Origin of the sequence: Veronia pacifica, from assembly GCF_001707825.1 — a bacterium.
GTDB lineage: Bacteria > Pseudomonadota > Gammaproteobacteria > Enterobacterales > Vibrionaceae > Veronia > Veronia pacifica.
The window spans coordinates 57,672-115,342 of sequence record NZ_LYBM01000003.1 but is presented as its reverse complement, the minus strand read 5'-3'; the positions used below and the strand labels follow the sequence as shown (position 1 = coordinate 115,342).

Sequence of the window (57,671 nt, the reverse complement as noted above, 5' to 3'; positions counted from 1 at the left end):
GTGATAAAGATAAACCCAAACAGGTAACGGCGAATCCTTTATATAAATCAGAGATTTAAGTCGTTAGTAGAGTCGAGTTGCTGCCATTGCTCTGACATTAGAAATATTAAGCACTAATGCGAAGTATTTTGTTTTAGTCGAGCATATTTATAAAACGTTATGCAAGGAGGTAACGATGAATAACAAACTCCGTAGATTGTGGTTTTATCAAAAAACGAAAACGGAAAAACAAAAGCTCAATAAGTTAAAGTGACAAACCTATCGTCATAAACAGAAACGCCAGTTAACTGGCGTTTCAATGCTCACATCAATATCACGTCTAATTTCATGTCAAAAAGCTATTGCTGATCACAGCAAGTTACAGATTAATCAACTAATTATTTAGAGTGGACTAAAAAAATGTCTATGCTTTAAGAGTCTGTTTTAAATCTTTTCATGAAGATTAATAACGCTGTTGGGAGTGCTCGATGAATGTGTTGTCCTGGGAAAATATATCCAAGCTTGAAGGTCAGAATGTGATGGTGCTGGATGGTGCAGAAAATGAGTTCGACGTGCTTATTGAATCAGTGCTTGAGCACGAAATGAATGGCGAAGTACACGAAGGTCGGAATGTCGAGCGTTACACGATTGTATTGTTGGGGCCAAACCACGCTGAATTCCCGCAAGGCAACTATATCGTTTCCCATCCCTCAATGGGGCAACAGATATTATATATGATACCCGGTGAAGAAAACCGTTACTCCATTACGATAGACACCACTGCCTAGCAAGGTCTCTCGGCTACCTTTTTCAAGCTCTTTTCTGTTTGTTTGCATTTTTTAATGTGAATCCATGGGGTTTATGGCGCAAGCCGTTAAGACCTTTTTGATGTCTCATGTTGAGAGATCAAATCGCGTAGTCACTACATTCAAATTGATTAACATCGAATCACTTGATACCACGAATTATGCCCGTTTCGAGATAAACTGTTCGAGGTTTAATCTGTCTTTCTGAATTTTCTTGCAGTCACTCTTTAAAGTAAGTATTTTGGCACGGAGTTTGTCAATAACCCCCTTTTCTGAATATCCATATGCGATTTAATTTTGTCAGGTACCTAGACCGTGCTCCATTTGACCGAGGTAAAATGAGGTTTTGTGTCGTTTAAGGACATTGATTTTTGTCGCAGAGTTGAGCTGGATGAGGCTTCACTCACAATTATTCATTTAACCTGGTTCAATTTGGCTGCGGTAAAGTTCGCTTTCGATAAGCTAGTTACTTGTGGTGGCTTCGGGGGTATATGGAGGTACACATGTTTGCTTGGTTGAAAATGATTTTGATTGGCAGACCAGTCAAGTCAACGGACTGGGTGCTGACCTTATTAAAGATTAACAGTTCAGGAAGCTATAAGGATTTTAAAAAGTATTACGATAAACATGTCACGTTGATTCACACCAAATACCTATCAGATTTCGTCAGATTTGAGCGGTATGCAAAGAAGAACTATAAGAAAGACGATCAGAAGATTTTCATGGCCATTAAGACTGCTATGTACGCACAAAAATCTAAAAAAGTGAAAGTTGCGGCATGCATTACAGCATCAATCATAAGCTTTAACAGAGATAAAATAGCAAAAAACAAACCACAGATTCATCCGCGCTTACAAAAAGCTGCATTAGCTATTCATAAGCAGCTTGTTATGTCACAGAAGTCTTCAACACCAGAAAAGAAAACCGAAGAGCTTTGGTAGGATCGTTTCTTAGGTAGTCGGAGGTAATGCTCCGACTATTTATTTCTGATACTCAGTTTGAAACTGTCAGCATAGATCCCATTCGCCATATACGTCAGGCCAACTGAGAAGTGCTCAGAGAGGTGAATTCTGGTACCGAACTCCAGGATAGCCTCAGATTCATCTCCGCCGTAAGAGACATTTCCTAGAGTAACCGTCGCGTCAAACATTGATGAAATGTATGATGTCGCGCCTATGCTAAGCCCAATTGCTACGTCGCCAAACTCTTTTTCCTGTTCATGCTGTTTCTTAATACTGATTATTTGTGCGTCTCCCTCAAGATTAATGAACTGGGTAAAGGGAGAAATAAATCCGACCCCACTTGAGATCACCCAGTCTCCCTCAAGCTGACTACCCGCACTCATTGAAACGTAGCCCATAGAGGAAAAAGGAAATTGCCCCTCGACCAACACTGTTGACCCGCCATCAATCAGGCCTACATCAAGACGAGTGTCGGCTGGTGCCAGATATCCTGATGATGTATATGTTGCTGCATGTAGAGGGAGCGACAGTAAAGAGGCCATAAGGGTAGATGTTAATACTGTTTTTTTTAGTAAAATCATGATTGTACGCTCCCAGACTTAATTGATAGTTTTAAGTGTAGGAAAGGTATGACATATGCATCAATTGTGATTTTGTAGGTTAGGTCATATTGCTAGCTGAAAGTATTACTTTGTTACTTTTGTCATCACTCTTTTTACTGACTGTGGTATTTACTGAGTCGGTAGGGCTTAAACAGTGAATCAATAGAGTGGTATTTTTACACAACCAATGACTTTTTTTACTCATCTACCGTTAAATGAGAGGTTTGAAGGTGAAAGTGGATCGTTAAGTTCTAACAGTTCGGTTGCTAAAACCCCAAATTAAAAAAGGTTGGGGACAAGGTCTATTTTTACTGGTTTACGGTATTTTGACTGCAATTACACATCACCCGAACTCAAAATTGTGTTTTGAGCAGAAGAAAAATGATGAAAAAATGACCTGGCCACACTTGGCAAGTCGAAATCATGATTTTTCATCAAGAACATTGTAAAAATATGTTTGCACTAGAGGTTATATGGGGTTAGGTTAATACTCGGCAAAGGAAAAATGTTTAGCGAGTTAGTGGATACGTTAAACGTTGAATGTGATGTAGAGCAGGATAAGAAAATGAGTATTTACCAAACTGATGATGTCCGCATAAGCGAGATCAAAGAACTTCTTCCTCCAGTAGCCATTCTGGAGCGTTATCCATCCTCTGAAACCGCGTCTGAAACGGTATTTAAATCCCGTCAGGCTATCCATAATATTCTGAACGACAAAGATGACAGGCTGCTGGTAGTGATTGGCCCATGTTCAATCCATGACCCTCAGGCTGCTGTCGATTATGGCCGAAAGCTAAAAGTATTACGCGACGAGCTTGCTGACGATCTTGAGGTTGTCATGCGGGTTTATTTTGAAAAACCGAGAACCACCGTTGGTTGGAAAGGCCTGATTAACGACCCTTTCCTCGATAATAGCTTTAAATTGAACGATGGACTGCGTATCGGACGCAAGCTGCTGCTTGATATCACTGACTTGGGTCTACCCACAGCGGTTGAGTTCCTCGATATGATCACGCCTCAATATATGGCGGACCTGATTAGCTGGGGGGCGATTGGCGCTCGTACCACCGAATCACAAGTTCACCGTGAATTATCCTCTGGGTTGTCTTGTCCGGTCGGATTCAAAAACGGTACTGATGGAAACATTAAGATTGCAACTGATGCAATCCGTTCTGCCGAATCACCTCACCACTTCCTATCAGTGACTAAATACGGGCACTCCGCTATCGTTGCCACTGCTGGTAATGAGGATTGTCATATCATCTTGCGTGGTGGTAAGGCACCAAACTATTCGAAAGAAGATGTAGATAAAGTCACTGGTGAGCTCGAGTCAGCAAAACTTCGTCAGAAGCTAATGATAGATTTCAGTCACGCCAACAGCAGCAAGAAGTATGAGAGACAAATGGTGGTCTCAGATGACGTATCTGCTCAAATAGCAGAGGGTAACGACGCAATATTTGGTGTCATGATTGAAAGTCATTTGGTTGAAGGACGTCAAGATCTGGTTGTCGGTAAAGAGCTTACTTACGGCCAGAGTATTACTGATGCGTGCATAGGTTGGGAAGATACAGAAAAAGTACTTAATCAACTGGCTGCCGCCGTCAGAGAGCGCCGTAGCAAAAAATAACATTATTTATACAGAACGAAGCCCGCCGCCATGGCGGGTTTTTTGTGTCCGGTGACAGTTATCGCGTTTTGAGTCCATTCATATTCCGTATGATCTTCTCAAACACCTTACTTGAGATATCGATTAACGTATCCGGAAAATCATACGTTGGGTCATGAAGGGTCGGGTGCTCGTTACCACTGCCTATCCCAAAGAATGCTGAGGGCCACCGTGAGGAAAAATGTGAAAAGTCTTCAGACCATCTCATTGGCTCAGTAAGTCTCTCAGAGTCAAATCCCAGCTCTTTACAGGCTTGAAGAAGAATAAGGTTTGCCTCGCTGTGATTGACGATCGCCTTAAAGTTGTCGACCAGTGTCAGCGAGTAGAGAAGTTGAAACTTATTGGCAATCTCTTTAGCGATAGATTTTATTTCCGCGCATTTTTTATCGAACAATTTATTGCTGTTACTCCGGGCTGTTAGCATCAGGGTGCCGTCTTTAGGCGTTGTGCCAAAAGCGGGCTGACCAGCATGGACGTGAATAATAGTGACAAGAAAATGAGAAGTGGCATTTGATTCGACAATGAGTGATGTTCGCTGAATGAGTTCAATCAATGCTGGTGTTGGATCAACGCCTTGCTCGGGATAAGCAGCATGTGCTTCTGTTCCTTCGAACTTGATTATGATACCGGTTGATGCAAAAGAAAACGTGTTATCGCGAGTGAGAATTTGCCCAATCGGATAACCGGGAATATTGTGGTAACCAAAACAGTAATCTATCTCGTCAAACTGCCAGTTATTATCCTGTAGCATCGCTTCAGCGCCGCGCCCGTTCTCCTCAGAGGGTTGAAAAACTAAGTGAACGCTCCCTCGTTGGAGATTGTTCTCTCTTAATCTGGATGCCAGGCATACTAGACTGGCAGCATGGCCATCATGACCACAAGCATGCATGACACCTTGACACTCTGAAACGTGATCGTGCTGAGACAATTCATCAATTGGAAGTGCATCAATGTCGGCGCGAAAAAGCAGGTTAGGGCCGTCGCAATCACTGTCAATTTTGACGACTACACCATAACCACCAATGCCTGTTACGGGTTTATAACCTAATTGACGCAAGGTATTGGCGATATAATTTGAGGTCCAATTCTCTCTACCTGATATTTCAGGGTGGCGATGCAGCTGGTGACGGAAGAGAATTGGATTGAAATTCATGTTACGTTCTCGCGTTCCAAGGTTACGAGCATGTTACTCTAAGCATTTCAATAGTCAAAATTTGTGAGCTGAATCCAATTATTATTTTGGCTCGTTTATCATTATTTCTTTGCGTTAATGAGTCACTTGTAATCATTTATGAGGTGGTATGTTAACTCTTAGTTGGGCTTAATGGGAGATGTATTAAGATAATTGAAATTATTTTATAAATAGCTGATCGCAATATAAATTTCATTTTTATGCACTAGTGTTGCGGCTGTCACATTTTTATATTTATTGCCTATTAATCGCCTTATTTTCCATCTGATTGTATTTATTTCTTGTCGTCTCTCAAAAACATCAGGGGTATACTCCAATTCACTATTAAAACGGATTTATTTATTTGCTTTGCTGCAGGAGGATTTTATGGCTAAGGGTGTACTCGGAATGGTTTTGGCGGGCGGTGAAGGCTCAAGGCTGCGACCGCTCACAAACAACCGAAGTAAGCCAGCTGTGCCTTTTGGGGGGTCTTACCGCCTAATTGATTTTGCTCTCAACAACTTCCTGAATGCAGATCTTCTCCAGATCTATGTTCTTACTCAGTTCAAATCACAATCGCTCAATCACCACCTCAAGCAGGGTTGGAATATTACCGGCCTGTCAGGTCGTTTTATCGATACGATCCCTGCACAGATGAGAATGGGTAAACGTTGGTATGATGGTACGGCAGATGCTATTTACCAGAATATTCGTTTTATCGAGCTGGCTGATCCGGCGCAAGTTGCTATTTTCGGTAGTGACCATATTTACAAGATGGATATCCGCCAGATGCTGGATTTTCATAGTGCCAAAGAATCCGCTCTCACTGTATCTGCGCTTAAAATGCCAATCGGTGAGGCATCAGCATTTGGTGTTATTGAGGTTGATGAAGAAGGACGCATGATTGGCTTTGAAGAGAAGCCAGCGAATCCAAAATGTGTGCCCGGCGATCCAGAACATGCTCTGGTATCTATGGGTAACTATATTTTTGAAGCCGATGTTTTAGCCAAAGAACTGACTGAAGACGCAGAAAACGAAAACTCAAGCCATGACTTCGGCAAAGACATCATTCCAAAACTCTATCCTCAGGGTAAAGTGTTTGTGTACGACTTTACACAAAACTCTATCCCGGGTGAAAAAGATGAGGTCTATTGGCGTGATGTGGGTACGATTGACGCTTACTGGGAAGCGCATATGGATCTTCTGCAGGAAAATCCTCCTTTCTCTCTATACAACCGTCAATGGCCGTTGCACACCTATTATCCGCCGCTACCGCCAGCAACATTCACTGATGCAGGTGAAAATAAGGTTAAAGTAACTAACAGCCTAATCTCTGCTGGTAGCTACATCCAGGGTGCTCAAATTCACAAGTCAGTACTTGGCTTCCGCAGTAACATTGACCATGGCACACTGGTGAGTGAGTGTGTAATGCTGGGTGACACCAAAATTGGTAAAAACTGCCGTCTTCGCCGTTGTATTATCGACAAAAATGTCGAGATCGCTGAAGGCACCGTAATTGGTGAGGATATTGAGCTTGATCGTGAGCGTTCGACGTCTCGCCTGAGGGTATCGTGACTATTCCCAAAGGTATGAGGATTGGTTTTGAGTGATCTGAATATTCTTTTTGTCGCCTCTGAAATAGAGGGGCTGGCTAAAACCGGGGGGCTGGCAGATGTTGCCAAATCCCTGCCTAAAGCACTACAAAGCAAAGGCCACAGTGTTCGGGTTGTTATCCCTTGTTATCGTTCAATAGCGGGTGCATTCGACGCACCCGTTGTTCTCGAAGCAGCAATGATGACAGAGCAGGACGTTTATGTTGACTATCAGGTTCGAGAGCTTGAAACCGACGGTGTCAAGGTATGGGCGATAGACTGTCGCCCTTATTATGATCGCAATGAGCTTTACGCTGAAAATAATCAGGCCTATTACGACAACGGTGAGCGTTTTGCATTCTTGAGTGCAGCTGCACTTGATCTGACTGAGAAACTGGACTTCTGTCCAAATATTATTCACGCCAACGATTGGCACACTGGTTTAGTGCCTTTCTTGCTGAAAAATCGCCACCAAAACAATCCGTTTTTTGCTCAAACACGCTCAGTGCTTTCTGTTCATAATGCTGTGTTTAAAGGTGTGTTTTCTTACGCCGAGCTAAGAATCATTCCAGAGCTCACTCGGGAGCGTTTTGCCAATATTGAGATTGACCCTCATCATGTGGCTTTCCTTAAAGCGGGTGTGGCCTACGCCGATAAAATCAATGGCGTAAGCCCAAATTATGCCACTGAGCTTGTCACTGATTTAGGCTCTCAAGGAATGGGCTGGGATTTTGCTGCCCGCGCCAACGACTTAGTGGGTATTGTGAATGGCTGTGATTATGGCGACTGGAATCCTGAAACGGATAACCTGATTCCTCAGAAGTTCAAAGCAAACAAAACCAGCATGGCTCGCGGCAAAAAAGCCTGTAAGAGAGCATTGCAGAGAGAGGTTGGTCTTGCACAGAAGGATCTGCCTATGTTCGGTATGGTGTGTCGCCTGACCGAACAGAAAGGATTGCAATATCTGCTGCCTATTCTGAATCACTTCCTGGTCAACCAGGTGCAGTTAGTGATAGTAGGTGCGGGTGATCCTGCCATTGCTCAACAGCTGCGCACCATTGCGAGTGAAAATGAATCTTCGTTTGCCTTCGTGGAAGCCTATAGCAACAAGTTAGCGCATTGGGTTGAAGCTGGCGCTGATTTCTTCCTTATGCCCTCAGAGTTCGAACCTTGTGGTTTGAATCAAATGTACAGCATGGTCTACGGCACCTTACCTCTGGTTCGTAATGTTGGTGGCTTGAAAGATACTGTTATTGATTATGACCTGAACCCAGAATTTGCGACAGGTTTTGTGTTCGAACAGCCTGAACCTATGGCTCTGTTAGTTGCTATGCAACGCGCTCTGCTGCTTTACGCTCAGGATCCGACTGAGTTTAAACGTGTTCAGATGAACGCAATGACATGCAGATTTGATTGGGAAGACTCTGCTCAGCAATATCAGGATCTTTATCAGTCGGCTTTGGCATCTCATAAGCACGGCTTACCAGCGTGATGGCGCGTCGACAGTATTAAACATAAAAAAGCGCTGCTTCTTAAGAACAGCGCTTTTTATTTTTCAGTTTGACCTTAATAACAATAGTACTCAGTTATTTATGCTTGTATCTGTAATTAGTCGGAGATTTGTGAGGCTGGTTTTGACCAGCTCAAACTCAGTGATACAGAGTCTGCAAAGCGTAATGCGTGAGGCTTATCTATCGTGACTTTTGCGTAGTTAACCCAAGAGTGATCGGTGCAGATATCTAATACATCAGAAACGAGCTTTTCTAACAGTAAAAAGCGGCCATTTTCTACATGTTCTATTACCGCCTTGGTGATGACTTTGTAGTTGAGGGCATCATCCACTGTATCATTCAGGCATGCTTTTTCACCCGGGTAATGTATTTCGATATTTAGCACAACATCTTGACGTTTTGCCTGCTCTTCAGGATTAAAGCCTATGTAAGTTCTCAGACGTAAATTGGTGATCGTGATAATGGCATTGTTCATGTTCATTCCCTATTTTTATCTTTATTTCACTTTAAGGCTCTACCGCCATCCAGCCGAAGTGTCTGACCTGTCATATAGTTACTTTCCAGTAGGTAGCTAATTGCCTTAACGACCTCTTCTGCGCCGGGTGCAACTTCAAGCAATGATTTTGCCAGCGCTTTCTTCTTATAATTGTCATCATCCCACTCATTAAACATGATTAGCGCCGGCGCTATGCTGTTCACTTTTACGTCAGGCGCAAGCTGCTGTGCAAATGAAAGTGTAAGATTGTCGAGTGCAGCCTTGCTAGCTGCGTACGCTAGATGTTTATGACTCCCTTTTTGCACCACATAATCAGTCATGTGGATAATGTCCACACTGGCTTTCCCTGTTCTATCAAGCTTTGATGATAATCCAAGATTTATCAGATAAGGCGCTTTTGCATGAACCTGCATCATCTCATTCATTAGCTCAGCTGGTTGGTCAGTATTTTTTTCTGCATTCCAGTCTGAGGCGTTGTGGATAATGGCGCGTAAAGGAGGATTGAGGCTTTCAACCTCAGAAATGAAAGACGCGATGCCCTCATCAGTTGAAAAATCAGCTTTCAGGCAAAAGACTCCCTGCGACTCCAGCTCATCGATAGCCGGGCGATGAGTCCGGAAAGAAGCAATGACCTTGAATCCCTGAGCAATAAAGTGTTTTGCAGCGGCAAGACCAATACGTTGGCCTGCACCTGTGATCAAAATACAAGGTTGGTCCATAAAAAATGAGGATTCCTTTTTGTAAGATAAGCTGTTTGGATTGTGTTTTACGTACTAAACGCCATTGTGGCTTAACACCACGAAAAATAAATCAATATTTCGAATATTAGCAAAACAGCAGGAGACTGATGGATGACAGGTACAGTATTGGTGGCTGGCTCACACGGAACGATTGGACGTGCACTAATTAAATCGTTATCTGATAAAGGGTACAGGGTCGTGACCGTGAGTAGAAAAGCTGAAAAGCTGGCAGAAAGCGATAATCATCTCGCAGTGGAGTTGACGGAGGAAAGCTCAGTCGCTCTTGTTGGACAGTGGCTGAAAGATAATTTGATTGAGCTTGATGGTGTTATTTGTTGTTGCGGCCAGCTTCACCAGGATGGAAATTTACCAGAGAAAAACTTAAAGCAGCTCAATCAGGCGTGGTTAGCGAAAAGTATGTCAGTCAATGTCGTCACGCATATGCATTTGGCTCAATCTGTTGCGCCCTTTATCAAAAGCAAAAGCCGTTTACGCTGGCTATCAGTCAGTGCCAAAGTTGGCAGTATTGAAGACAATCAGCTTGGTGGCTGGTACAGCTATCGTATGAGTAAATCAGCACTGAATATGTTGGTGAAAAACTTATCTATTGAGTGGCAACGTAAGGCGTCAGGTACGTCAGTGATTGCTGTTCACCCCGGTACAACACCTTCTGCGCTGTCCGAACCTTTTACAAAAAACTGGCCCAAAGACAAACTGTACCCTGATGACGTGACCGCTAATCGGATCACGACTATTTTTGAATCTTTGACACCTGATGGTTCAGGAAAATTGTATCACCATGATGGAACAGAAATTCCTTGGTAATAAAAACAGAGGCTTGACGACATTATCACTAAAAACCGTAAAAGCCTTGCTGGAACACTGCCCAAAGCTGTCCGACAATAAAAAGACGATGGGGGAGGTGAGCCATGAAACTGAATTGCGATATGGGTGAGAGTTTTGGGTCTTGGGTGATGGGAAAAGATGATGCAGTTATGCCGTGGATAGACATGGCCAACGTTGCCTGTGGCTTTCATGCGTCTGACCCTGACACCATGGCAAAGACTGTCAGGCTGGCGTCTCAGCACGGTGTGGTCATAGGTGCGCATCCCTCATACGATGACAAAGTTGGTTTTGGACGTCGTTCAATCCCTCACACCCTCAATCAAATAAAACACCTTGTCGCTTATCAGGCTGGCGCCCTTGATGCGATTTGTCATCAGTACCAGACACATATCAGTTACATCAAGCCACACGGTGCGCTTTACAATGACATGATGTCTAACGTCAAAATGTATGAAGCTGTCGTCGGCGCAGTGGCTTCGCTACCCGGAAATCAAGGGCTGATGCTGCTTGCTTCATCAGACATGACAGACTACTCGAAAATAGCCGAAAGCTATGGTGTGAATTTGATTCGCGAGGCGTTTGCTGACCGTGCATACACGTCTGGAGGAAGTTTGCTACCAAGAAACCGAAACGGTGCGGTCCTGAAAGATAATGAGGCGATAGAGCGTCAGGTTTTACAGTTGGCAAAAGAGGGGACAGTTACGTCGATAGACGGTGAAGAAATCAAACTGGATGTTGACACTATTTGCGTTCACGGCGACAACGAAAGCTCAATTGCAATGATTGAGCAGTTAAAGAAAGCACTGGATAATCAGTCATAAGTGACGGTGTCACTTTTTAATTGTGGCGAATATGTGTACCAAGGCCAAGTTAGTATGTCTTTCTTTGCAACCAGTAATTATCTGTTCAGGCAGTCTCACAAAGCAGTGTCATGTAAGCGGCAATTCCGCTGATGGTATGATGCTATCCCAATAACACGAACGTAATAATGTCATCTATTGTTTTAACTTCATGTTTCTTATTATTTTATTCACAGCTGCGTGAGCTCATTCGATATTACGCTGAGTAACTCGATGAGAATATGTCTGAAACCGACTAGAGGCCATCAATGAAACCAACACACAGAACGGTTCGAAATTGTATCTTATCTGCTTTTACAGCTTTGTTCCTGACGATAGGTTCAGCATCAGCCTGCGAGGAAATGCACAGTACTGACGTTGCGTCGATAGAGAATGCCGATCAGATGACTGCATATCTCAAACGGAAGGGATTTATCACGGAGGACATGTCAACAGAAAAGCAGCATGAAGTGCTTTTGGCATTTGTTCGTGAACCAAAAGACTTTTTGCCTAAGAAAATGACATTACCTGCTCTGAAGGATGCGCCAACACTGGATGCTAAGGGAGATTCGTGACTTTACGCCATTTTAGGCTATTGTCGCTGATTATCACGGCCTTGTCTCTTTACTGTCATTATTAACTTGAGTAGCCTTTGGCAACATTTTTCATTTTATGAATAAGGTTTCCAATGGCTACCATCCGTGTACTCATTTCCACTTCTGTTAATCCTCTTTTCAACCTCGCCGTCGAGGATACTATCTTCCGATCTATGCCGACTGATCAGAAAGTTCTATTTCTATGGCGTAATGACAATACGGTTGTCATCGGCAGAGCTCAGAACCCTTGGAAGGAATGTAATACAGGGAAAATGGAAGATGATGGTATTACGTTGGCTCGTCGTCAAAGCGGTGGGGGAGCGGTATTCCATGATATGGGAAATACAAATTTTACCTTTATGGCGGGAAAGCCCGGCTACGACAAGAGTGTATCAACAGAAATCGTGCTCAGTGCCCTAAAATCGTTTGGTATTGATGCCTACGCAACGGGCCGAAATGACCTTGTTGTGAATATCGACGACACGGAGAGGAAATTCTCGGGCTCGGCTTATAGAGAGGCCATGGACCGGGGCTTCCATCATGGCACTTTACTTTTGAGTGCTGACATGACCCGCTTGGCAAACTACCTCAATCCGGATAAGAAAAAGCTGGCAGCAAAGGGAATTTCATCGGTTCGCGCACGAGTAATAAACCTGTCTGAGTTAGTACCCGAAATCGAGCATCAGACGGTATGCCAGGCCATCCAGCAATCATTCTTCAACTATTATGATGAAGAAGTCGAACCTGAGCTCATCTCCCCAGAAAAGTTACCTGACCTCCCCGGTTTTGAAGAAAAGTTTACTACGCAATCCAGTTGGCAATGGAATTTTGGTAACACACCAGAGTTCAGTCACCAGTTGAGTGAACGTTTTGATTGGGGTGGCGTTGATGTTCACTTGAATGTTGTGAAAGGAAAAGTCACTGAAGCAAAGATTTATACCGATAGTCTTGACCCTTCACCACTGGAGTTTTTATCGGAAAAGCTGGTGGCGCAAACATACACAGAAGATGGAATGCGAGAAACAATAGAATGGGCAATAGAAGTCTTCCCGCATCATAAAGAGGCGATGACAGAACTCGGTGAATGGCTGGTCAAAGCCATTAGATAAACTCTCCTGTTCAACACGGCGACGGTTCGCATACCGAAATAGAATACGTCGCCGAAATCCTTACTACATCCACACGCCACGTTTGCGACATTAGCCAGAACTCATTCTTTGTTGATTTATCAATATTGAATACTGGACGTTCGGTATGGACAGTAAAAAAGAACCCCGACGAGGTCGAGGTTCTTTTTTATCTATCGTTGTCGATACTACTGACTGGTAGTGATGTGTTTATGTTCGTTTCGGAACATGCGCTGAGCGCCAAAGAGCAACAACGCAGCCAGTGAAAGGTAACTGATGGCCTGCAACAACAACTGCACAACATAATGTATTTCGTCAGCAGGTGTCGCTCCCATTTGGTTTAACTGCAGCACTGCTGGGATAACTGCTGTTGAAGGGATGATCTGCGCCAGTCCCTGAAGCCAAACAGGCAATGCGGCGGTAGGCCAAATAAAACCTGATACGAACAGCATCGGCATTGAACTGACTAATATTGCCAACGATAGGCTCTCAGCCCGTTTGAATAAATAGCCCAGTAGAATACCTAATCCAGAAGATGCGAACAGGAAGGGGAGAACCACAGACGCCAACTCAATGGGATGAGATAAGCGGTTGATGCCGTTTGCTTCAAGACATGCTCCGAGATAGTACATGGCCATAATGGCGTAAATAGCAACAATGACCAGACTGCGGGTCAGAACTACAAGCAGAGGGTTTGACGTATTCCAGTATGCAGAGGATTGGCCTTTGCTCACCATCTGCTGACAACCAATAAGTGCAGAAGCCAGCATCAGTGTCTGTTGAAGAATCAACATAAACACGCCCGGTATGGCGTAGTTTCCGTAACCCATCGTAGGGTTATAAACAGGTGTCAAGTTGAGATCAAAGGGCGTGTACTGCTTGGATGCCAGAGCCAATGGTGTATTTCGCAATACTGATTTCGCTACTTTCACCTTGGCGCCCAAGTCTTTACCCGCATTAACTACGCCCGTGACCACAGTGCCGTAAACCAGAAAGAAAGATGCATCGCCGGCAACGGATACCACCGGGCTTTTTCCCATCAACAGGTCACGATAAAAGTGCTCAGGGATACTCACAACACCATCAATAACGCCGGTGGCAATTAACTCAGCCGCAGAATCTACCGTTGGAAGCTCACGAGTGACAGTGATTTCAGGAGTGGCATCCATCATTCGGGTAAACATGCGGCTGGTTTGACTGCCGTCCTGATCGACAATGGCGACAGAGAGCTCTCTCGGCGTTTGTTGTGAATAAGGCACAGGGTAGAGGAGTGAGTAGATGATCACCCCACCGAACACGGTAAATACTGCAGCCTGATTGGTAAACAATGCCCGTATTTCCTGTTTTAACAATGAAAACCAACTCATTGGCTGACTCCTGTGACTGACTGTGCCGCCTTACGAATGCCACGATATTTCATTGCGACCAGTAGCCACGCTATCCCAAACATTGCCAGCGCCTGAAAATGCGGCAGGCTCTGCAGTAATGTAGCCCCATAGTTAAATTGACCTATTTGCACACTGACATAATGACTGACTGGTAACATAGCGCGCCAGTACTGGGCAAACGCTGGCATCTCGCTGGTTGGAAAACTGACCCCCATAAATGCGAAGGCGGGTGCTGTGTATCCAGCGGCCATGCTCATAGCACGAACAGGATCACGGGTGCCGAGATAGAGCAGGCTGCCGATGGCTATGGCCGCCAGCACGAGCATGGCTTGAGCACTGAATAATATCAACCAGCTGCCGTTCATCGGCCAGCCAAGACCAAAGTGCATAACGGAACCAAACAATATCCCCATAGCCAGTAAAGGTAAGAAGATAGCGATGCTCTTGGCGGCGATTTTTGCAACTGGTCTTTCACGTAGCCAGTGTTCTATTCCTACTTTTCTGTCTGTCACAGTGAGCGAAAATATTGCTGCGGACACAATAATAATTTGCCAGATCGCCGGTATGACCGCTGAGACCAAGAACTGAGCATAGTTGGTTCCTGCGTTGAACAGCGGCACCATCTGGAACCTGATGGGTACTGACTCGCCCAGCGCCTGTCTGCTGACCGTGGTGCCTTTCATCATGTGTCCCTTGGTTTCCACCATGGCAGCAAATGTTGAGTGCGCCTGTGATAGCGCAGAGCTGATCAGCTTACCGATGAGAATATACTGGCTATTAAACATAGCGTTGACGTTAGGTTTCTCTCCCCTTAACGTCTGCTTCTCAAATTTCAATGGAATCTCTACCATAGCGAATACATCACCACGGTTCATTGCTTCGGCTGCTTCATGGGTTGAGCTGTAATGGCTGACCAATACTGTCGGACTGGCATCATAATACCTCACCAAAGCGCGAGATAATTGTGAGTTATCCATGTCGACCACAGCGACGGGCATTTCGCGTGCCGTCCCCGCTGAAAAAATGAGCCAGATGACGGCGAACAGGAACAGGGGTAGCCAGCTTAATAAGGCAGTGAGCCATCGGTCTGAACGGATCCATCGCCACTCCTGCGCGAGCAGCCCGGAAAATCCTGAATTATTCATCATTCAGATACTCAGGCTTGTTCAGGGCTTTTAGTGACCAGAATACTCATACCAGCTCTTAGTCCTTTAATCGGGTCTACTGGGCGAGCCTCAACCTCAAAAGTACGCATGTCATATCCCTGTTGACTACTGGTTGCACGCCACGTAGCGAAGTCACCCAGAGGCGCGACATAGTTAACTTTGAAATCAAAGGACTGATCACCTAACGCCGGAATTCTCGCGGAGAACACTGAGCCTTTTTCGAATTGTTTCAGCTTGTCTTCACGAATGTTGAAAACGGCCCATGCGTCATCTAAATCAATCACAGTAACAACAGGGAATCCCTGTGGCGCGAGTTCACCCTGATGTAACAGGATTTGGCTCACTTCACCGCTGTAAAAACTCTCAATACGGGTATCAGCGGTATAGGCTTCTACTTCAGCTACTGCACCTGCTGCCATGCGTAGTTTTTCCTGAGCAGCGCGTTTGGTTTCTACGCGAGCACCTTCTTTTGCCATGTTGTACATTTGCAGTGCGGCATTTTCAGTGTATTTTGCTGCCTTCCATTGGGTGTAAGCTTCATCACGTTTTTGTTCTGCGGCTACACCATCTTTATACAGGCTTTCGACGCGATTGTAGGTTTTCTCCATTAGCTCAGCGGCAGCTTTGGCTTTCTTCCATTGGTCGCGTGCCGCATCGATTTCCTGCTTACGTGCACCTGTATTGGCTTGGTCTGCCATGGCATCAGCGCTTCCTGTCCTGCCTTGGCTTGCTCAAGTTTGGCATCGAGTTCAGGGCTATAGAGGGTGAAAATCAGCTGACCTTTGTCAATCTGCTGTCCTTTATGAACCAAAACTTCTTCAATACGGCCCGGTACTTTTGAGGAGATGCTGTATTGTTGTGCCTCAATCTGGCCTTGGAAAATTTCAGGTTGTGGCTGATAAGCCTCATAAAAGCTATATCCAGTCCAGCCAACGAAAGCGGTGCCCGCCACTGCCAAAACGGCTGATTTAATTTTACTCATGATGTTACCTCGCCGTTAATTGCTTGACGTTGATAAGTTGAAAAGTCATCCATTTGCCCACTGACAGCCAGCAGACGGGAGAGTGATAGCACGTACTGATACGCAGCAGAGAGTTGTTGAGTTTTGGCACCGACGACGAATAGCTCAGCATCAATAACATCAAGGGAGGTTGATAGCCCCTGAGCAAATGCTTTTTCGCGCAGGCGAAGGTTCTCTTTGGCCAGTTCTACACTGGATATGAGGCCTTTATATTCCTCTAACGCCTGTTGTGCTTCCCGCCAATTTTTCTCTACCAGTAAGGATAAATCGCGTTCTGCCTGAGATCTGAGGTGGTTTACCTGAGTCACCTTACTATGCGCAGCTTTGAGGCGATCTGAGCGGCCAGTGTTGTCAACAAGTGGAATATTGACACCTACACCTACCATCCAGTCAGGTTTAATTTGGTCAAGTACGCTGTCGCCTTTGTGTAAATCGTAATTACCGAAAACATAGACATTCGGCGCGTATTTGCTGCGTTCAACCTTAATCAAACCATTGGCTTGTTCTTGTTTGGCATCCAGAACCTTGAGTCCGGGATACGAGGCAAGAGTCTGATTCAGAAAAGGCGAAAAGGCTGGTACCTCTGACTGAGTGAACAAAGGAGAAGACACTGAGATATCTTCGTCGCTTTCCACCATATTGTTCAGAGCTGCATTAGCAATTTCCAAATCCCGTTCTGCTTTTTTGCGCTCCGTTTTTGCTTTGTCGTAAGAGACTTCTGCCTGAAGGCGTTCAACACGGGCAATTTGTCCTTGTTCTTCCATCTTGGTTGCGTGCTCAAGATGTTTTTTCAGGCTCCTTTCGGATTCAATGCGGGTATTGAGGACTTCATGGGCAAAGACAGTGGCAAAATAGACTTTTGACAAGTCCTCAAATTTCGCTTGTTGCTCCATCTCCAGCAAATATTTTGCTTCATCGGTTTTGGCCGCTGCAATATCCTGTGCTGCTGTAATTTTTCCACCGGTAAAAATGGGCCAAACCGCACGTATAGAGCTATTAAATATTTCATCGCGCAGCACGTTGTCACGGAAGGAACGGTCTATCGATGCACCAAGGTTGGGGAGCAGTTGATTAATTTGCCGGGCAATCTGAGGGTCAAGCTTACTGCCAATATACTCTGAAGGTTTAAAGTCTGTACTGTCGTCCAGTCTGACATAAGTGGCACCGAGCGATACAGAAGGCAGATTGTAGCCGTATGCCGCTTTTTCCATTTGCGCGGCGTAGTCCAGACTGGCCTGCTTAGCGGCCAGAGCATCGCTTTGACTGAGTACTTGTTGCCAAGCCTCAACAAAGCTCATTGTCTGTGCATTGGTTGCCGGTGCAAAAAGCGATAGCAGTGTCAGCGCAAGAGCAGATTTCTTGGCGAAAGGTATCTTTGCAAACATGGTAAATCCTGTGATTATTAGCAAACCGATTATAGAGTAAAGACTCTAAAAAGAACAAGAGAGAAAGATGCTTGTAATCGATCACATTGTCTTTATTTACATTTTTCGAGGCTTATTTACATTTTGACATTTAAAATCTGCCGATGTTTGAACAGAATTTTAGACCTTAAAATGTTATCAGCACCGCCACAAACCACACCAGAGAGGGTAATTTCTAAAATTTGGGCAGAATGTCTATAAATTTACAATGCTCTCATTTCTCCATCGTATTTCGCGCTGACCAATCAAAATGTTGAACTGTTTTTTGGCATAAGATATAGATGATAACTGAAGGGGAGTCAGACCAACTGTCGTTTCCATACGTTGAACTCGCCAGTACTGTGTTTTCGCAATAACGCTCGATTTAAAGGGGAATCACAATTGATGCGCATTGGCTGATACCAGTGAGCCGAATGATTATCTTCGTTTGATTCCCCATTATTTCACTACTCTACCAAGTGAGCTCGTCATTAGATGCTTTCATCTGCTCAGCATACATCGTCTGAATAGTGTTGTAGTTACACATGCCGATGCTGCAATATTGATTAATGACTTGATCGAGCATTTGTCTGTTTTTCGCTTTGGTGAGTTTTTTGAATGAATTCAGTTCTTCTTTTTCCATTAAGCGAAGTGTCAATGGATCTCCCATGCCAATTTCGGTGTAAGTCTTTTTAACTCTGGCTTTGATTTGGGCAATAACCTCAGATTTGTTCTCTTCAGTACCTTTAAAGTCCAGTGGATGGATTAGGCCCTGAGCGGCAGCTTTGAAGGAAAGTAGCGTAACTAAAAGAAAAAATATCCTCTTTATCATGAAATCTTCCTCATCGTTCCCAGAAAAATTAAAGAAAGTGTCTGCGTGATTAAAAAATTTGTCAGGTTAGTTGGAATACTAGGAGTAATAACCGTCAAGATTTTTAGTCAAGAGTATCAGCGTGCGAGTGAAATCAGTATTTCAATGAAGTGCTGTGTGTCTAAAAATATGATCAGTTATTTTTACAGTATGCGAAATGTGGTGTGTCTTCCTTTCTAAAAATAAGCATTAACTTTCTGTACTTATGTTTGAAAGCCAGCGTACGTTTAGCTTTGGCGATTTTCTAACCGACATCACGTTAATAACGACGATTAATCTCCAAATTTTAGCTATTTATCTATCTCACATCTGTTTCTGACCCTATTCTGCTAATCCCATGACCTATCAGGTCAACCTAGTACATCGATGAGAGACGTTAATCATGAATACAGCAAAACGCATCAGTATGTGTCCTGATGGGCCAGAATTTTCTCGGGTATCACAGGGATATTGGCGTATGGCTGAGTGGGGTATGACACCTCAACAGCGCTTATCTTTTCTTAAACAACACCTCGAGCTGGGTGTGACTACGGTCGACCATGCACATGTTTATGGTAATCCACCCTGTGAGGTCTTGTTTGGCGAGGCGTTAAAGCTTGAGCCCTCGGTAAGACAGCAAATTGAAATTATCAGCAAGTGTGGAATTATTCCTCCTAATGGTGACGTATCTATAGCGCACTATAACTCTAGTAAGCGAAATGTTTTGGAATCTGTTGATCTTTCTTTATCCAGACTGGGAGTTGATCATCTGGATGTTCTCCTCCTACACCGCCCAGATTGGCTGATGCATGCTGATGACATTGCCGATGCGTTTGAGCAACTCAAAACATCAGGCAAAGTCCAGCACTTTGGGGTGTCTAATTTCACGCCATCTCAATTTTCCTTGTTACAGTCGCGCTTGAGCAGTTCGTTGGTAACAAATCAGGTTGAAATCAATCCGCTCAACATGGGTGTGTTAGAAGATGGCACGCTCGACCAGCTGCAGGAAAAACGGGTTGCACCTATGGCTTGGTCTTGTCTGGCGGGTGGACGTCTATTTAATGAAGATTCTGAGCAAGTAAGGCGGCTGCGCTTGGTATTAGAGGAGCTAGTTGCTGAAACCTCAGCCACATCTATTGATCAGATTGTGTACTCGTGGATAGCCTCTTTGCCGTCTCGTCCTATCCTGATTTCAGGCAGTGGCAAAATCGATCGACTCATGCATGCCGTTGATGCGATGAATATTTCGTTGACTCATGAACAATGGTATCGAGTTTGGGTGGCCTCAAAAGGGCATGGTGTTGCCTAATGTTTGCGGGCTCAATTTCTCATGTTGAGGAAAGTGATTTTCCCCGTTTATATCAATTAACGGAAGACGCGGTAAGGGAAAAGGTCGATGCGACCGATGAGGACAAAATCGTCATTATTGACGCGGTTAAGCGTCATATGAATGAAGCAATGTTACTGAAAAATTCCGTTTTCCTGAAAGCGGTTGTAAGCGGTGAGATTGCTGGCTTTGTCCTCTTCAAAAATCACTTCCGTTTGTCCGATCTTTTCGTCGCGCCTCTCTATCACTTTCAAGGGGTAGGCAGAGCACTGTTTATCTCAGGTATTGAGAGGCTCGATGATCAGGAAACGCTTGATGTTTATGCAGCAAAAAATGCTATTGGCTTTTATCAGAGCCTTGGTTTTTCGAGCATCAAATTAGAACATCCTGTCCCCGCTTTTATCCAGCCAATGCGGTTGCAGCTCAGGTCATGCAAAAGTAAGGATCCTAAAAGGAATACATAGTGAACCATCAACACATTCACGTTCAGGAAGCGAAAACGACTGATCTTGCTGTTTTCTTTGAATATCTGGGCCAGCTAATTAAAGAAAATGCAGCGCATGATGCGATTACTTTTCAGCCGCAGAACAGTGAACAAACAACGGTCAGCGAGGAGTTAAAGCATCGCTTCATTGAAGGCTTAGACACACAATACGGGCATGACGAGTGGCGTCGGTTGTGGTTGATAAAGTCAGAAAATAACGACATTCTGGCACACTTAGATTTGCGCGCCCATGGCGGCGAGTATTTACATCATCGAGTGCTGTTAGGAATGGGCGTGGCTCAGGCATATCGCAGGCGTGGTTTTGCAGATAAGTTGATAGAGAAAGTGTTGTCTTTTTGTCGCCACTCTGACGCGATTGACTGGGTTGATCTGGCTGTTATGGAGGGTAATGAAAAAGCCCTAGCTTTGTACCAGAAACATGGATTTGTCATCACTGAACGTCTTGATGATGTTTACCGAATTGATGGGGTGAAATATGGAGAGACGCGAATGACGATAAAAGTCGCTGAAGGTAAATGAATTCATCCTGATCTTGAATAAAAAAGGGGCTTTGATTGCCCCTTCAGATAGTTATCGGCAGTTTTTCAGATACTCAAGCGCACCTAATATTGCTGCTACTTGCGCATCATTACATTCTTCATCTGTCACATTATCACTGTCTGGATATACTTCTGTCGTGGTATTGAACTCAGCATTTGTGAACCCAGCACATAGGTGCGCTTTTTTCACAGGGACATTAATTACGCCTTCTTGTACCACTTTCTCGCCAATGAGTTTCCCGTCTTCATCAGCAGGGGCAATATGCGTGATTTTTCTGACTTCATTGATGACGGCTGTCTGGAATTCTGCAGTGGGATTACTGATGTCTCCGACCAGATAGAATCCATCTGGGATATTGCCTGCAATATAGTCTTCTCCATTGCGTGCAGCCAGTGCCGGGCGGAACTCACTCTCGTCTGTATCTGTGGTTTCATGAAGATCGATGTGTGCCAGAATATTTTGGCTATGGTTGTGCACATAAGCCATTACTTGCGCACATTCCTCCGAAGGGCTGTCAGGGTGGAACGAACGATTTGGATCGACAGTGAACGGGTTCCAGCGGTTAATCGTTTCATATCCCCACGGGCTAATGCATGGAGTAACAATGAAATTGAACTCTGTGCTGTAGGCTTCAGCCTGAGTATCGAGAAATTTCAGTGCGCCTTGAACACCACTGGCCTCATAACCATGAACGCCGCCAGTAATGAGAACCACTGGCTTGTCCTCATGCCAATTTTTATTTCTGACGCCAAACAGAGGATACCTCTCACTGTTAATTGACAGTGCACCATACTGCTCAACTTGGAATCGATCACGCAGCGCATCAATCTTTATGATGACCAGATCGTTATAGCTTCGTTTAATTTCGGTCTGTGCCAGCCATGTTTCTTTTTCATTCTCAGACCAAGGTGTGCCGGCCTGACCGATGGGGTAAAACTGCTTCATTATTTTATCCTGAGTGCAGGGATTCATTACGTTGCAGATTACCATGCTACTCAGGCCAAGCTATTGCTTACGGGAAATAAAGAGAACAATACCGCAGAAATTCGAGCCTTTTTGGACAGTCTTTATGCGCTGGATATCAGCCAGCTTATGCCTTTGTCCATCAGATCCCATCATTCATGCTACCTCAACGAATATGACCAAGTGGGAGTGAAGAATGAAACGTTGTTCATTTCTACGTATTGGATGGGAAGGCATCTCTGTTCAGTGTTCATTGAGAGACATCGTTCTTTTTCTTGTTTGGTTTTGCTAGTCTCTCTTAACAACCAGATAATTCGTGTATTTATGCTGACCTCTCTTTCAATCTCAAACTATCGCTCAATAAAAGATATCACTATCCCACTGGGACCTTTGAATGTCATTACTGGTGCTAATGGCACGGGTAAGTCAAACCTTTATAAGGCGCTCAAGCTATTGGCAGATTCAGCAAACGGTGGCGTTATTCCCTCTCTTGTCGCGGAGGGTGGCCTCGAGTCTGTCTATTGGGCCGGGCCTGAGAGAATATCAAGAGCGATGAAAGTGGGAGAATTTGATGTACAGGGAGGGCAACCTCAATCTACAAAACGGCTGAAAATGGGGTTTGCCGCTGACGATTTTGGATATTGTGTCTCCTTTGGTATTCCAATTCCTTATAACTCCTTCTTCAGTAAAGATCCTGAAATTAAATATGAGGGAATTTTTACGGGCTCTCAACCAAGGCCGTCTTCGACGTTAGTGGAGAGAAAAGGCCATGTTGTAAAAGTTAAAGAAGGAAGGCAATGGTCTGTCATTAATCAGCATTTACCTATGTATGACAGTATGTTTGATCAACTGGCTGATCCTACTGCAGCGCCGGAAGTATTTCATGTGAGGGAAAAAATTAGGGGCTGGCGATTCTATGATCAGTTCAGGACAGATGCTGACGCACCAGCCAGGACACCAAAGCTAGGCACTCGTACGCTTGCACTCCATCATGATGGTCGTGACCTCGCGGCTGCAATTCGAACGATTATGGAAATTGGTGACAAAGAGGCACTTCAGAATGCTATTTCGGATGCTTTCCCCAACTGCCAATTGAGTGTCTCGATGAGTGAAGATGGCCTGATGGATATTTGCTTTGACCAGCATGGGCTTCTCCGACCGCTTAAAGCATCTGAATTATCTGACGGTACTCTGCGATATATTCTGTGGATAGCAGCGCTGCTAACACCGAGGCCACCCAGCTTAATGGTGTTGAATGAGCCGGAAACCAGCTTGCATCCTGATCTCCTTCCAGCATTAGCAAAACTGATCATGTACGCTGCCGACCAGACTCAGGTTTGGGTTATTTCACACTCAAACCGTTTGATTGCTTCGTTGAATGAACATCCTGAGTGCAGTGGTTTTGAGCTTGAGAAAAATATGAGTCAAACGGAAGTGATTGGTCAGGGTTTACTCGATAAACCCAACTGGAAGTGGCCGGATTAAATGGTGTATCTGTATCACGTCATATTGAAAAGCAAATGAATGTCGTGAGATATAACCTTATTTTTTGTCTGTTTTATTGAGCAAGTTTTTATTGCTGAGTAGCATATAATTAATGAGAATATTACTTTTTAATTTCACTTTAAATTGCTATTAATCACGATATTCGGAGTTAAATCAGAGTTTTTACAATGAATTATTACCAAAAAGAAACGTAAACAGGTAATCTGACTTTGAAAATTCTATGGCGTGCGCTGCTCTTATTGTCTTCAAATGACGACAAAAGATACGTCTCCTTGGTTTTGAGGAGTCACCATGAGAATACCTTTTTTTCTAAAACTTTTAATTCCAATTGTGTTGTTTATGGGATTGATGGCAAGTCCTGTTTTTTATGCGTTTTACGGATGTACTTCGCTAGAAGAGGACAGTCTTGTCGCTAACTGCCAGTAACACCTTGCGTGTAAAAATGAAAACGAAAGCAGGCCAGTTCAATACTGGCCTGCTTTCGTTTTCATTCTCAATTTACGTTACCTGAAAGGCTTTATCTCAGTTTATTACTGTGCATAAAATTCTGTGGAAACGTCAATATACCGAAGAGCTTCTTATCGCTCATGCTCTCAGTCAATGAAGGGCAGCGTGAGGTCATAGGCAATACTGGCGTCAGAATATATTCCACATGGCTATTGTAAGCCCGCCTACAACGCCTGCCAGCAAAATGAACAACCCAGTGATTTGTTGCTTTCGTCTGTTTGTCACCATAATCATTCTCCTTAACCCGATCCCACAGAAATAGATGTCATCCCTTTATTCTGTGTTGTAAGTAGCTGTGTGTTTGAATACGAGTAAACAAACACTGTGCCAAGTTTGTAGGGTTACTCAAGCGGTTGTTTTTTAACGTATAAAAATGACCTTAATTACATTGCAGTGTATTGCTACTTTTAAGTTTTGGTCAAAATAGTCAAAAAGTAATAATTATGACTAAGTTATTGTGAGCTAGATGTAGCTAATTTTGACCTACCAACTTTTTTGTCTCAACTTTGATTCAGAAACAAGACATACCTCACTGATAGGATCAGATTTGGAAAGACGAGTAATGCCATGTAAGCAGGCTTTTCACGCATGGAGAAGAGAGAAGTAAGATGGCTAATATTCGGCGATGGGACAGAAAAAAATGTGTACCCAGAGTCCTTGCCCAAATGTATTGGTGTCACAAGGTGATACCAAAATTGAATGTGCTGGTGGTTGATGTATCAACACATGGCATAGGTATTGTATCGGCTTGGCGATTAGAGCAGGGGGCTTGTGAGATAAAAATGAATTCCATGCCTGCTTTCAAAGGCGTTATCAAGAGAAGTTTTTACCGAAGTGTTAATGGTAAAACGCACTACCATTATGGTCTTCACCTTTCTAAACCGCTTCATCGAATCCAGCTTTACAACATCCTGCATGGTACCCCTGTCAGTGGAAAGTAAAATGCAGGCGAGTATGTAATTTCTAAATACTGTTGCTCACCATCTAACTATTGATACCTTGTCATTGAATATTCTCAGTATGATGTTGGCCCATACTTGTTAATTGCAGGTTTAGTATTTTAGTAACCTGTAAGAGACACTCTGAAAAGCCAATCGTGAACTTTTTTTGTCTCTCACTGTTGTCTTCCAAGCTGTATCCGTATTTCAGAGTGAGTTGTCTTCTAAGATCCACAGGGTTTACTTTCATGCTCTCTAAAAACGAGTCTGGTACGGAACCAACCTGGGATAACCAGTTGCTAAAGCGGACTATTTCTATGTCTCTAAAGGCTATCCGCAATGGCATGCTATGGCTGGTGCCGTGCTTAATGATTTCATCATTCATTGGCCTTGCCACTGGCGTTCTGGACATTCTCAATATTGGTTCTGATGAAACTCACCTGATGCTCAATATTCTCAGGCATGAACTCGTCGCACTTTATCCCTATCTCTTCTGTACATCTATTTCAACAATGATGGCGATCCAGTGGCGTCTACCACGAACTCCAATTGGCATGTTGTCGATCGTCTATCTTGCCCTTGCTCATCAAGTCATGGATACAGGCTCTCAGATGGTCAGTAGCATGATGACGTTTGTCGGTATCACATTACCGTTACTTTTCGTTCCAGTGTTGGCAGCGATAAAAGAACGGAAATGGACGAAAATTTTACGTGTAGATGTTGGCGGCGAGCTTGTTCAGGATTCGATGAACTTAATTATCCCCTCCATTTTATGTTCATTTGTCGTTATTGTTTACTCCTTGGCTCTCGATGGCATCAGCGGTTTTTTTGAGTTTATCTGGTTGAGAGAGAGCTTAGACGTATTTTCTCAGCCGTTACAAAGCGGCTTGTTTTACTCTGCCTTTAATTCACTTTTTTGGTTTGTTGGTATCAATGGCTATTACGCTTTGTCATCAATGGTTGAACCACTTAATGAGGCGTTGGAGTTTAACCATTCTTTGGTTCAGGTGGGGGCAGATCCAGCAACTATCATAAATATGTCTTTCCTGTCTTCCTTTGTGTTTATAGGAGGTTCAGGCGCTACGTTGGGACTCATATGTGCGATTTTACTTTTCTCATCTGACAAAAGGATGAGGCTGATTGCTTTTGCCAGTTTGCCTTTGGGAATATTGGGTATCAACGAACTACTGATGTTCAGTCTCCCTTTGATCTTTAATCTTCGTCTATTAGTCCCACTGGTTTTAGCTCCTGCCGCAAATCTGCTGATCAGCTACCTGATTATTGAGGCTGACTGGGTCAGTGCAGCATCTTATATGGCTCCTATACCCAGTCCGATGTTTTTCAACGCGTACATCTCAACCGGGGGTGATCCGTTTTCTATTGTGTTGCAGCTTTTAGGCCTACTGGTTAGTTTGTTGATTTACACACCTTTTGTTGTATTCATGGAGCGTTCATCTCAGTCAGAGGTGATTTATATACCGTCGCTGGACACGACTCTCGATCGGCGGGAGGAGGAGGCCTACATTCTATCGACTGACCCGGTTAATGAAGCACTGACGCGTGGTACTGAGTATCAAGGATTAGTCAAAAAGATTCGCCGTATTCGGGAAAGAGAATTTTTCTTGGAATATCAGCCACAAAAGTCGGTATCTACCGAGAAAATTGTATCAGCGGAAGCGCTGATCCGTATAAGAGATAACTTCGGCAATGTTGAACAACCGGGTAAGTTTATGCCGCTGTTTGAAAAAGCGGGGCTGCTTAAAGAAATCGATTTGTGGGTAGTGGGACGTGCAGTTGAAGACAGTAAAATTTGGCGCGAGAAAGGTCTGAATTTACAGGTGTGTGTCAATATAGGAAGTAAAACGATTTCGAGTATGACAGCGGTAGATAAAATTATCGAATTGATATCTCAAGTTCCCGGTGTTGTCTCGTTTGAAATCACAGAAGAGTCTTTGGTCAATCACAACAATAAAGTGGAGACGAATATTGGCAAGCTACATGATGCAGGATCAGAAGTACATATTGATGATTTCGGTACAGGTTTCAGCTCTTTGAGTTATCTGAACCACTTCGAAATTGATGCCATTAAAATTGACCGCAGTTTTGTGCTTGCTCTGGGATCGGAGAGAGGGCAGAAAGTCTTTTCCAGCTTGATGGGAATTGCTGATCAACTTGAGCTTGGTGTTATTGTTGAGGGAGTAGAGACACAAGCTCAATCGGATTTTGTCGGACAATTTAATCGAGTGCTTGTTCAGGGCTGGGCCGTCAGTCGTTCGTTACCGCTGGAACAATTCATCAAATTTGCAAAAGAGAGTAAATAGCTGTGCCGAAGAGAGCAGCTGTTTGTGTTTTGTCTTCTAACTAAAATTTACTTTAAAATCATATATAAGCCTGTCATTTTTGATGAGCAGGTCACGCCTAATGGCCAATTTATCAGTAATCTCCTCACCTTGTTTCGTTTAATTGCGAGTCACTCAGATAAAGCAAAAATTATTAATGTAAAAATACTTTACTAACAGTTGGTTACCTTTGGATTATGGGGATGTTGTACCAATGTCAGTATTCAATGCTGACGCACATTACTTTTGTCTAAAAGGATAACTCTAATGGCAAGGAAAGCACTGAGCTGCGCAATGCTGATCGGGGGCTGTTTCAGTTCCTCGGTATTTGCAATTGATTGTACCCTGATACCCGACTGGAAATCGGACATCTTCTATCCCGGTGGGGAGCGAGTAACCCAAAATGAGACTGCCTATGAGTCACGTTGGTGGAGTCGAAATGAATCGCCTTCCCAAAATTCTGGGCCATGGGAGGTATGGAAAACTATTGGAGATTGTGCGACCGGTGATAATGCATTGCCGGATGTTGCACTTGTATCACCGTTAAATAATGCAACCTTGACAGCAGGTAAAGACATTGAGTTAGTTGCTAATGCCAGTGACTCAGATGGCGAGGTCATTGAGGTTAAGTTTACAGTTAATGGTAACGTTGTTGGCACCGCATCAGGAAAAGACTACCGAGTCAGCTGGACTGCAGTAGAGGGTGATTTCACTATTACTGCTGTTGCCGTTGATAATAGGTTGGGTGAGAGTCAATCATCAGTAAATGTGACTGTTATTGCTTCAGACGAAAATATACCTCCAATCGCGCAACTGACCTCTCCGTCGGCAGATACTAGGGTTGCAGTCGGTGAGCGGGTAACATTATCTGCCAGTGCGACTGATGACGATGGTGTCATTTCTCAAGTTGCTTTTTTTGTTAATGAGCAACAAGTTGCCTCCGTTTCAAGTGCACCATATGCCAGTGAGTGGCAGGCAGTGGCGGGGACTCACACATTCAGAGCCAAAGCCATAGATAATGATGGTGCCCAGAGTTGGAGCCAAAGTGTGGTACTCACTATCGATGGATCTGACACTGGAGGAAAGTGCAGTTCTATTCCGACTTATCAAGCAGGAACAGCTTATGCGTTAGACGATATTGTTCAGAATGATAATCAGAAATATCGTTGTGAGGTTGCTGGCTGGTGTTCATCCCCCGCTGGTTGGGCATATGAACCGGGAAAAGGTCAGTACTGGCAAGATGCCTGGAGTGATTTGGGTATATGCGCAAACCAACCTGAGATCTCATTTACTTCGCCATCTGAAAATACTGTCTTGCTTGCAGGCGCAGATACTGAATTATCTGTGACTGTGTCTGACGGATCTGATCCAATTAAACATGTCAGTTTTTACGCGGATGAACAAGAACTGGGCAAGGACGAAACTGCTCCTTATGGTCTTTCATGGCAGGTAAGTGGTCTGGGAGAGACAATCTTGTCGGCTGTTGCTGTTGATGAGAATGGCGCGGAAGGCGAGGCTCGTGTGAGAGTCACCGTCAGTGATCAACCAGTCGTCGCCACTTTAGTTTCTCCCGTATCCGGCTCACGAGTTTCACTGGGCAGTAACGTTTCGATGCGCGTTGATGCCAGTTCTTTGACAGGTGATATTGATGTTGTCGAGTTCTTTGTTGATGGAAATCTGGTTGCGTCTGATAACACTGCGCCATTTGAGGGTTCATGGTCGCCAGCGGCAGTCGGTAAATATTCTATCTCGGCAAAAGCAACGGACAGCAATGATCTGAGTGCTGTGACAGATTCAGTCAATATCAACGTTGTGGAGGCGAAAGCGGTTAAACACAAACTCATTGGTTACTGGCATAATTTTGTAAACGGTGCAGGTTGTCCAATGAATCTCAGTGAAATGTCTGATGCATGGGATGTTATTGATATCGCTTTTGCAGAGAACGATCGAAACAGTGATGGAACCGTTCATTTCACCCCATTTAATGGCGATATTCGCAGTACATGCCCGGTATTGGATCCGGAGAGATTCAAGCGTGAAATGGCAGAGTTGCAGGCTGAGGGAAAAATATTTGTCTTATCGCTTGGCGGTGCTGAGGGCACTATCACACTAAATACAGATAGTGACGAAGTTAACTTTGTATCCAGCCTTACTGCGCTTATCAATGAGTGGGGTTTTGATGGTTTAGATATAGACCTGGAAAGTGGTTCTAACCTTCTGCACGGTTCTCAGATTCAGGCAAGATTGCCTCGCGCATTACTCAAAATCGAGGAAAATATCGGCGGAAATTTATATCTGACGATGGCACCTGAACATCCTTATGTACACGGTGGCATGATTGCATACTCAGGTATTTGGGGGGCTTACATTCCACTGATTGATCAACTCAGGGATACACTCGACCTTCTGCATGTTCAGCTTTATAACAACGGTGGGTTGCCTAATCCATATTTAACAGGCGCTGCACGTGAAGGGACAGTTGATATGATGGTTGCTCAGTCAAAGATGTTAATTGAAGGCTTTGAATTAGCAAACGGAGAAATGTTCAAGCCGCTGCGAAGTGATCAGGTGGCTATTGGGCTGCCATCTGGACCAAGCTCTGCTAATTCTGGACAGGCACCAATACAAAATATTCTCGATGCGCTTGATTGTGTTACCAAGAGAAGTCAATGTGGTGAGGTCGTTCCTGAATTTGATTACAGTGACTTTGGTGGAGTGATGACGTGGTCTATCAACTGGGATGAACATGATGGTTTTAACTTCTCGGCTCCTGTTGGCGATAAGTTACGTGACATGAACAAAAACCAGTAATCAGTATTCCAGTGAGTTATGGGTCAATGAAAAGCCCGCTCGCCGAGCATACCAGCGTTTGAAATAAAATCCCGATTATTGAATGATTTCGAAAGTCGGGTTTTTTTGTATCATCTTGGTGCAGCATTTAATTCTAAGGTGGAAGATATAAATGAATTTATATGTGGGAAATAATCTTTTTTCGTGTAAGTTTTGAGATTTAGTTACTGAGTGCGACTAAAGTCTAAGTATTCAGTCATCTAATTAATATCTCTTTTTGCATATGTATTCACCTTCACTTCCTTTGAGAGCATCATCAGGAAACTATTACTAATAAATGATGCAAATAATTAAATTATTGTTTTATATGAATTTTTTAACGTACATTTATTAATAATGAGTGTTGGAAGACTCTTTCATCTAAAATGTCGATTGGAAAATATCATTTTTTCAATGATGTGAATATGCTAACGAGAAGGTGAATAATCTCTTAAAATAAGTAAATTACTAATATATTTAGTGATTTTTACCATTTTTCCACGATGTCGATAGTTTGGACTAATATAACCCCGTATTTGTAGTAGTGGAAAATAATGACTTTTAATCGAACTAGTTAGCGATTACAGATGACTTTTGGAAGGATTTTCATTTTAGTTGTTACCTCTCAATGATATTAATTTTTAATTAAGTGCAAATAATCCTATCTCACATTGAATAAGTCCATATTTTTAAAAAATACAAAAATAATATTTATCAATAACTAATTGATATTATTGTTTATTAGTTATCATAGCATTATTTAAGTGTGCTTTCATCAGTCTAAATTAACACACTCATTGCATGGGAAAATTTTTAAAGAGAGTCCTTGATGTTACTTTTCGATTCCAGTTTAATGGATGACGTATTAATCATAAGTTAGATGACGTAGGCGTTATTGAATTAAATTTTTAAAAAATATCATTATTTATCATTAATTTAGTGTTTATATTTATCCTTTGATATACTGACTCCCTTCTGATGTCTCTGTAGTCTGTCTTAATCAATTAATTACTTTCTTACTAAATAATATAAGAAAGATGTAAAAGTATTCATATTTCACGGAACCATATTCATTTTTATGCAACTCAGTTAGCAGTACGGATCGATGGAACTGATCAGTAAATAAGATATTCAGATTGCAGGCTGTTGGAGTTAGAGCACTGCAAGATACAGAAGTAGGATGTCTAGCGGAGGTTTATTTGGGACGTCAGGAAGAGAAATCAGAACAAACAAAAGCCAAGTTGCTGGCCGCGGCACATGACCTACTCGTTGAAGAGGGATATCACAGAACGTCTACAGCAGCGGTTTGTCGCCGGGCTGGTATCGCAAGAGGAACCATGTTGCATCATTACCCCAACAAGGATGCGCTTGTTATCGCGGCGATGGAAGACAACATGACCCGTCAGGCTACAGCCTTCATGAAAACTATAAGGTTTGACAAAGGCACGACGATCAAAGAGATCATTTACGATGTATTTGATGTCATGTGTGGTCGTTCTTTTATCGCTGGGATTGAAATTGCTATAGCATCAAGGACTGAACCTGCATTGGGGAAAATGTATGGTGTCGCTATGGATAGGTTCGAAGAACAAATCGCTTGGATTGTAAAAATGACATTCCCCAAGTGGCAAGTCGATTACGATAAACTTCGATGCGTGACAGGTTTGGTTATGAGGTCTCTGGTTGGACTGGCGATGGATGTTGTCATACTCAACCGGTCAAGAGAGGATGCTCAAGTATATCTAGACATGCTGCTGCACTGGATTCAGCTCGATAATGCGGAAATGGGGAAAGGTAGAGGATGTAAGTAAAGTAGTGTGTCACTCCAGGTTGCTTTCTGATAGCGTTAAGGACGGTGGCAGGTTATTTTCTCAAGCATCATTGGCTACAAGCCTCATCTGACTACTTCAATACACTTGCCTAACGAGCTGACGTTATCATTTCCGATTTTACAGGGATACTTTATTTTCTACCCCTAAATCATTCGATAGGTGGATGTAACTTGTAATATCTCAACTCGGTCCCGTAGCGTCAGCAGAGCAATGTATTCACATAGCTTTTAATGATTTCATCCTGAAACAGAATTTTTGATACCACTAATACTTACTTCCCTTACATCGCATACCGTTCTTTATGGATCTTGACTCCAATCCGGAATATTTATGATTGCCTTTCGTTTAATCAAAGAATTTAATCAAATTGTAACATTTTTTAAATATAAAAAGTTACCCCTGTATTTTCTATAATATTTAATTTTCGTAAAATCAGTTATTTATTAATTTTTTATCAAAATAATCTTGTGTGAAGTTTAAATTTTATGCAGAATTGGCGTGTTGACATGGATTTAGTTGTTTTATTTTTATTTGTATAAGTTAAGTAGAGGGATATGTCCTACATTCTGGTTGTTTTGTTATCAATATCCGGTGGCATATTAGCCGCTGAACATTTTCACTCGTTCTTAGTTGGCTTCTTTGTTGCTGCTACGGCAACAGGTGCCAGTTATTGGCTAAGTTTCCGACATAGCAAGTATCCACAGCTTGCATTTTTATTTCTGCTCGTTGGATTAATGGCTAAAATGGCTGTTACAGTTGCTGGTGTAATGTGGAGTCTTGAACGTGACTTGATAACATCGCCGTTTGTTTTTTCGCTTTCATACCTCTTTTTTACTATTGTGTGCAGTTATTGCTACTTTAAGTTTAGAGAGTTCAGTCAGGGAAAAATTTCTGATATTAGACAAAAACTTATGGCTTCAAGCTGAAGCGATTAAAAGGCGCAATATGCGCCTTTTTTTGTTTTTTACATCAACCACATATTATCAAATCTCTTTGTAGGGTAAGTATCGTTTTGCATCCTTAAGGTAATTTTCTACCTGTTTCATTTCTCGGTTGAGAAAATCAGCAATGGCTTGATTGAACTGCGGATTGAAAAGAGAGTGATAGCTAAATGTAAATATGGGCTCAAAGCCCCTGATCAACTTGTGCTCGCCCTGAGCGCCTGCCTCAAAAACATCCAACTTATGCTTTATGCAGTATTCTATCCCCTGATAGTAACAAAGCTCAAAATGCAGATGATTGTTTTCAGTGTGGCAACCCCAATATCGGCCGAATAGAGTGGTATCAGATTTCAAGAACAGCGATGCAGCAACAATATTGTCATCTTTAATCCCTGTGATCATGACAAGATTGTTTGGCATCGTTTTCCCCAGCAACTCAAAGAATGTCTGATTGAGGTAGCCTTCATGGCCTGAACGCTTGAGATAGGTCTGACGATAAAACTGATAAAAAATATGCCAGTCTCCGGTTGAAATCTGATGGCCTTCTTTAGTGTCAATCTCAATGCCCTGTTCAACGATACTTTTTCGTTCTTTTTTTATATTTTTTCGCTTTCTGGAGGTCAATTGGGATAGAAAATCGTCAAAATCCTGGTATTTACGATTTAACCAATGAAACTGCACGGCTTTTCTCTTGTGCAGGTCTTCAGGTCGGATAAACGTTGAAACGGTATCGTCAGGAAAAAGAATATGGACACCAGATCCATCGATATGTCGACCAAGCTCTTTCATTTGTTCGATAAGAACAGGAATAAGATGAGAAGAGTCCGCTTGAGGAGCAACCATCAACCTTGGCCCTGTCACTGGTGTGAAAGGGACTGCACAAATTAATTTGGGGTAGTATGGCAACCCATAACGTTCGTAAGCATCTGACCACGACCAGTCGAAGACATACTCGCCCATCGGGTGGCTTTTGATGAAGCATGGTGCTGCGGCAACAAGAGTGTTTGCTTGGTATATCGCTATATATTTGGGTTCCCACCCAGTCTCGTTGCACACAACGTCACTGTCTTCCAGCGCAGCAAAAAAGCTGTATTTACAGAAAGGGTTATTACTTATATCTAGCTGGTCCCAGTCTTCTGAATTGAATGCTCCAATCGTGGAGTGAACCTTACAGCAAAATTCCATGTCGTGACGTTTCCTACTGACTGCTTAAAATTGAATTTACAATTGATACCTTGTCTTGCGTACTTTGAGGCTGACAGCATTTTGCCGATATTTACATTTATGCGCCAGACGCAGCGTAGATTGACCATAACCGATAACTTATCGACTGATTTGCGCAGATACATACGTAGTGAAGTAAAAATTTGATTGCTGTGACTTGCATTGCGAATCATCGGAATTCTGTACAGTATAAATAGCTATGATTAACAGATAGGGGGAAAGTAACAGATACATTGCAAAGACAAATGGAGGGTTAATGTTTTCGGCAAATAAATCCCGGGAAAGGTTTCCAGCTCTCAACAGGGTAGTTGATGGTACTCCATTGTGTTTCCTTGATGGCCCCGGCGGTACTCAGGTACCCGATTCGGTGACTGCAGCAATGACGTCTTATCTTCATCACGGCAACTCTAACTTGGGCGGAGTTTTCCAGTGCAGTGAACAAACCTCTGAGATAGCTTCTCAAGCCAGATATGTTGCATCAGTTATGGTTAACGCACCGTCGTCCCGACACATGTTTTTCGGCGCCAACATGACCAGTATTACTTTTTCTTTGAGCCGTGCAATCAGCCGTAACTGGAAAAAGGGAGACGAAATCATCATCTCCAAATTGGACCATTATGCCAACGTCAGTCCTTGGGTAATGGCCGCACAGGACAAAGGCGTCGTTGTCCGGGAAATTGAGATAATAAGTGATGATTGTACGCTTGATTATGATCACCTTGCTACGTTAATCAATGAAAAAACCTGCCTTGTAGCAGTTACCTGCGCATCTAATTTGACGGGTTCTCACGTTGATGTTCGGCTGATCAGTGATATGGCGAAAAAAGTGGGGGCGCAGCTTTTCTTGGATGCCGTTCACTACACGCCCCACCAACTCATTGATGTAAAAGCACTCAAGTGTGACTTTCTCGTTTGTTCCGCTTACAAATTTTTCGGGCCTCATCTCGGTATAGCCTACGTCGCCGATCCTTGGCTTGATAGCCTTATGCCTTACAAAGTTCAGCCTGCACCGGCTGATGGACCTGCGAGGTTCGAGACTGGCACCCTGAACTTCGAGGCGTTGGCAGGTTTTATTGCAGCAGTGAATTATTTGGCAACTTGGTCAGATCACTCCGATCTGCGCTGCCGTTTAGTCGAGAGTTATGGTCAGACTGCTGAGTATGAACGCCATCTTTCGCGATATTTTCTGAATAAGCTTGACCAGTATCAGCATATCAAACTTCATGGTGTTCGCGATGACGAGGGCAGAACACCAACGTTTGCGCTTAGCAGCAAAAATTTCACATCTGAATACCTCGCCCAACAAATGGCAAAAGAGCATATTTATGTGTGGAACGGGCACTTCTACGCCCTCGATGTGGTTAAACACTTAAATTTGCTGGATAGTGGTGGGGTGCTTAGGGTCGGATTTATGCACTACAACACAGAAGAGGAGGTGGAGCGTTTTTTTAACGTGCTGGGTAACATTCTCTCTACCCGCTAATACAAGATGTAAAAATAATGAAAAAGAGTAACCAATAGCATTGTTTGGCTTTGACAAGAACAGCCGCCACGTATCACCCTGATGTTGGTCACCTTTCCAGCACAACGACATCCGGATATTTAAGAGGTGAAGATATGAAAAAAATGAAAAATGAAGGTCAGTTGTTAAAGAAAGCGTTGAATATAGGTGAGCAGTACGCAGAAAAACGTGGGTTTGCCAAGTTCGATAGCGGTACATCTAATAAAATTAAAATTGAGTGCATTTACCGACTGTTGGTACAGGATAAACTGATCACTCCTCTTGCAGCCAATAAAGAGGATGGACCTTCAATGAAACATAAGCTGGTGCTTTGGATTCTGCGTCAGCTCCCAGAGGGGCACCCACTAAAAGGATAAACGGCAAAAATATGGTGGAGCAACATCTATGAAAAATACAGCGTTGGGCTACGGTGCGATGGGATTAATTCCTTTTGTCAGTATTGGCATGTTCTTTCCGTTGTGGCCTGACAGCATTCAGGCTGGTCTAATACATTTATTCTTCAGCTACAGTGTGGTCATTCTTGCTTTTATGGCGGGTGCGGTGTGGGGTAGTAGTATCAATAAGGCTCAATCAGACCAAACACCTTTGAGTTTGACCGTTGCCATTGTGTTCTCTTTGGTAGCATTTTCGGTGTCAGTCATGCCTTTGTCATTTTCACTGGTCGTGTTGGGCTGTGCGTTTGTCGTTCTCTTTTCCATTGAACTCTTTATCGTTGCCAGAAAGGTATACCCTTTCTGGTACACGCTAATGCGTGCAGCACTAACATCGGTTGTCTTTATTTGCCATGGCACGTTATGGTTCTGGCTTGATAGGGCTGAGCCCTCAGTGTTTGCTTCCGCTCCATCATGGGGATTAGGTGGCTGAATGGATGTGTCACCAGACTATAGCAAGTACAACATTATTGACCTGTTCGAAGCACTAGACTCGCTTGATGAGGCTGAATATCCGGAACGAAGGGAAGAGATAAAGCGTCATATTAATGCCCGGCTTCTCGACAACCCCGCGATATCAGAAGAATGCCTGTTGAAAAGCGCGGATGAGTATTCTTTTTTTATTCTTTGGCGTCGATTACTAGCATTTGCAATTGACGCTTCTATTGCTGGTCTCTTTACCTATTTCCTCCTTGATTTAATCATTAATACGGGTGGGGATGACTGGGCCTATCGCGAGCTGGCTTTTTGCGGGTTCATATTTTCATCATCCCTCGTTGTTTACAGGATTTTTTGCCAAGCGCTTTTTAGGTTCACCATTGGTAAATACGTGTTTGGTATAAAGCTGGCTGACAGTTTGGCAGAGGGAGACCCTAAGCTCAGACAGGTGTGTATTCGTGAGTGTTTTCTACTTTTGACTGTGATTTACTTTTGGATCTTGGCTGAGTTTGCGCTTTACAACATCCCCTTTCATGTGTTGCCTGACTTTTCCGTCCTTGTTAGCTTTATCATCTATATATTGGTCATGTTTGCCGATTTACTCTTTTCGCTTTCCAGCGATAAGCGCCAGACAGTGCACGATATACTGGCGAAGACGGTTGTGATGCGTAAGGAGTAAGACGCAGCGGATGACGAATTAGATTTAGTTAAAATGGCTTCCTAGACTTGTTACTTAACACTGATTCTCTGTACGCCATTGGAGACATATTTTCCCATCTCTTGAAAGCTCGCCTGAAGTTTGCCACATCGGTATAACCAAGATCGTAGGCAATTTCCTGAATCGTATGTGTGCTTTGTCTAAGCATTTTGACCGCTCGCTCGTGCTTTATCTCCTCGACTAAACGTTTGTATGATGTTCCATCATGCTTCAAGCGACGATGTAGACTTCGCGTTGTCATATTGAATCGACTCGCGAGCATGGATAGGCTGGGTAACTGTTGCCCACGCTCTCGCATAATGTTCCGAACCCGTTCTTGATAGGTAGAAGAGTTTGTCACCACGCTCAATTGAGGCTCGCATAGATTGGTTGTCTGGCCGGGTGTGGTGTTGCCAAATGTCGTTAAAGGCTCACTGAGTGTTTCGACTGAAACGACCAAATAATTATTAGTTTGGTTATAGTGCACAGGACAATTAAAGAAGGATTCGGCAACATTGCTGCCTTCCACACGGGGAAACGAAAAATTAACAGCAAGGATCTTCGAACTGGAGCCGGACACAAAGTTGACGACATTTTTCAGGGCTGCGGCGAAAACCTCAGCGGTGAAGCGGCCAGATAATTCATCCGGTGAATATTCGTACATATTAATATGCGCATTACTCCCGACAATATCGTAATCAATACTGATGAGTTGTCCGGTTCTGACCGACAAAAATTTCTGACCAAGATTAAGGAGCTGAAGATAGTTTTCACAATTAACAGCTGCAAAGCCAAGCACACCGTGAGTGTTAAACATCATTCTTTTACCGACTAACAGCCCCAGCTCTGGCTCATTGGTTATCACCAACATACTTTCAATGAGCTGACAGTATTGATGAACAGTCAACGACGCTGATGGGTCGTCAAGATCATCCGGATCTAAGCCTTTCTGTATAAGTAAATCGGTAACGTCAAATCCCATTTCAGAGACTTGTTTAACGGTTAACCGTAGATACGTTGAAGGAAGTGTTGCTGTTAAATTTAACATAATCATTGTCAAAAAAAGCGCGCTAATTGGCAGATTGTAACCTATTTTACTGACTCCTCAGTTGCTAGGGTGAGACATGCTATCACAACCACTTACACTGCCTGTTTTAACAATAGTAGCGTATGGACAGTAAGGTAAGCCGATTTCAGCTTTTTTAGACGGTGTGCTCTCAACAATATGTTTTCATTATTTTCGAAAAAGACGCCAGTCCCAGCTCTCATTAACGGCCATGAAATATTGGTTAATCCCAAAGAGAGTCTGTTATTGGCAGCTCTACGACAAGGCATTGATTTTCCGCATAGCTGTAGGGTGGGTGGATGTGCGGTATGCAAATGCAGGTTGATTGAGGGTAAAGTGAAAGAGCTGACAGACAGCGGTTATGTGTTGTCTGAAGAAGAGCTGGATCAAGGGTATATACTTGCGTGTCAGAGTATACCGAAGGAACAGATTGTCATTGAGTATGACGAGATAAAGACAACCAGGGTCGAGGGACGTGTTATCTCTCAATCCCGGTTAACTCATGACATCACTCGACTGGTCGTTGAAACCACAGATCCCGTAATCTACAAAGCCGGTCAATATGCTGACTTGTGCTTGGATGTTAAACCGGATATTTCCCGCAGCTACTCTTTCGCAACCGCAAACGTCGATGCACATTTACAAACTTTTTTTATTCGTCAGGTGGAAGGCGGTCAGTTCTCGACTTTAGTAAATAATGAGCCCCTGGTTGGCCATAATGTTCAGATAAACGGCCCGATGGGAGAATTTTGGCTCAGGGACGGTGAGGGAAGTTTACTGTTTGTCGCGGGTGGAAGCGGCCTTGCACCGATAATGGCAATACTTGAGCAAGCTGTTTCTACAGGTGTTACCCGTCCAGCCACTTTACTCTTTGGTGCCCGGGAAGAAAAAGACCTTTATATCCTCGATGATATCAGTGCGATTGCCTCTCTATGGCCATCAGAATTCACTTTCATCCCCATTCTGTCTGATCTTCAACCCGACAGTGGATGGCAAGGACACAGAGGGATGGTTACCGATTTAATCAGCTCTCTATCGACAGAAGATACAGATGCTTATCTTTGCGGGCCGCCCGTGATGGTCGACAGAGCAGAAGACTGCCTGATTGCGAAAGGATGCGATAAAGACCGTATCTACGCGGACAGATTTACGATGCCTGATGCAGTATCACGTTGATAGAATCAGACTATAGCGGCGGACATCTATTGATCGGTCAGCGATTTTAGCGAAATCTCTGACGATCTCCACGGGCTTAAAGCCATTTTTCTCGAGTACTCTTTGAGAGTCGATGTTGTCGATTGCAGCAACGGCGGAAAATCGGGTGAGCCCACTCTGATAGGCATTCTTCAGTGCAGTTTGGACGGCAAGGGTGGCGACTCCCTTACCACATTAGTCTTTTGCAACACGGTAGCCAATATCTGCACACCCCTTTTCTTTGTCGATCTCGCTGATATTGACTCTTGCAATAATGTTATTGCTGGAATTTTTCACTATCAAGGGGAGGTACTTTCCTTCTCTATGCTGTTTTAGAAGTGATGAAATATGTTTTTCAGTGGCTGATAATTGATGAAAGCTCTCTGGCCTTGGTCCTACCTCCTGCTCAAACCATACTTTGTTTTGATACTCAAATGCCAGCAGGGCGTTTTTATCACTTGGTTTAAGAATCGTTATTTTCATATGTTTTTCTATCTGGTCAGCGGTGATGTTGGAGTTTCTGTCCCTGAATTAAGCCATAGATTCGGAATTAGCTTTTTACGTTATTTATTTTTTTAGAGTGATTTCAGGTACTGGAAAATGCGTCGTGTACAGAGCAAGACGTCTACCAGATTTCAAAAACAGGTGTCCATTCTAATTTTTAGCGATAAAAAGTTTATCTATGTCCAATAAAAATGACATTTAATAAAATAAGTAGTGAAAAGTAGGTAAAGTTTGACGCCACATTACTATTGGAGAATGTTGCATTGCTTACATTACGACCTATTAACATTGACGAGCATTTCGACGTTTGCCAATCATTCAGAAAAGATTCCTACTTTTGTAGTTTCGGCACGCTGGAAGGGTTTAAAGCGTCCGTTAAGGATTATGAACAGAAAATACGACAGCGACTTGCTGATCCCGCATGGTTTTACCGTCACGTATGGCAGAATGGCGAAATCATTGGCCAGTTAGAATTTAAAACCCATTCGTTTAAATCTGGCTATGGCTATGTCCATCTTATTTATCTGCAGCCTGAATATCGCGGTATTGGTTTAGCCAGTCAATTACAGGACTATATCTCTACACACCTTTTGGCTAGCTACTGCAAGGGGGCGGTGCTCTCTGTGAGCCGTGACAATCCCAGAGCTGTTGCGCACTATATTAAATCCGGTTGGTCATATTTGCAGCCTAATCCCAAACACCGTCAGACAGACTTCTGGTGTAAAGCGTTTTAACACTAGTGATAATGGCAATAACGATGCCTCGCCACTCTTTTCAAGGTTATCGTTAACGTTCACTCGGATGTATTCGAGAGACGATGTTTCCAGTAGAACGAAAGAGTGGAGCCATTATCGCAGAGGATATTAGCTCGCAGTGGATATCAGATTGACAGCTGCTTATAGGTATTTACACTAATGCCGACTCTCAATCTGAAAAGCCCTATGAAACTCAACGTTAGCCCAGTTACCTCGCACTCCTTCAACGGTATTGATTTTTACCTCAAACGAGATGATTTGCTTCACCCGTTATTCAGCGGCAATAAAGCAAGAAAATTCTCCAGTTTGCTTGACTTGCCTCCGCATACCTACACGACGTTAATTGGTTACGGTTCGGTACAGGCAAATTCTCTTTATTCCCTTGCGGCGTTGGCCAAGCTCAAAGGCTGGGCGTTTGAATATTATGTCGATCGTATCCCCTCTTGGCTTGCTAACGAGCCGAGGGGTAACTATGGCGGAGCGGTGGAGATGGGCGCGAAAATTATTGACCTATCCGGATGTGAGGATAGAAATGGACGTCATCCGCATGACTACATAAACAAAGTGAGAAAGCCGGAAAGTGATTGTTTGTTTATTCCCGAGGGGGGAAGGTGTCAGTTGGCAGAGCAGGGGATAAAAACGCTTGCTCTGGAAATCATGGATTGGAAATCACAACAGGTTCCCGGGCATCTCACTCTGGCACTTCCCTCTGGTACAGGTACCACTGCGCTTTACTTACAGAAGCACTTAGCGGCGGAGGAGGTGACTGTTATTACATGCAGTTGTGTCGGTGGACCCGAATACCTATTAGAGCAGTGGCATTCTCTTGAGCCGTCGTTAGAAAACTACCCTCGTATACTCCCGCACAGAAAACATCATTTCGGTAAACTCTACCTTGAGGATTATCAATACTGGAGTGCATTGCTTGAAGAGACAGGGGTAGAATTTGACCTTCTGTACGATCCTCTGATGTGGCTGACGTTGGCAGAGTGGAAACCTGAAGGTAAGACGACACTCATGTACCTCCATCAAGGAGGACTGTTAGGGAACCAAACGATGTTACCCCGTTATCAGCGTAAATATGCAGAGGACAAGACATAAGCCGGACTCATTTCAGCCCATTACTGGCAGTCCTCATAGGAGTATGTTTCTGTCACTAAACCTCCTGCGCCAGTAAACCATTGCCTGACACCCAGACCTGCGCGCACCGCATTGATATAGGTATTGCAGGCAAATGCTTTAGTCTGTGCATCGGCGTCAGATTTATTGATCTCCCACTGCCAGCGACTGCCTCTCAAACGGTTGACCAATGTCAGCAATCCCTTACTTTCGTCGTAGTGGAATTTTAACGTCTTACCACGAAACGATTGGTGCGGTTCGTTATTTAGAGTGACAAGCTGTTCACTCAGTTTCTCTGGAACCGTTGCCTGATAATCAGAAGCAGGCATACTCTCGGATAGCGTACTTTTACATCCTGCGGCCATCACGAGTACGGAACAGCAAAACAGCAGGGGGATAGTTTTCATTAGCATACTCTCCATGTATAGCCTGAAGTGTTTACAACGAGCGGCAGCACTCTCATCAAAGCAAAAGGCTAGGGGCATCAGTGAGCCACGGCAAGAAGCGTATTTGTAAATACTCGCTTATGTCACCTATTCTGTGAAACCTGCACATCCCCGGCTCGAAACAGCGATCTTCCTCTCTTTATCTGTTATTCCAGCGTCGTTAATTGTACACATACAGGTGAGTACTCCTTTTTTGACTGGGTAATTATTCAAATATCAAGCTTGGTAAAGCATCACGTCAGATGAAGAAATAATGAAACTGATATGTTTTTTTTTGAGCAGAATATCAATTGCTGCAGTTTTTGTGCCCTTCCCCTCCTTATCATAAAAGGTAAAACGTGTTGAAATCGAGTCAGTTTCTATTTTTCGAGACGTGAAATAAATATTGCTTTTCCTCTTTGAATTAGCTTGCAACTTTACCGTTCTGAGGAAGCAGATTGGAGTTTTTCCGCCGCAATAAAAATAGCGGGTACATAGATATTGATACCAGCATATAGCCAGACTGCTATCACTAGCGATTAACACATCAGGACTGGTTATGACCTACAAAGGTTTAGGCAGAGATTACTGCAGAGAGCAATGAGTGTTCACTGTGCCCGCTTATGGAGCGCAAGTATCAGTGTGATGGAGGGAGTCATTCATGAGAATACCCATTTTCTTATGCGCTTCGTGGATCAGTTTTTCTGGTTTTTGCTCGTCTAATGCATCGTTTCCCGATGACATTGAAAACATGGTGCGAGTAAAACAAAGCATCATACCGGGACGAGATGTTGTCTTACCTGAATCAACACCGACCTTTCTCCAGGAAACGGTCAAAATGTACAACTGGATTAACAACGGTCAGGGCACAACGATTAATATTTTTGTGCCGGAAAATAAAGTATCTGCATACAAGACCCATGGGCCCTACGAAGATGGCGTAACCGCTGTTGCGATCTATGAGGATCAAGACATTATTTTTGTTACCGAGCATCTTGCTGGTGAGCCGCTCTATGGCACTTACGACCGTCTCGGCAACGATATCAGCCATACTCATCCCTCTTTCAACGTCAGCACTTGCAATGCCTGTCACAATGGTTACCGAGACATATGTCGCGGCGGGACCTGTGCAACGCCAATCATCGATGTTTTTAAGCCGAAGAAGTAATGATGAGCTCGATACGGACAAAAATATTCGTTTCGCATTTAATTCTGATTTCGTTCTTGATCGTCGGAATTACCTACTACAACTATAAAAATGCTATCAACTCGTTGGTAGTGAGTTCAATGCATACCAAAGAAAGTAGTATTGTATACCTCACCTCTTACATCAGTGATGCCGTGATGGGAAGCAACTATGCCCGATTGCTTTTACCCAGCTTCAAATCAGATTTATCACAACAAAATGGCTTGAAATATATTCTGGTGAGCGGCAAATCGAGCTTCACTCATCAGCCTATATCCGTTGCGTATCTGAAATCAGAAGATCTTCTCTGGCGTGTCGATTATCCCGATGATTTTCTTGAGAACCTCAATCGTAGACAAGCAAAGTTGGAACAGAAAAAAGCTGAGCCTGGTGCGGATATGGTCAAGATTAATTATCTTATCGAGCGTTTTGAGGATGCCAGACTGCAATATCAAGACAGCCTTTTTTTCAATCAGCAATATCTGCAGAATCTCGAACACTTTAGACAAAAAGGTGAAAATCATGTCGATTTGGATCGAGGTCTGCTCTATATCCGCTTCTTATTAAAAAATGGGTATGCCGGACAAGCCGAGTTACTCTTCGATATCAGTGATATCGCAAAACTCAAAATACTGTTTATTGAGGACAGTGTGCGCGAGTTCTTGGTCACTGTCGTGTTGTCTATTCCCGTACTGATGTTTCTCTCATTCAGTATTTCGGTTCCCCTTAAAGAATTGGCAAAGCACATGCGATCTAGCGTAGAGGAACTTGATCAACAGGCGACGCCGGGTATCAGAAGAAAAGATGAAATTGGAGATTTAGCACGTCAGTTTACCAAGCTGGTGGATAGTGTCGTGCTCAAGAATAAAGAGCTGGACGACTTGTCGCGACGTGACCCACTGACTGGTTTACTCAATAGACGATCTCTGACAAAGCAGTTACAGACTCTCAATGAGGACTTTCCTGATAAGATTTTATTTGGATTTTATATCGATATTGATCACTTTAAGGCTTATAACGATACATATGGACATATCTACGGTGATAACACTCTTGTGTTGGTAGCAGGTGAAATAGATAGCTTTGCCCGTGAACATAGTGGGTTTGCGTTCAGGCTTGGTGGTGAGGAGTTTATGCTACTACTGGCAAGTAAAGATCAGGACATTGCATTTAATCAGGCACAAGGGCTTTGTCAACGAATAGAAAACATGGCGATTGAACACGCAAAAGGGACATCTGCAAAATGTGTTACCGTATCGATTGGCATTGCAGGTTGCTGCGATCAGATTATCAATGAGGATACTACGCAGGGAATCATTGTTCGTGCTGACGAGGCGTTATACAGTGCCAAAGAGCTGGGTCGAAACTTGGTTCAGATTTATTCCGGCGACAACCATTGTCAGTTATCTCGTTGACCGGATAAAACGTGACAAAACACAGGACGTATATTTTGACGATAGATAGTAAAAACCTACAACTCTTTCATTTTAATTATTGCCCGTACTGCATCAAAGTCAGAGCCGCCCTCAAACTGATGGGCATAGATATTGAGCTGAAAAATATTCATGAAAGTGAAGCGTACCTAAAAGAACTGCTGCAGGGTGGGGGCAAAAAGCAAGTGCCTTGTTTACGCATTGAACAGGATGGGCATATCGAGTGGTTGTATGAGTCAGACGATATTATTCATTATTTGAAAAAGCATCTGGCTGGCTAAATCGGAAAGACAAGCGGGGTAAATATGACGGTTGTAGAAAGGTCACTCTTTGCTCCGGCTAAAACACTCTACTCAGAATCTTGCTATACCGAGCCCCGTACTGGGGCATAATTCCGCCTTGAAGTACCTTCGCACCTTTCAATGCATCAAAAAAGTGCCATCGTGAACCACTTTGCTGCAAACATCATCGCGGCTTTTACTGAGCTTGATTATAAAGAGCTAAATTAATTAACAATATCAACGTACTAGTATTTGTTTGTGCGATAGAAAGATCTTGGTACTTCATTTGCTTCCTGCTTTTCCCTAAACCGAAAATCACCAATTTGGTGAAGATAAAACAAACGCACAGGATTTGTGCATGTTAGTGAGGGAGAACAAAAACAATGACGGTAACAGCTAGTGACGCACACAGCGCAGTTCAGACGTTGACACAGAGTTCGGACACGCTTTTCCTGCTATTGGGGGCCATTATGGTTTTCCTGATGCACGCAGGGTTTGCATTTCTGGAAGTCGGGACGGTCAGAAACAAAAACCAGGTTAATGCACTGGTGAAGATTCTTGCTGATTTTGGTGTATCTGCCGTTGCCTATTTCTTCATTGGCTATTGGGTTGCTTATGATGTCACTTTTTTTGCTGACGCCAACACATTGTCGCAGGGAAATGGATACGAGCTGGTTAAGTTCTTCTTCCTGGTAACATTTGCGGCCGCAATACCAGCGATCGTCTCAGGAGGTATTGCTGAGCGAGCTCGTTTTTATCCTATTATGCTCGCGACGTTTTTAACTGTTGCACTTATTTATCCTTTGTTCGAGGGCATGATTTGGAACGGAAACTTTGGCTTACAGGCATGGTTTGAAGCTAAATATGGCGCAGGATTTCATGATTTCGCGGGTTCGGTTGTTGTCCACGGTGTAGGCGGTTGGATTGCCCTCATAGCCGTCCTGTTTCTCGGTATGCGAAATGGTCGGGTGAAAGCGGGTAAACACACTAACTTCGCACCCTCTAACATACCATTTCTGGCCTTGGGTGCGTGGATCCTCTCTGTCGGCTGGTTCGGTTTCAATGTAATGTCTGCTCAGGCTGTGAATGGCATCAGTGGTTTGGTTGCAATGAATTCACTAATGGCAATGGTCGGTGGGATTCTTGCTGCTCTGGTAGCAGGTAAAAATGACCCGGGCTTTATTCACAACGGTCCTTTAGCTGGTCTGGTGGCTGTCTGTGCCGGATCAGATTTGATGCATCCTTTGGGCGCTCTTTTCACTGGACTGGTTGCCGGTGCAATGTTTGTTTTCGTCTTTACGTATCTGCAAAACAAAACGCAGATTGACGATGTATTGGGTGTTTGGCCTCTGCACGGTCTTTGTGGCGCATGGGGTGGGATTGCAGCCGGTATCTTTGGCTCCGAAGCCCTATGGGGGTTGGGCGGCGTCAGTTTAACCGTTCAAGTAATGGGTACGTTGTTGGGTATTGTTGTTGCTGTTGCCGGTGCTTTTATTGTGTATGGTGCTCTGAGACTAACAATAGGTCTTCGTTTGAGTGAAGAAGAAGAATATCGTGGTGCTGACCTTACTGTTCACCGAATCTCTTCTACCAGTAACGATTAATCGTCTCTAATGTCTCTCCTGTCAATGACAGGAGAGATATCTCTCTCTTCACAGATCCCCCGATACATATCCCAAGCTCAACGCTACCAATGATCAAAAATAGGTTTCACTTTTGAGGTGACTCGCATCGATAGAAGGTATCTGAAACCATTTTGAAATATTGATAATTCTATTTTTAAACCTCTAAAGCGCCACGAATACATCATTTTATGGCGTTTAGGCCCGAAGATAATCGGTATAAGCAGGCTTTTAATCTAAATATCAGATCACTTAGCGAGACGACTCAGCACATCTTGTTATTGAGACAGCATTCCGTTTACTTATATATTCCCCTTCGATCTGAGGTTGAGGTACTTGGTCATCTGTTCACTCATTGAACAGCTGCTGAACTTCACACCCAGCAAATGATTAAAGAGCGTAAACAAAGCTCTGTACCCTACACCATCCTTTATTAAGGTAAATGAAATGAAAAAAGGATTACTGGCACTGCTCATCGGTGTGTCCTGTTCAGCGCATAGCGCCATTACTATGTCTCCCCAGCCCGATCCCGAAAATCCCGGAGCCTATTTGGTCGAGAAGGCAGAAATTGATGCGGCGGAAGCGACACTGACAGCCGACCCCATGTATAAAGTCTGGGCAAAGGCGCTTGAAACTCGATCTAATCAAGTTGTTGAAGCGATCGAAACACAACTGGCATCTAACCCTGAAAACGTAAAACGCGTTGAGAGGGTTTTCCCTGAATCAGAATGGACTTTTCTGACCCAAATGGCCGCGCCAGAGTATACTTACACCCGTTTCCTGCGAGCCATAGGGAAGTTTCCCGCATTTTGCGGCGACTATGCTGACAATCGAGACGCTGATGCAATTTGTAAACGATCAATTGTTACAGCGTTTGCCCATTTCTCTCAGGAGACGGGCGGACATATCGCCATAGATAACTACTCAGACAATCCTCTGGGACTTGAAGAATGGCAGCAGGCACTGGTTCACGTTCGTGAGATGGGCTGGTCCGAAGGTCAGGAAGGCTACACAACAGGTTGTGGTCAGGACGACTGGCAGAATAGACGTTGGCCGTGTGCAGCGGGTGAGGGATACTTTGGCCGGGGTGCAAAGCAACTGTCCTATCATTTCAACTACGGTGCATTCTCTGAAGCCATGTTTAATGGTGATGCTACTGTATTGTTAGACAATCCGGGGCTGGTGGCAGACTCATGGCTGAATCTGGCGTCTGCCATCTGGTTCTTCCTGACACCACAGGCACCGAAACCAGCGATGCTTCATGTGATTGACGGAACATGGTCTCCATCTGTGCGAGAGCAAGAGGCGGGCATTGGTTATGGGTTCGGTACCACTATTAATATCATTAACGGCGGTATCGAATGCGGCGAGCAGAACAAGACCAAAGGTCAACCTGTTAACCGGATCCGCTATTGGGAAGGTTTGTCTGAACATTATCAAATTCCTTTGGCAGACAACGAGAAAAATACCTGCTGGCAACAAACCCCGTATGGCAGCTTGAACCTTAATGGTGCAGAAGATGTGCTTTACACAAACTGGGATGGCAACTGGAAATATTATTCAGACAGACCTGGTGGCTACTCGTTTGAGTGTGAGTTAGTAGGTTATCAGACTGCTTATTCAGCACTTACTCCGGGCGACTATGAAAAATGTGTGACTAACTTTTATGGGTCGCATGCAGGTTGGCCTGAAGTGACTGTTGTTGCGAAGCTTGATAAGCCAGATCAAGGTGATGGAAACAGCGCCGGTGGAAATGGCTGGAGTGCTGGCAAGGTTTACAATACCGGAGACGAAGTGACCATTGATGGCGTCACTTATCAAGCTCGGTACTGGACTCAAGGCGATGACCCAACCACCAGTGGTGACTGGGGACCATGGAAACGCTTGTAATTACGTTCAAAACGCCCCATTTCGGGGCGTTTTTTGCATAAGCCTTTACCGTTAAGTGAATAGGCGTCAATATTTCTTCGCGTTCAGTCCCAATTGATCATAAGGCATGTAAAAGGAGAGCATAGTGACCACAGTATTTATTACCGGTGCAAACCGCGGTATTGGTCTGACGCTGGTAAGAGAGTGTCTCAACAAAGGCTATCAGGTGCTTGCAACATATCGCTCAAAAGAGAGTACTCAGGCGCTTATCACTCTAGACCAGCAGATGAGCAAACTATCTCTGTTTCAGCTTGATGTCACGGATTACCAAGCTGCTCGTGAGTTAGCTGACGTGTTACCTCCGATTGATATTCTGATAAATAACGCAGGATATTTTGGCCCGAAAGGGGTAGGTTTTGGTGATACTGATCCGGTGGAATGGCGACGTGTTCTGGAGGTAAATACTATTGCTCCGCAGATGCTCGTAGAGGCTCTTTACCCGAAGCTTCTGGCGGGACATGATCGCAAAATTGTCTGTCTTTCGTCTAAGGTTGGCAGCATGACCGAAAATACATCAGGTGGTGGCTACCTTTACCGTTCCTCTAAAGCCGCATTAAATTCAGTTGTGAAGAGTTTGAGTAATGACTTAGCGCCAGAGGGTTTCACCGTATTGGCATTACACCCCGGCTGGGTCAAAACTGAGATGGGCGGGCCTAATGCGCTGATCACCGCAGAGGAGAGCGTTGATGGTCTTTTATCTGTGATACTTGAGAGCAATACAGATAAAAGTGGGCGTTTCATTGATTTTCGGGGAGACGAGCTACCTTGGTGAGGCAGCTTATCCACATACCCTATCAGCGTTCCAATATCGCCTTTTGGGCCCAATTGATAACCCAGGCGGGCCCGATCAAAAGAAACTGTAAGTCTTTAAAGAAAGATGGCTTTTTGCCCTCAATTTTGTGACCGATAAACTGGAAAATCCACATAACAACAAACACAGCAACACTCATTGAAAAAACCGAACTAATCTCAGTTTTTTCATAGAGATGTATTAGCCCGTAACAGAGTAAAGTAAAAAGAGACATTCCAATCCCTAGTCCAATGGAGAGACTAAAGTAGAAAATCATCACAATCGGCATGATGATCACCATCCAGTTGTTCCACCATACCTCAGGCAAAAAAGGTAGGGTAGGGGCAACATAAAGCAATCCCATCACAGTAAAGTAAATGGCAGGAACTGCGAAAAAGTGAATAAATTTATTCAGCTTATTCTGGTGGCTCTCTGAATACTCCTCCAACCATGAGTCGAGTGTTCTCATTTTTATTTCTCCATTCGATTGTCGTCATTCAGTGTAAGAGATACATAAAATATCGGGTGTCGTCAGGATGAGAATTTATATTAGTGGAGCCTGAAGTTTGAAGCGTAAAAATGAGTCGACGTAACTCAAGTAATTAAATTGGCCAAGTTTGAAGCAAGTTAACAGTCTCTTACATTTGTATTTTAGATGTGCATTAGCTCAATGAAATATTAAGGCCTCGTAAATTCAATATACTACGCGCAATAAACCGTGATCTTTGAGATAAATAACCGCAAAAAAGCCTGTGGCCGTGCTGATTAAATTATGTGCAAATTACTATCTTTAGCGTAAGATGCGCGCACTTTATTTATCTCCTTTTGGTGGAGGTTGAAGATGTTAAAAAAAGGTCTGGTCTGTTTGCTGCTGATGGTAGCCACTGTTGCGTGTGCTCCCACTGATATATCGCAACTTAAAGTGCCGCTGCTGGGGAGCCGGATTTCAGATGATGCAGAGATGCTCGTTGTAGATATTGCGCCAAAAATGGAAAACTGTACGGGTTTAATTCCAATGAAATGCCTCGTTGTAGACGGCGATCTTTTTTACGACAGGATCCAGGGTTTTCGATTTCAAGAGGGTTACTACTACAAGGTGAAAATGGCCGTTGAACCCGCCTATCCTCAAGGTGTGGTCCCTGCTGACGCATCCCCTTACAAATACACGCTTGTCGAGGTGTTGAGCAAATCCCCTCATCGCAAATAAATAACTCGATATCAGAAGGTAGGGAGGCACAAACACGCCTCCCTGATCTTACAAACTGCTGCCAGCCTTATTGATACTACTTAGAGACCGTTGGCACCAGTGTCGCTAGGCTCTCAGCGCTCTTACTAGACACTTTCATTTTCGATGCCCGAGCAAGCATGGACATCAGCGCTTTATTACTCCAATCGTTTGTACGCTCGCCGGCCGACTTATTCTTGCTGTATAGACTCATATTCATAGCGTCAATTTCAGCTTTTATCTCCGCCATCATGGGGTGCTCATTGTAGGCACTTTGCCAGTGACGATAAGCTCGCTGAATCTGGATAGGATCGCCCAGTTGAACTGTTCGGGTTAGCTCTGTCAACAGATCAGATTCGTATGAGGCCTGTGACGTTGTCGATGGTTGACGCTTTACCAGCTCACGCCAAGCTACAATAAGAGTAACAAGCCAGAGAAATGCAAACAGTGCTGTCAGGTATGGCCAGAACCCTGCGTCGGTCACTGTGATTGTTTTCTCCGTTATTGGAGGAGCGATTTCATTTGTTTTGGCCCCCAATGAGTCGGGTAAGACGGGGGTGTTCTGAGTTTCCCCCGGTTGTATAGTGAGATTAATGGGGGCAATGTTACTTTCTCTCGACGCTTCATTGACTGTGTCCCACCATTTTACTGTTAGGCCTGGCAGGGTGACGTTTCCTTCTCTACGAGGGATTATCACTTGTTTGAGTGTCATGACCGTGTACCCATCTTGGTCACTGTAAACGGGCTTTTCGTCGTAAACCCTGACTGTGTCTGGATACTTGAGCTTAATATTAGGGAAACGACTTTGATTAATATTTTTAATACGCAGAGTGATAAAGCGAGTCAGTGGTTCACCAGCTTTGATTTTATCTGTCTCAGGCTGCCAACGCTGGCTTATCTTTAGATCTGGCGTGGGAAGCCAGACACCAGTGAAATCAGCAGGAACAGGTTTGACGGAGAGCAAAATATCACTCGTTTTGCGTTCAACAGGCAAGCTGACGGATGAACCGAAGCGTCGTCCCTGTTTGATAACATTGCCACTAAGCGTAGACCCTTTCAGAAGAATATCACCGTCCTTCTGTGGCGTGAGTTCGTAGGTGCGGCTAATTATGACATATCGTTTACCATTGCGAACGACATCTTTTCTCTGATCTTCCCCTACCTGAACAACATCGACACCATCTGCTGTAGGGGGTGATAGATTGGCCTGCTGCATGTTTTCACCAATAAAAATAGCCAATTGGTATCGCGTGCTTTCACCGACAAACAGACTGTCTTTCTCAAGCTGGTCTTGAAGGTCAACATCCAATCGTTTTGATGATGAACTTGTCCCTTTTTCGACCTTCACTTCAATCGGGTTTGTTTTGACCTTGCCGAGGTCGAGTGAGGGAATAGTCCATGTGCCGACTTCCTTGGCAGCCAGAGCAACTTTCCAAACAACGTTTTGGGAAAAGTCGCCATTTATCCATTGAGATTGGCTGCTTACATTGGGTGAGCCGACTTGAAAGTGCTGCCTAAGGGCTGATAAATCCAACGAGTCAGTATCGACGTCTCCGTCAACACTGATTGTCAATTCAAAGACCTGATTGACAGAAACAGGATTGTCACTGACAGTCGCCAGTGCCTCAAGAGCGTTAGCGTTATTTATGACAAGCAACATACAGCCAATACTGAGTAGGAATTGCTTGATGTGTTGTTTAACGTTCACGTTGACATTATATCCTTGCATGTAAACAGATTTACCATGAGTTTTCTGTAGTTTTCGGAGCACGTTTCTGTCGTGCCTGAAGAATGATTTGTGCCTTAATGAGACCAGCTGGATCACTGGGAACCTGTTCCAGTTTCTTTAACGTCGGGTTGCTAGCTTGAAGCGCAGACTGTTGGTCTCCAGCCTGCTCGCCGTTTATCTGCGTACTTTCGTCACCTTCTTTTTGGGCGTTGTCCTGCTCAGTGGATTTCCCATTCGCTTCTGGTTTGTCAGCAGTTTCATTTTGCTTTTCAGATATTCCGCCGTCAGACTTTTTCTGTTCGTCCGACTTATCTGAACTTGAATCTGTATTTTGCTCTTTTTGTTGTGGCGACGGGTTATCATTCTGTTCAGAAGACGATGATGACTGTGATTGACCATCGTTATTGTCCTGACCCGACTGTTTTTTCTTTTGCTGCTGAGTCTGTTGGCTATCCCCTTTTTGTTGTTCAGTCTGATCAGTTTTCTGACCGTCCTGCTTCTGTTGGGATTTGTCCTGTTGATTATCCTTTCCTTGCTGTTGCTGTTGCTGTTGCTGTTGCTGTTGCTGTTGCTGTTGCTGTTGCTGTTGCTGTTGCTGTTTTTTTACCTGTTGGACTTTTTCTAAATTTTTCTTTGCAGCAGAAAAATCTGGTTCGTCTTTAAGGAGGTTTTGGTAGGTTTCAATGGCGTCATCTAACTGCCCGTGCTGTGCATAAGCATTGCCGAGATTATAACGAGACACTGGATCACTTAGGCCCGATAACGCATCTATCGCTTGCTCGTAATTGCCTGCACGATAATTGGCAATACCTTGCCAGCGTTTGTCCTGAAATGTTTCCGCCGCTTTTGCATACTCACCATTTTCAAATGCCTGATGACCGATTTGATCATCGGTCTGCCAAGCGTCGGCGTGACTGTATCCTACAGGCATGAACGTTAGCATTGCTGCCAGTACGACACCGCGTCGGAATCCCAATAAACCCAATGTAAGTAAAGGGAGCACTAACCAGAATCCACCGTTGAGGCGTTCCTCAATATTTTGGTCTGCAGATTTTTGGGCTGACTCAGTCGGCTTCGCTGTCAGATTAATGATTGTCTCGACATCTTTTCCATCGGCACGAAACAACTGAAGTGCGCCACCACTTTTCTTCACCGCTGTTATTAGATTGTCCAATTGAAGTTTGGCGATAACCGTCTGACCGTTGTTGGTCAATAGGTTTCCATCAGGTAACTGAATAGGCGCGCCCTGAGCGGTCCCGACAGCAAGCACAGAAAGTCGATATTCACTTGACGATAATAGGTCTGCAACATCGTCAGCCTCTGTTTTACTCATCCCGTCAGTAAGCATCACAATATCGCCACTTTTGTGCCCGGCTTGTTTGAGGAGTTGCATTGCCTGAGACACACCTGCTGCGGCATTGCTGCCTGTCATCGGCATCAGTTCCGGAGAAAGCGACGGAATTTGGTTAGCAAGCGTCGCGCTATCTTCAGTTAAGGGGCTGATCACGTAACCGTCTCCGGCATAAGCGACCAAACCTGTCGCTCCCTCTTTCCAGCCGGGCAGCATATCCAAGGCTTTGAATCTGGCCTGAGTGAGTCGGTTTGGAGCAATATCTGTCGCATACATAGAGCGAGACATATCCATCACTAACACTCTCGCTCCCGATAGTTGGTAGACAGGGAGCGTGCTTTTTTGCCAACTCGGGCCGGCAAGAGTGCATACAGCAATAAACCATCCAACGCCCAGAAATATTATGGGGAGGACGCTATTTTTTCCTTTGTTATTGAAGCCCATATGCTGAGCAATATGAGCCGCAATAAGTTGAGATTTTCGCTTACTCTTGTGCAGAAACGGCAGAAGCAAGAGTAATGGCAGTAAGGCCCAGAACCAGCTCGGGTAGAGGAAAGTAAAGTCAGCCATAACGCCTCCTCAGTAAAACAATTAAAACAGACAACAACAAAGATGCGGACAGAGGATAACGAAACATTTCATCTCTCGGCCTCCACGTTTGTTCTGCGTTGCTGACGGGTTCGAGTTGGTTAATGGTCTGATATATTTTTTCCAGTTCTTCAGGATTTCGGGCACGGAAATATTGCCCGCCTGTCAGGTCAGCAATTTTTCGCAGAGCATCTTCATCAAGATCGCGTGAAGGATTGATTCTGCGAGTACCGAAAAGACTGCGCTGGAGTATCTCATCGGCTCCCACACCGACAGTATAAATAGTAACCTTGCTGTCTCGGGCAAGCTCAGCGGCTTCTATCGGATCAAGTACGCCGGATGTGTTCGCACCGTCACTCAAAAGGACAATGACACGTTGTGGCGCATCACTATCAATAAAGGTTTTGGTAGCAATTCCAAGACCTTCTCCAATAGACGTGCTCTCACCAATCATTCCGGCAACGGTTCGTTCAAGTTGCTGCTGCACAGTATAGCGGTCGAACGTCAGTGGGGTTTGTAGATAGGCATGGCGTCCAAATACGACCAATCCCAACCTGTCTCCCTCGCGTTTTTTAATAAAGTCACTGACCACAGATTTTACTGCGCTCAGTCTGTCTGTTGAACCAGTCGGGCCTTTCATATCTTCGGTTTCCATAGACAGTGAAAGGTCGATAGCCAGCATGAGATCCCGGTGTTCGGGGTTAATGTCTACCGGATCGCCATACCAAACGGGACGCGCGGCCGCGATAACCAGCAGCAGCCAAAATAGCGTCATGAGTACTTTGCGCCAGATGTTACCCGGTTGTTTTGCGCCCAGTCCGTCTGGGAGGCTTGGTAATGTAAGCGGAGCCTCTCGGACGACAGGAGAGACTAATTTGTAGACTACCAATGGGAGAGGAAGTAGCAGAAATAGCCAAGGCCAGGCAAACTCAAACATGATTACCATCCCTTACCGAGGCGTGTTTCAGGGCGAGTTTTCTCAGTGTCTTGCTCTTGGGGGGCAAAGCCTGAGTCAACCAATTGCGTGCCAATGTATTGGCATGACCAAGCTCATCAGGGGACGATGCCTGACCACTGAAAAGCCCTTTCTGCCAACTAGGCGCTGCATCTGAGAATGAAGGCGTTTTGTTGCCCTGTGTTTCGTCGAGAAATGACAGCCACTCAGCACCTGACAGACCAGCAACAAGATCACGAGGGAAATAACTCAATGCCGCCTGACGAAGCAGCGTGTTGATAGCTGCGATTTCAGCGTTGTTTCCAATTTCAGCCAATCTCTTTAGCGCCTCACGTTTTGCTTGACCGTGCTTTTTATGTTTGAGATACCAGAATATGGTCAGTGAAATAACGATGACGGAGACAGCGAAAAGAAGCCACCATCCCCATGCAAGAGGCCACCATCCTGGCGTATCTACTAACTGAATATCTTCTAAAGGGATGGGCGTTGAGGGAAGACTTGCTGTCATACTTGGCCTCCGTTTTGCGAGTTTGCTGAGACCAGTTGTTGTAGCAGTGGTATAGCTGCTGAAATATGATGCAGTGGAATGGCGAGTGAACGTGCCATATCTCTGATAAATTCCTGATGTTGCATGTGATGATGACTGAGCTTTTCTCTCGTTTTAGCGGAGGAAAAATCGATCCAGGCCGATTGACGCGAATCTCTGACATGTTCTGTACCGCGGTAATCCGTCACTCCCTGTTCTAAAGGGTCACTGATTTGAACAAACTGGATACGGTTATGTTGGCGCAATTGACTGAGACGTTGTTTGTCTTGCTCTCGCATTGAGTGAAAATCGCTGATCACTGCGATGTCACTCCCTTTTGGACACAGGTAATGTAAATGGCTCAAGGCATCAGAGAAGGTTTTCTCGGCCTGTGTGGTCTTATTGCGGTTGTGTATTTCTCGGTGAGAGGTCAGCAGTGTGTTGATAACATTCAGTGGGCCTTGCTGGCGCGACGTAGGTCTGGTGTCACGGAGTGAATGGCCATTATGAATCACGGCACCGATGCGATCTTTCTCACTGACTGCTATCCAACTCAATAAGCTGGCGAAATGTGCGGCCTGTACAGACTTAAGTAACAGTTTTGAGCCGAACTGCATCGATTGACTGATATCAATCAACAGCATTACGGGTTGCTCTCGCTCTTCACTGAATAGCTTGGTGTGTGGTTTTCCTGTTCGAGCCGTTACACGCCAGTCTATAGCCCGGATATCATCGCCGGCTTGATACAGTCGAACCTCGGCGAAGTTCATACCACGGCCTTTAGCGTTACTTCTGTGCTGACCGTTGAGTTGAGACCAAATACTGGTCGCGGGTGGGAGCCAACGTATGGCCTGATTTTTATATTGCAGAAGTTCCGGCAATGTCAGGTTTACCCCATCGCTGTGACGGGGTAGTTGGTGTTGCTCTTTCATACAGCCGCTACCTGATTCAGCAGCTCTGTGATGATGTCATCAGGATTAAGTCCCTCAGCCTGCGCCTCATAACTCAGAAGCAGACGATGGCGTAAAACTGGGTAAGCCATTTTCTGCACGTCTTCTGGCGTGACGAAGTCTCTTCCTTCCAGCCATGCATGCGCTCTTGCACACCGGTCTAGAGCCAATGTTGCACGGGGGCTCACACCCATTTGTAGACAGTTGGCCAGTTTATCGCTGTATCTTGCTGGTTCTCGGGTCGCCATAGACAATCGAATAATATATCGTTCCACATCTTCAGCCATATATATGGTGAGCACCGCTTTCCGGCCAGCAAATACCTCATCCTGACTGACAGCAACGGGGTCAGATTTTTCTTCTCCGAGTGCCTCTCCGCGATTGAGGCGAAGTATTGCCAGCTCGCTCTCCTCACCGGGGAAGCTGACATTTAACTGCATCAGGAAACGGTCTAGCTGTGCCTCGGGGAGCGGATAAGTACCTTCTTGTTCGATCGGATTCTGCGTCGCCATTACTAAGAACAAATCGGGTAGGGTGTGGGTTTTACCACCTGCTGTGACCTGTTTTTCAGCCATGGCTTCCAACATCGCTGCCTGTACTTTTGCTGGAGCCCGATTAATTTCGTCGGCAAGGATGAGCGCATTGAATATAGGCCCACGCTGGAAGTCGAAATCACCCGTTTCTGGGCGGAAAATATCAGTACCTGTAAGGTCTGCTGGTAAAAGATCAGGGGTGAATTGAAT

General features: G+C 44.2%; 50 protein-coding genes and 4 pseudogenes (1 of these 54 only partly in view). 32 read left to right on the top strand and 22 right to left on the bottom strand.

Annotation, left to right across the window (positions count from 1 at the left end; genetic code table 11):
* Positions 1-467: 467 nt before the first annotated feature.
* Both A8L45_RS03305 and A8L45_RS03300 read left to right on the top strand, forming a co-directional pair.
* Complete coding sequence (locus tag A8L45_RS03305) at positions 468-767, top strand: DUF6916 family protein (RefSeq protein ID WP_068899190.1); 300 nt, start codon at positions 468-470, stop codon at positions 765-767.
* 521 nt (positions 768-1,288) lie between these two features.
* The gene (locus A8L45_RS03300) at positions 1,289-1,726 is read left to right on the top strand and encodes a hypothetical protein (protein WP_068899188.1); all 438 of its coding nucleotides are present in this window, start codon (positions 1,289-1,291) and stop codon (positions 1,724-1,726) included.
* A 35-nt stretch (positions 1,727-1,761) separates the two neighbouring features.
* On the opposite strand, the gene A8L45_RS03295 is transcribed toward A8L45_RS03300, so the two are convergent.
* Positions 1,762-2,328 (bottom strand): hypothetical protein, encoded by a 567-nt coding sequence (locus A8L45_RS03295; protein WP_068899186.1) that lies wholly within the window; start codon positions 2,326-2,328, stop codon positions 1,762-1,764.
* A 592-nt stretch (positions 2,329-2,920) separates the two neighbouring features.
* On the opposite strand from A8L45_RS03295, the gene aroG reads away from it, so the two are divergent.
* Entirely contained in the window at positions 2,921-3,976 is a 1,056-nt protein-coding gene (gene aroG / locus A8L45_RS03290) for a 3-deoxy-7-phosphoheptulonate synthase AroG (protein ID WP_068899355.1), read from the top strand.
* Positions 3,977-4,034: 58 nt separating this feature from the next.
* On the opposite strand, the gene A8L45_RS03285 is transcribed toward aroG, so the two are convergent.
* Complete coding sequence (locus A8L45_RS03285; RefSeq protein WP_068899184.1) at positions 4,035-5,168, bottom strand: amidohydrolase; 1,134 nt, start codon at positions 5,166-5,168, stop codon at positions 4,035-4,037.
* A gap of 405 nt (positions 5,169-5,573) precedes the next feature.
* On the opposite strand from A8L45_RS03285, the pseudogene glgC reads away from it, so the two are divergent.
* Positions 5,574-6,796: pseudogene (glgC, locus tag A8L45_RS03280) on the top strand (glucose-1-phosphate adenylyltransferase).
* Positions 6,783-8,270 (top strand): glycogen synthase GlgA, encoded by a 1,488-nt coding sequence (glgA, locus tag A8L45_RS03275; RefSeq protein WP_068899182.1) that lies wholly within the window; start codon positions 6,783-6,785, stop codon positions 8,268-8,270. Before glgC ends, glgA begins: the two are co-directional and overlap by 14 nt.
* Before the next feature lie 116 nt (positions 8,271-8,386).
* On the opposite strand, the gene folX is transcribed toward glgA, so the two are convergent.
* Together folX and folM are read right to left on the bottom strand one after the other, a co-directional pair.
* Entirely contained in the window at positions 8,387-8,764 is a 378-nt protein-coding gene (folX, locus tag A8L45_RS03270) for a dihydroneopterin triphosphate 2'-epimerase (RefSeq protein WP_068899180.1), read from the bottom strand.
* Between the two features lie 26 nt (positions 8,765-8,790).
* Positions 8,791-9,504: a dihydromonapterin reductase gene (folM, locus tag A8L45_RS03265; RefSeq protein WP_068899178.1), complete on the bottom strand. Its 714-nt coding sequence runs from the start codon at positions 9,502-9,504 to the stop codon at positions 8,791-8,793.
* Between the two features lie 132 nt (positions 9,505-9,636).
* On the opposite strand from folM, the gene A8L45_RS03260 reads away from it, so the two are divergent.
* The 4 genes from A8L45_RS03260 (at position 9,637) to lplA (ending at position 12,915) form a co-directional block, all read left to right on the top strand.
* Complete coding sequence (locus A8L45_RS03260; RefSeq protein ID WP_068899176.1) at positions 9,637-10,350, top strand: SDR family NAD(P)-dependent oxidoreductase; 714 nt, start codon at positions 9,637-9,639, stop codon at positions 10,348-10,350.
* A gap of 104 nt (positions 10,351-10,454) precedes the next feature.
* Positions 10,455-11,192, top strand: a complete 738-nt coding sequence (locus tag A8L45_RS03255) for a 5-oxoprolinase subunit PxpA (protein ID WP_068899170.1) — start codon at positions 10,455-10,457, stop codon at positions 11,190-11,192.
* A 287-nt stretch (positions 11,193-11,479) separates the two neighbouring features.
* Positions 11,480-11,785 (top strand): hypothetical protein, encoded by a 306-nt coding sequence (locus A8L45_RS03250; protein WP_068899169.1) that lies wholly within the window; start codon positions 11,480-11,482, stop codon positions 11,783-11,785.
* 113 nt (positions 11,786-11,898) lie between these two features.
* A complete protein-coding gene (lplA, locus tag A8L45_RS03245; protein WP_068899168.1) occupies positions 11,899-12,915 on the top strand; it encodes a lipoate--protein ligase in 1,017 nt (338 codons plus the stop codon).
* 206 nt (positions 12,916-13,121) lie between these two features.
* On the opposite strand, the gene A8L45_RS03240 is transcribed toward lplA, so the two are convergent.
* The 5 genes and pseudogenes from A8L45_RS03240 to A8L45_RS03220 form a co-directional block, all read right to left on the bottom strand.
* On the bottom strand, positions 13,122-14,300 hold the full coding sequence (locus A8L45_RS03240; RefSeq protein WP_068899163.1) for an ABC transporter permease: 1,179 nt from the start codon (positions 14,298-14,300) through the stop codon (positions 13,122-13,124).
* Positions 14,297-15,469 carry an ABC transporter permease gene (locus A8L45_RS03235; RefSeq protein WP_349266989.1) on the bottom strand — a complete coding sequence of 391 codons (1,173 nt, stop codon included), beginning with the start codon at positions 15,467-15,469 and terminating at the stop codon, positions 14,297-14,299. The genes A8L45_RS03240 and A8L45_RS03235 overlap by 4 nt, the downstream gene beginning before the upstream one ends.
* Before the next feature lie 8 nt (positions 15,470-15,477).
* Positions 15,478-16,469 (bottom strand): annotated as a pseudogene (locus tag A8L45_RS03230) (HlyD family secretion protein).
* A complete protein-coding gene (locus A8L45_RS03225; RefSeq protein ID WP_068899160.1) occupies positions 16,466-17,893 on the bottom strand; it encodes a TolC family protein in 1,428 nt (475 codons plus the stop codon). Before A8L45_RS03225 ends, A8L45_RS03230 begins: the two are co-directional and overlap by 4 nt.
* Before the next feature lie 490 nt (positions 17,894-18,383).
* Complete coding sequence (locus A8L45_RS03220; protein WP_068899158.1) at positions 18,384-18,743, bottom strand: hypothetical protein; 360 nt, start codon at positions 18,741-18,743, stop codon at positions 18,384-18,386.
* A gap of 421 nt (positions 18,744-19,164) precedes the next feature.
* On the opposite strand from A8L45_RS03220, the gene A8L45_RS03215 reads away from it, so the two are divergent.
* The 3 genes from A8L45_RS03215 to A8L45_RS03205 are packed head-to-tail and all read left to right on the top strand — an operon-like array spanning position 19,165 to position 21,112.
* Positions 19,165-20,070, top strand: a complete 906-nt coding sequence (locus A8L45_RS03215; RefSeq protein WP_068899156.1) for an aldo/keto reductase — start codon at positions 19,165-19,167, stop codon at positions 20,068-20,070.
* On the top strand, positions 20,070-20,552 hold the full coding sequence (locus A8L45_RS03210; RefSeq protein WP_068899154.1) for a GNAT family N-acetyltransferase: 483 nt from the start codon (positions 20,070-20,072) through the stop codon (positions 20,550-20,552). Before A8L45_RS03215 ends, A8L45_RS03210 begins: the two co-directional genes overlap by 1 nt.
* Entirely contained in the window at positions 20,552-21,112 is a 561-nt protein-coding gene (locus A8L45_RS03205; protein ID WP_175401892.1) for a GNAT family N-acetyltransferase, read from the top strand. Before A8L45_RS03210 ends, A8L45_RS03205 begins: the two co-directional genes overlap by 1 nt.
* Positions 21,113-21,163: 51 nt before the next feature.
* Here A8L45_RS03205 and A8L45_RS03200 read toward each other — a convergent pair whose 3' ends face one another.
* On the bottom strand, positions 21,164-22,078 hold the full coding sequence (locus A8L45_RS03200) for a M14 family metallopeptidase (RefSeq protein WP_068899152.1): 915 nt from the start codon (positions 22,076-22,078) through the stop codon (positions 21,164-21,166).
* Positions 22,079-22,141: 63 nt separating this feature from the next.
* Between A8L45_RS03200 and A8L45_RS03195 the strand changes: the two genes are divergently transcribed.
* The 6 genes from A8L45_RS03195 to A8L45_RS03165 all read left to right on the top strand — a co-directional run bounded on the left by A8L45_RS03195 (position 22,142) and on the right by A8L45_RS03165 (position 32,973).
* Positions 22,142-23,581: an AAA family ATPase gene (locus tag A8L45_RS03195; protein ID WP_245680635.1), complete on the top strand. Its 1,440-nt coding sequence runs from the start codon at positions 22,142-22,144 to the stop codon at positions 23,579-23,581.
* A 1,211-nt stretch (positions 23,582-24,792) separates the two neighbouring features.
* Positions 24,793-25,050 carry a hypothetical protein gene (locus tag A8L45_RS03190; protein WP_175401891.1) on the top strand — a complete coding sequence of 86 codons (258 nt, stop codon included), beginning with the start codon at positions 24,793-24,795 and terminating at the stop codon, positions 25,048-25,050.
* A 245-nt stretch (positions 25,051-25,295) separates the two neighbouring features.
* On the top strand, positions 25,296-27,368 hold the full coding sequence (locus tag A8L45_RS03180) for an EAL domain-containing protein (protein ID WP_083228178.1): 2,073 nt from the start codon (positions 25,296-25,298) through the stop codon (positions 27,366-27,368).
* A 285-nt stretch (positions 27,369-27,653) separates the two neighbouring features.
* Positions 27,654-30,197, top strand: a complete 2,544-nt coding sequence (locus A8L45_RS03175) for an Ig-like domain-containing protein (protein ID WP_068899146.1) — start codon at positions 27,654-27,656, stop codon at positions 30,195-30,197.
* Positions 30,198-31,414: 1,217 nt separating this feature from the next.
* Entirely contained in the window at positions 31,415-32,026 is a 612-nt protein-coding gene (locus A8L45_RS03170) for a TetR/AcrR family transcriptional regulator (protein WP_175401890.1), read from the top strand.
* Positions 32,027-32,601: 575 nt separating this feature from the next.
* A complete protein-coding gene (locus tag A8L45_RS03165) occupies positions 32,602-32,973 on the top strand; it encodes an NADH:ubiquinone oxidoreductase (protein WP_068899142.1) in 372 nt (123 codons plus the stop codon).
* Positions 32,974-33,030: 57 nt separating this feature from the next.
* On the opposite strand, the gene A8L45_RS03160 is transcribed toward A8L45_RS03165, so the two are convergent.
* On the bottom strand, positions 33,031-34,173 hold the full coding sequence (locus tag A8L45_RS03160) for a GNAT family N-acetyltransferase (RefSeq protein WP_068899140.1): 1,143 nt from the start codon (positions 34,171-34,173) through the stop codon (positions 33,031-33,033).
* Positions 34,174-34,468: 295 nt separating this feature from the next.
* Here A8L45_RS03160 and A8L45_RS03155 point away from each other — a divergent pair, with 295 nt between their 5' ends.
* The 4 genes from A8L45_RS03155 to A8L45_RS03140 all read left to right on the top strand — a co-directional run bounded on the left by A8L45_RS03155 (position 34,469) and on the right by A8L45_RS03140 (position 37,282).
* Complete coding sequence (locus A8L45_RS03155; RefSeq protein WP_068899137.1) at positions 34,469-35,695, top strand: cysteine desulfurase-like protein; 1,227 nt, start codon at positions 34,469-34,471, stop codon at positions 35,693-35,695.
* A 134-nt stretch (positions 35,696-35,829) separates the two neighbouring features.
* Positions 35,830-36,090 carry a DUF5062 family protein gene (locus A8L45_RS03150; protein WP_068899135.1) on the top strand — a complete coding sequence of 87 codons (261 nt, stop codon included), beginning with the start codon at positions 35,830-35,832 and terminating at the stop codon, positions 36,088-36,090.
* Positions 36,091-36,118: 28 nt separating this feature from the next.
* A complete protein-coding gene (locus A8L45_RS03145) occupies positions 36,119-36,598 on the top strand; it encodes a DUF3429 domain-containing protein (protein ID WP_068899133.1) in 480 nt (159 codons plus the stop codon).
* Complete coding sequence (locus A8L45_RS03140) at positions 36,599-37,282, top strand: RDD family protein (protein ID WP_068899130.1); 684 nt, start codon at positions 36,599-36,601, stop codon at positions 37,280-37,282.
* A 28-nt stretch (positions 37,283-37,310) separates the two neighbouring features.
* Here A8L45_RS03140 and A8L45_RS03135 read toward each other — a convergent pair whose 3' ends face one another.
* Positions 37,311-38,348, bottom strand: a complete 1,038-nt coding sequence (locus tag A8L45_RS03135) for an AraC family transcriptional regulator (protein ID WP_068899128.1) — start codon at positions 38,346-38,348, stop codon at positions 37,311-37,313.
* A gap of 177 nt (positions 38,349-38,525) precedes the next feature.
* On the opposite strand from A8L45_RS03135, the gene A8L45_RS03130 reads away from it, so the two are divergent.
* Positions 38,526-39,542 (top strand): 2Fe-2S iron-sulfur cluster-binding protein, encoded by a 1,017-nt coding sequence (locus A8L45_RS03130; RefSeq protein WP_068899125.1) that lies wholly within the window; start codon positions 38,526-38,528, stop codon positions 39,540-39,542.
* Here A8L45_RS03130 and A8L45_RS25665 read toward each other — a convergent pair.
* Together A8L45_RS25665 and A8L45_RS03125 are read right to left on the bottom strand one after the other, a co-directional pair.
* Positions 39,534-39,740 (bottom strand): annotated as a pseudogene (locus A8L45_RS25665) (GNAT family N-acetyltransferase); the annotation flags it as partial. The gene A8L45_RS03130 and the pseudogene A8L45_RS25665 sit on opposite strands and share 9 nt — an antisense overlap.
* A gap of 15 nt (positions 39,741-39,755) precedes the next feature.
* On the bottom strand, positions 39,756-40,043 hold the full coding sequence (locus A8L45_RS03125) for a GNAT family N-acetyltransferase (RefSeq protein ID WP_068899123.1): 288 nt from the start codon (positions 40,041-40,043) through the stop codon (positions 39,756-39,758).
* Positions 40,044-40,327: 284 nt separating this feature from the next.
* Between A8L45_RS03125 and A8L45_RS03120 the strand changes: the two genes are divergently transcribed.
* Together A8L45_RS03120 and A8L45_RS03115 are read left to right on the top strand one after the other, a co-directional pair.
* Positions 40,328-40,798, top strand: a complete 471-nt coding sequence (locus A8L45_RS03120; protein ID WP_068899121.1) for a GNAT family N-acetyltransferase — start codon at positions 40,328-40,330, stop codon at positions 40,796-40,798.
* Positions 40,799-41,005: 207 nt separating this feature from the next.
* Positions 41,006-41,920, top strand: a complete 915-nt coding sequence (locus A8L45_RS03115; protein WP_068899342.1) for a 1-aminocyclopropane-1-carboxylate deaminase/D-cysteine desulfhydrase — start codon at positions 41,006-41,008, stop codon at positions 41,918-41,920.
* A gap of 20 nt (positions 41,921-41,940) precedes the next feature.
* Here A8L45_RS03115 and A8L45_RS03110 read toward each other — a convergent pair whose 3' ends face one another.
* A complete protein-coding gene (locus A8L45_RS03110; protein ID WP_083228175.1) occupies positions 41,941-42,345 on the bottom strand; it encodes a hypothetical protein in 405 nt (134 codons plus the stop codon).
* A gap of 679 nt (positions 42,346-43,024) precedes the next feature.
* On the opposite strand from A8L45_RS03110, the gene A8L45_RS03100 reads away from it, so the two are divergent.
* The 6 genes and pseudogenes from A8L45_RS03100 (at position 43,025) to A8L45_RS03075 (ending at position 49,586) form a co-directional block, all read left to right on the top strand.
* Entirely contained in the window at positions 43,025-43,531 is a 507-nt protein-coding gene (locus A8L45_RS03100; protein WP_068899116.1) for a hypothetical protein, read from the top strand.
* A gap of 56 nt (positions 43,532-43,587) precedes the next feature.
* Positions 43,588-44,964: a sensor domain-containing diguanylate cyclase gene (locus A8L45_RS03095; protein WP_175401889.1), complete on the top strand. Its 1,377-nt coding sequence runs from the start codon at positions 43,588-43,590 to the stop codon at positions 44,962-44,964.
* Between the two features lie 11 nt (positions 44,965-44,975).
* Complete coding sequence (locus A8L45_RS03090) at positions 44,976-45,263, top strand: glutaredoxin family protein (protein ID WP_245680634.1); 288 nt, start codon at positions 44,976-44,978, stop codon at positions 45,261-45,263.
* A 383-nt stretch (positions 45,264-45,646) separates the two neighbouring features.
* A complete protein-coding gene (locus tag A8L45_RS03085; RefSeq protein WP_068899110.1) occupies positions 45,647-46,867 on the top strand; it encodes an ammonium transporter in 1,221 nt (406 codons plus the stop codon).
* A 465-nt stretch (positions 46,868-47,332) separates the two neighbouring features.
* Positions 47,333-48,754 (top strand): annotated as a pseudogene (locus tag A8L45_RS03080) (chitinase); the annotation flags it as partial.
* Between the two features lie 142 nt (positions 48,755-48,896).
* Complete coding sequence (locus tag A8L45_RS03075; protein ID WP_175401895.1) at positions 48,897-49,586, top strand: SDR family oxidoreductase; 690 nt, start codon at positions 48,897-48,899, stop codon at positions 49,584-49,586.
* Positions 49,587-49,608: 22 nt separating this feature from the next.
* On the opposite strand, the gene A8L45_RS03070 is transcribed toward A8L45_RS03075, so the two are convergent.
* The gene (locus A8L45_RS03070) at positions 49,609-50,073 is read right to left on the bottom strand and encodes an Mpo1 family 2-hydroxy fatty acid dioxygenase (protein ID WP_068899108.1); all 465 of its coding nucleotides are present in this window, start codon (positions 50,071-50,073) and stop codon (positions 49,609-49,611) included.
* Positions 50,074-50,445: 372 nt separating this feature from the next.
* On the opposite strand from A8L45_RS03070, the gene A8L45_RS03065 reads away from it, so the two are divergent.
* Complete coding sequence (locus A8L45_RS03065; protein WP_083228172.1) at positions 50,446-50,811, top strand: DUF4377 domain-containing protein; 366 nt, start codon at positions 50,446-50,448, stop codon at positions 50,809-50,811.
* Positions 50,812-50,887: 76 nt separating this feature from the next.
* Here the strand turns inward: A8L45_RS03065 and A8L45_RS03060 are convergent, their stop codons facing one another.
* The 6 genes in view from A8L45_RS03060 to A8L45_RS03035 are tightly spaced (at most 10 nt apart) and all read right to left on the bottom strand, a layout consistent with a single transcriptional unit that may run on beyond the window.
* A complete protein-coding gene (locus A8L45_RS03060; protein ID WP_068899107.1) occupies positions 50,888-52,558 on the bottom strand; it encodes a BatD family protein in 1,671 nt (556 codons plus the stop codon).
* Positions 52,559-52,568: 10 nt separating this feature from the next.
* Positions 52,569-54,479, bottom strand: a complete 1,911-nt coding sequence (locus A8L45_RS03055; RefSeq protein ID WP_068899106.1) for a vWA domain-containing protein — start codon at positions 54,477-54,479, stop codon at positions 52,569-52,571.
* Complete coding sequence (locus A8L45_RS03050; protein ID WP_068899104.1) at positions 54,472-55,434, bottom strand: vWA domain-containing protein; 963 nt, start codon at positions 55,432-55,434, stop codon at positions 54,472-54,474. Before A8L45_RS03050 ends, A8L45_RS03055 begins: the two co-directional genes overlap by 8 nt.
* Complete coding sequence (locus A8L45_RS03045) at positions 55,427-55,960, bottom strand: DUF4381 domain-containing protein (protein ID WP_068899102.1); 534 nt, start codon at positions 55,958-55,960, stop codon at positions 55,427-55,429. Before A8L45_RS03045 ends, A8L45_RS03050 begins: the two co-directional genes overlap by 8 nt.
* Positions 55,957-56,910, bottom strand: a complete 954-nt coding sequence (locus A8L45_RS03040) for a DUF58 domain-containing protein (RefSeq protein ID WP_068899099.1) — start codon at positions 56,908-56,910, stop codon at positions 55,957-55,959. Before A8L45_RS03040 ends, A8L45_RS03045 begins: the two co-directional genes overlap by 4 nt.
* Positions 56,907-57,671: the 3' portion of an AAA family ATPase gene (locus A8L45_RS03035; RefSeq protein ID WP_068899097.1), read on the bottom strand. Its footprint extends 192 nt past the window's final position; only the last 765 of its 957 coding nucleotides appear in the window; its start codon lies beyond the right edge, outside the window; it ends in the stop codon at positions 56,907-56,909. The genes A8L45_RS03040 and A8L45_RS03035 overlap by 4 nt, the downstream gene beginning before the upstream one ends.

Bases quoted from the DNA above. Each gene is read 5' to 3' on its own strand.
- A8L45_RS03125 (WP_068899123.1), bottom strand. From the start codon at position 40,043: ATGAAAATAACGATTCTTAAACCAAGTGATAAAAACGCCCTGCTGGCA.
- A8L45_RS03220 (WP_068899158.1), bottom strand. From the start codon at position 18,743: ATGATAAAGAGGATATTTTTTCTTTTAGTTACGCTACTTTCCTTCAAA.
- A8L45_RS03055 (WP_068899106.1), bottom strand. From the start codon at position 54,479: ATGGCTGACTTTACTTTCCTCTACCCGAGCTGGTTCTGGGCCTTACTG.
- A8L45_RS03225 (WP_068899160.1), bottom strand. From the start codon at position 17,893: ATGTTTGCAAAGATACCTTTCGCCAAGAAATCTGCTCTTGCGCTGACA.
- A8L45_RS03240 (WP_068899163.1), bottom strand. From the start codon at position 14,300: ATGAGTTGGTTTTCATTGTTAAAACAGGAAATACGGGCATTGTTTACC.
- A8L45_RS03160 (WP_068899140.1), bottom strand. From the start codon at position 34,173: ATGGAATTTTGCTGTAAGGTTCACTCCACGATTGGAGCATTCAATTCA.
- folX (WP_068899180.1), bottom strand. From the start codon at position 8,764: ATGAACAATGCCATTATCACGATCACCAATTTACGTCTGAGAACTTAC.
- A8L45_RS03085 (WP_068899110.1), top strand. From the start codon at position 45,647: ATGACGGTAACAGCTAGTGACGCACACAGCGCAGTTCAGACGTTGACA.
- A8L45_RS03150 (WP_068899135.1), top strand. From the start codon at position 35,830: ATGAAAAAAATGAAAAATGAAGGTCAGTTGTTAAAGAAAGCGTTGAAT.
- A8L45_RS03235 (WP_349266989.1), bottom strand. From the start codon at position 15,469: ATGATGAATAATTCAGGATTTTCCGGGCTGCTCGCGCAGGAGTGGCGA.
- A8L45_RS03115 (WP_068899342.1), top strand. From the start codon at position 41,006: ATGAAACTCAACGTTAGCCCAGTTACCTCGCACTCCTTCAACGGTATT.
- A8L45_RS03050 (WP_068899104.1), bottom strand. From the start codon at position 55,434: ATGTTTGAGTTTGCCTGGCCTTGGCTATTTCTGCTACTTCCTCTCCCA.
- A8L45_RS03250 (WP_068899169.1), top strand. From the start codon at position 11,480: ATGAAACCAACACACAGAACGGTTCGAAATTGTATCTTATCTGCTTTT.
- A8L45_RS03175 (WP_068899146.1), top strand. From the start codon at position 27,654: ATGGCAAGGAAAGCACTGAGCTGCGCAATGCTGATCGGGGGCTGTTTC.
- A8L45_RS03305 (WP_068899190.1), top strand. From the start codon at position 468: ATGAATGTGTTGTCCTGGGAAAATATATCCAAGCTTGAAGGTCAGAAT.
- A8L45_RS03070 (WP_068899108.1), bottom strand. From the start codon at position 50,073: ATGAGAACACTCGACTCATGGTTGGAGGAGTATTCAGAGAGCCACCAG.
- A8L45_RS03300 (WP_068899188.1), top strand. From the start codon at position 1,289: ATGTTTGCTTGGTTGAAAATGATTTTGATTGGCAGACCAGTCAAGTCA.
- A8L45_RS03100 (WP_068899116.1), top strand. From the start codon at position 43,025: ATGAGAATACCCATTTTCTTATGCGCTTCGTGGATCAGTTTTTCTGGT.
- A8L45_RS03210 (WP_068899154.1), top strand. From the start codon at position 20,070: ATGTTTGCGGGCTCAATTTCTCATGTTGAGGAAAGTGATTTTCCCCGT.
- A8L45_RS03145 (WP_068899133.1), top strand. From the start codon at position 36,119: ATGAAAAATACAGCGTTGGGCTACGGTGCGATGGGATTAATTCCTTTT.
- A8L45_RS03285 (WP_068899184.1), bottom strand. From the start codon at position 5,168: ATGAATTTCAATCCAATTCTCTTCCGTCACCAGCTGCATCGCCACCCT.
- A8L45_RS03165 (WP_068899142.1), top strand. From the start codon at position 32,602: ATGTCCTACATTCTGGTTGTTTTGTTATCAATATCCGGTGGCATATTA.
- lplA (WP_068899168.1), top strand. From the start codon at position 11,899: ATGGCTACCATCCGTGTACTCATTTCCACTTCTGTTAATCCTCTTTTC.
- A8L45_RS03295 (WP_068899186.1), bottom strand. From the start codon at position 2,328: ATGATTTTACTAAAAAAAACAGTATTAACATCTACCCTTATGGCCTCT.
- A8L45_RS03180 (WP_083228178.1), top strand. From the start codon at position 25,296: ATGCTCTCTAAAAACGAGTCTGGTACGGAACCAACCTGGGATAACCAG.
- A8L45_RS03065 (WP_083228172.1), top strand. From the start codon at position 50,446: ATGTTAAAAAAAGGTCTGGTCTGTTTGCTGCTGATGGTAGCCACTGTT.
- A8L45_RS03260 (WP_068899176.1), top strand. From the start codon at position 9,637: ATGACAGGTACAGTATTGGTGGCTGGCTCACACGGAACGATTGGACGT.
- A8L45_RS03135 (WP_068899128.1), bottom strand. From the start codon at position 38,348: ATGTTAAATTTAACAGCAACACTTCCTTCAACGTATCTACGGTTAACC.
- A8L45_RS03255 (WP_068899170.1), top strand. From the start codon at position 10,455: ATGAAACTGAATTGCGATATGGGTGAGAGTTTTGGGTCTTGGGTGATG.
- A8L45_RS03040 (WP_068899099.1), bottom strand. From the start codon at position 56,910: ATGAAAGAGCAACACCAACTACCCCGTCACAGCGATGGGGTAAACCTG.
- A8L45_RS03130 (WP_068899125.1), top strand. From the start codon at position 38,526: ATGTTTTCATTATTTTCGAAAAAGACGCCAGTCCCAGCTCTCATTAAC.
- folM (WP_068899178.1), bottom strand. From the start codon at position 9,504: ATGGACCAACCTTGTATTTTGATCACAGGTGCAGGCCAACGTATTGGT.
- A8L45_RS03110 (WP_083228175.1), bottom strand. From the start codon at position 42,345: ATGAAAACTATCCCCCTGCTGTTTTGCTGTTCCGTACTCGTGATGGCC.
- A8L45_RS03215 (WP_068899156.1), top strand. From the start codon at position 19,165: ATGAATACAGCAAAACGCATCAGTATGTGTCCTGATGGGCCAGAATTT.
- A8L45_RS03140 (WP_068899130.1), top strand. From the start codon at position 36,599: ATGGATGTGTCACCAGACTATAGCAAGTACAACATTATTGACCTGTTC.
- A8L45_RS03060 (WP_068899107.1), bottom strand. From the start codon at position 52,558: ATGCAAGGATATAATGTCAACGTGAACGTTAAACAACACATCAAGCAA.
- A8L45_RS03155 (WP_068899137.1), top strand. From the start codon at position 34,469: ATGTTTTCGGCAAATAAATCCCGGGAAAGGTTTCCAGCTCTCAACAGG.
- A8L45_RS03200 (WP_068899152.1), bottom strand. From the start codon at position 22,078: ATGAAGCAGTTTTACCCCATCGGTCAGGCCGGCACACCTTGGTCTGAG.
- A8L45_RS03045 (WP_068899102.1), bottom strand. From the start codon at position 55,960: ATGACAGCAAGTCTTCCCTCAACGCCCATCCCTTTAGAAGATATTCAG.